Source organism: Rhodococcus sp. DK176 (genome assembly GCF_038447315.2).
Classification (GTDB): domain Bacteria; phylum Actinomycetota; class Actinomycetes; order Mycobacteriales; family Mycobacteriaceae; genus Rhodococcus_F; species Rhodococcus_F jostii_A.
In genome coordinates this window covers 1,311,720-1,368,106 of the sequence record NZ_CP118321.2, presented here as the reverse complement: position 1 = coordinate 1,368,106, position 56,387 = coordinate 1,311,720, and the positions used below count along the sequence as shown (strand labels likewise).

Annotated in this window: 57 protein-coding genes (2 of these 57 cut by a window edge); 39 read left to right on the top strand and 18 right to left on the bottom strand. The window is 68.9% G+C overall.

What is annotated here, in order from left to right; genetic code table 11:
* A protein-coding gene (locus PSR88_RS06465) for a glycoside hydrolase family 15 protein (protein ID WP_011594347.1) crosses the window boundary here: on the bottom strand, positions 1–1,505 show its 5' portion. Its footprint begins 451 nt before the window's first position; 1,505 of the gene's 1,956 nt are visible here — the first part of the coding sequence; the start codon lies at positions 1,503–1,505; its stop codon lies off the left edge, out of view.
* An 86-nt stretch (positions 1,506–1,591) separates the two neighbouring features.
* Between PSR88_RS06465 and PSR88_RS06460 the strand changes: the two genes are divergently transcribed.
* The 8 genes from PSR88_RS06460 to PSR88_RS06425 all read left to right on the top strand — a co-directional run bounded on the left by PSR88_RS06460 (position 1,592) and on the right by PSR88_RS06425 (position 8,947).
* Positions 1,592–1,774 (top strand): hypothetical protein, encoded by a 183-nt coding sequence (locus PSR88_RS06460; protein ID WP_005247996.1) that lies wholly within the window; start codon positions 1,592–1,594, stop codon positions 1,772–1,774.
* A gap of 87 nt (positions 1,775–1,861) precedes the next feature.
* A complete protein-coding gene (locus PSR88_RS06455) occupies positions 1,862–1,990 on the top strand; it encodes an Ms4533A family Cys-rich leader peptide (RefSeq protein ID WP_368681004.1) in 129 nt (42 codons plus the stop codon).
* Positions 1,991–2,171: 181 nt separating this feature from the next.
* Positions 2,172–3,203 (top strand): sulfate ABC transporter substrate-binding protein, encoded by a 1,032-nt coding sequence (locus PSR88_RS06450; RefSeq protein ID WP_009473978.1) that lies wholly within the window; start codon positions 2,172–2,174, stop codon positions 3,201–3,203.
* A 7-nt stretch (positions 3,204–3,210) separates the two neighbouring features.
* On the top strand, positions 3,211–4,092 hold the full coding sequence (gene cysT / locus PSR88_RS06445; RefSeq protein WP_009473977.1) for a sulfate ABC transporter permease subunit CysT: 882 nt from the start codon (positions 3,211–3,213) through the stop codon (positions 4,090–4,092).
* Positions 4,089–4,895, top strand: coding sequence for a sulfate ABC transporter permease subunit CysW (cysW, locus tag PSR88_RS06440; protein WP_009473976.1), 807 nt, complete (start codon positions 4,089–4,091; stop codon positions 4,893–4,895). Before cysT ends, cysW begins: the two co-directional genes overlap by 4 nt.
* Entirely contained in the window at positions 4,892–5,905 is a 1,014-nt protein-coding gene (locus tag PSR88_RS06435; RefSeq protein ID WP_009473975.1) for a sulfate/molybdate ABC transporter ATP-binding protein, read from the top strand. The genes cysW and PSR88_RS06435 overlap by 4 nt, the downstream gene beginning before the upstream one ends.
* 25 nt (positions 5,906–5,930) lie before the next feature.
* Complete coding sequence (locus PSR88_RS06430; RefSeq protein ID WP_016879966.1) at positions 5,931–7,310, top strand: sulfatase; 1,380 nt, start codon at positions 5,931–5,933, stop codon at positions 7,308–7,310.
* Positions 7,311–7,453: 143 nt separating this feature from the next.
* Positions 7,454–8,947, top strand: a complete 1,494-nt coding sequence (locus tag PSR88_RS06425; protein WP_016879967.1) for a UDP-N-acetylmuramoyl-L-alanyl-D-glutamate--2,6-diaminopimelate ligase — start codon at positions 7,454–7,456, stop codon at positions 8,945–8,947.
* Here the strand turns inward: PSR88_RS06425 and cysC are convergent.
* The 4 genes from cysC to PSR88_RS06405 all read right to left on the bottom strand — a co-directional run bounded on the left by cysC (position 8,944) and on the right by PSR88_RS06405 (position 13,667).
* Positions 8,944–10,827, bottom strand: coding sequence for an adenylyl-sulfate kinase (gene cysC, locus PSR88_RS06420; protein ID WP_016879968.1), 1,884 nt, complete (start codon positions 10,825–10,827; stop codon positions 8,944–8,946). The two genes, PSR88_RS06425 and cysC, sit on opposite strands and share 4 nt — an antisense overlap.
* Positions 10,827–11,759, bottom strand: a complete 933-nt coding sequence (gene cysD, locus PSR88_RS06415; RefSeq protein ID WP_009473971.1) for a sulfate adenylyltransferase subunit CysD — start codon at positions 11,757–11,759, stop codon at positions 10,827–10,829. The genes cysC and cysD (PSR88_RS06415) overlap by 1 nt, the downstream gene beginning before the upstream one ends.
* Positions 11,756–12,559 carry a trehalose 2-sulfotransferase gene (gene stf0 / locus PSR88_RS06410; RefSeq protein ID WP_009473970.1) on the bottom strand — a complete coding sequence of 268 codons (804 nt, stop codon included), beginning with the start codon at positions 12,557–12,559 and terminating at the stop codon, positions 11,756–11,758. Before stf0 ends, cysD (PSR88_RS06415) begins: the two co-directional genes overlap by 4 nt.
* A 247-nt stretch (positions 12,560–12,806) precedes the next feature.
* Entirely contained in the window at positions 12,807–13,667 is an 861-nt protein-coding gene (locus tag PSR88_RS06405; protein WP_016879969.1) for a universal stress protein, read from the bottom strand.
* Between the two features lie 170 nt (positions 13,668–13,837).
* On the opposite strand from PSR88_RS06405, the gene PSR88_RS06400 reads away from it, so the two are divergent.
* From PSR88_RS06400 to PSR88_RS06370, 7 genes are all read left to right on the top strand, one after another.
* On the top strand, positions 13,838–14,239 hold the full coding sequence (locus PSR88_RS06400; RefSeq protein ID WP_029537218.1) for a DUF1801 domain-containing protein: 402 nt from the start codon (positions 13,838–13,840) through the stop codon (positions 14,237–14,239).
* A gap of 121 nt (positions 14,240–14,360) precedes the next feature.
* Positions 14,361–14,867, top strand: a complete 507-nt coding sequence (locus tag PSR88_RS06395; protein WP_009473967.1) for a sigma-70 family RNA polymerase sigma factor — start codon at positions 14,361–14,363, stop codon at positions 14,865–14,867.
* Positions 14,864–15,622 (top strand): anti-sigma factor family protein, encoded by a 759-nt coding sequence (locus PSR88_RS06390; protein WP_016879971.1) that lies wholly within the window; start codon positions 14,864–14,866, stop codon positions 15,620–15,622. The genes PSR88_RS06395 and PSR88_RS06390 overlap by 4 nt, the downstream gene beginning before the upstream one ends.
* A gap of 187 nt (positions 15,623–15,809) precedes the next feature.
* On the top strand, positions 15,810–17,522 hold the full coding sequence (locus PSR88_RS06385) for a thiamine pyrophosphate-binding protein (protein WP_016879972.1): 1,713 nt from the start codon (positions 15,810–15,812) through the stop codon (positions 17,520–17,522).
* Positions 17,519–18,178, top strand: a complete 660-nt coding sequence (locus PSR88_RS06380; protein WP_009473963.1) for a hypothetical protein — start codon at positions 17,519–17,521, stop codon at positions 18,176–18,178. The genes PSR88_RS06385 and PSR88_RS06380 overlap by 4 nt, the downstream gene beginning before the upstream one ends.
* A 3-nt stretch (positions 18,179–18,181) precedes the next feature.
* Complete coding sequence (locus tag PSR88_RS06375; protein WP_009473962.1) at positions 18,182–19,204, top strand: 3-oxoacyl-ACP synthase III family protein; 1,023 nt, start codon at positions 18,182–18,184, stop codon at positions 19,202–19,204.
* 1 nt (position 19,205) lies between these two features.
* Positions 19,206–20,255, top strand: a complete 1,050-nt coding sequence (locus tag PSR88_RS06370) for an aminotransferase class I/II-fold pyridoxal phosphate-dependent enzyme (RefSeq protein WP_009473961.1) — start codon at positions 19,206–19,208, stop codon at positions 20,253–20,255.
* On the opposite strand, the gene PSR88_RS06365 is transcribed toward PSR88_RS06370, so the two are convergent.
* The 6 genes from PSR88_RS06365 to PSR88_RS06340 form a co-directional block, all read right to left on the bottom strand.
* Positions 20,191–20,946: a sirohydrochlorin chelatase gene (locus tag PSR88_RS06365; RefSeq protein ID WP_011594334.1), complete on the bottom strand. Its 756-nt coding sequence runs from the start codon at positions 20,944–20,946 to the stop codon at positions 20,191–20,193. The genes PSR88_RS06370 and PSR88_RS06365 overlap by 65 nt on opposite strands.
* A gap of 4 nt (positions 20,947–20,950) precedes the next feature.
* On the bottom strand, positions 20,951–22,267 hold the full coding sequence (locus PSR88_RS06360; protein WP_016879973.1) for a sulfate adenylyltransferase subunit 1: 1,317 nt from the start codon (positions 22,265–22,267) through the stop codon (positions 20,951–20,953).
* A gap of 2 nt (positions 22,268–22,269) precedes the next feature.
* Positions 22,270–23,223: a sulfate adenylyltransferase subunit CysD gene (gene cysD / locus PSR88_RS06355; protein ID WP_009473959.1), complete on the bottom strand. Its 954-nt coding sequence runs from the start codon at positions 23,221–23,223 to the stop codon at positions 22,270–22,272.
* Positions 23,220–23,960 carry a phosphoadenylyl-sulfate reductase gene (locus PSR88_RS06350; protein ID WP_050787250.1) on the bottom strand — a complete coding sequence of 247 codons (741 nt, stop codon included), beginning with the start codon at positions 23,958–23,960 and terminating at the stop codon, positions 23,220–23,222. The genes cysD (PSR88_RS06355) and PSR88_RS06350 overlap by 4 nt, the downstream gene beginning before the upstream one ends.
* Positions 23,924–25,645: a nitrite/sulfite reductase gene (locus tag PSR88_RS06345; protein WP_009473957.1), complete on the bottom strand. Its 1,722-nt coding sequence runs from the start codon at positions 25,643–25,645 to the stop codon at positions 23,924–23,926. The genes PSR88_RS06350 and PSR88_RS06345 overlap by 37 nt, the downstream gene beginning before the upstream one ends.
* 117 nt (positions 25,646–25,762) lie before the next feature.
* Entirely contained in the window at positions 25,763–25,855 is a 93-nt protein-coding gene (locus PSR88_RS06340) for an Ms4527A family Cys-rich leader peptide (protein WP_368681498.1), read from the bottom strand.
* Positions 25,856–26,001: 146 nt separating this feature from the next.
* Here PSR88_RS06340 and hemW point away from each other — a divergent pair, with 146 nt between their 5' ends.
* Entirely contained in the window at positions 26,002–27,264 is a 1,263-nt protein-coding gene (gene hemW, locus PSR88_RS06335; protein ID WP_016879974.1) for a radical SAM family heme chaperone HemW, read from the top strand.
* A gap of 3 nt (positions 27,265–27,267) precedes the next feature.
* On the opposite strand, the gene PSR88_RS06330 is transcribed toward hemW, so the two are convergent.
* On the bottom strand, positions 27,268–27,585 hold the full coding sequence (locus PSR88_RS06330) for a type II toxin-antitoxin system VapB family antitoxin (RefSeq protein WP_005261240.1): 318 nt from the start codon (positions 27,583–27,585) through the stop codon (positions 27,268–27,270).
* Between the two features lie 209 nt (positions 27,586–27,794).
* Between PSR88_RS06330 and hrcA the strand changes: the two genes are divergently transcribed.
* From hrcA to PSR88_RS06310, 4 genes are all read left to right on the top strand, one after another.
* Positions 27,795–28,838 (top strand): heat-inducible transcriptional repressor HrcA, encoded by a 1,044-nt coding sequence (hrcA, locus tag PSR88_RS06325; protein WP_011594328.1) that lies wholly within the window; start codon positions 27,795–27,797, stop codon positions 28,836–28,838.
* Between the two features lie 87 nt (positions 28,839–28,925).
* Complete coding sequence (gene dnaJ, locus PSR88_RS06320) at positions 28,926–30,077, top strand: molecular chaperone DnaJ (RefSeq protein ID WP_005247937.1); 1,152 nt, start codon at positions 28,926–28,928, stop codon at positions 30,075–30,077.
* A 2-nt stretch (positions 30,078–30,079) separates the two neighbouring features.
* Positions 30,080–30,841 (top strand): 16S rRNA (uracil(1498)-N(3))-methyltransferase, encoded by a 762-nt coding sequence (locus PSR88_RS06315; RefSeq protein WP_016879976.1) that lies wholly within the window; start codon positions 30,080–30,082, stop codon positions 30,839–30,841.
* 6 nt (positions 30,842–30,847) lie between these two features.
* A complete protein-coding gene (locus tag PSR88_RS06310) occupies positions 30,848–31,609 on the top strand; it encodes an alpha/beta hydrolase family protein (protein WP_016879977.1) in 762 nt (253 codons plus the stop codon).
* On the opposite strand, the gene PSR88_RS06305 is transcribed toward PSR88_RS06310, so the two are convergent.
* The gene (locus PSR88_RS06305; RefSeq protein ID WP_016879978.1) at positions 31,583–33,208 is read right to left on the bottom strand and encodes an MFS transporter; all 1,626 of its coding nucleotides are present in this window, start codon (positions 33,206–33,208) and stop codon (positions 31,583–31,585) included. The genes PSR88_RS06310 and PSR88_RS06305 overlap by 27 nt on opposite strands.
* 149 nt (positions 33,209–33,357) lie before the next feature.
* On the opposite strand from PSR88_RS06305, the gene PSR88_RS06300 reads away from it, so the two are divergent.
* From PSR88_RS06300 to era, 6 genes are all read left to right on the top strand, one after another.
* On the top strand, positions 33,358–34,023 hold the full coding sequence (locus PSR88_RS06300; protein ID WP_016879979.1) for a TetR/AcrR family transcriptional regulator: 666 nt from the start codon (positions 33,358–33,360) through the stop codon (positions 34,021–34,023).
* Between the two features lie 108 nt (positions 34,024–34,131).
* A complete protein-coding gene (locus PSR88_RS06295; protein WP_009473950.1) occupies positions 34,132–35,205 on the top strand; it encodes a PhoH family protein in 1,074 nt (357 codons plus the stop codon).
* A 36-nt stretch (positions 35,206–35,241) separates the two neighbouring features.
* Entirely contained in the window at positions 35,242–35,784 is a 543-nt protein-coding gene (gene ybeY, locus PSR88_RS06290) for an rRNA maturation RNase YbeY (protein ID WP_009473949.1), read from the top strand.
* A gap of 21 nt (positions 35,785–35,805) precedes the next feature.
* A complete protein-coding gene (locus PSR88_RS06285) occupies positions 35,806–37,125 on the top strand; it encodes a hemolysin family protein (protein WP_009473948.1) in 1,320 nt (439 codons plus the stop codon).
* Entirely contained in the window at positions 37,118–37,450 is a 333-nt protein-coding gene (locus PSR88_RS06280; protein ID WP_011594323.1) for a hypothetical protein, read from the top strand. Before PSR88_RS06285 ends, PSR88_RS06280 begins: the two co-directional genes overlap by 8 nt.
* Positions 37,443–38,360 carry a GTPase Era gene (era, locus tag PSR88_RS06275; RefSeq protein ID WP_011594322.1) on the top strand — a complete coding sequence of 306 codons (918 nt, stop codon included), beginning with the start codon at positions 37,443–37,445 and terminating at the stop codon, positions 38,358–38,360. The genes PSR88_RS06280 and era overlap by 8 nt, the downstream gene beginning before the upstream one ends.
* Positions 38,361–38,411: 51 nt before the next feature.
* Here the strand turns inward: era and PSR88_RS06270 are convergent, their stop codons facing one another.
* From PSR88_RS06270 to PSR88_RS06260, 3 genes are read right to left on the bottom strand one after another with little or no spacing between them, the layout of a single operon-like run.
* Complete coding sequence (locus PSR88_RS06270; RefSeq protein WP_016879981.1) at positions 38,412–38,975, bottom strand: TetR/AcrR family transcriptional regulator; 564 nt, start codon at positions 38,973–38,975, stop codon at positions 38,412–38,414.
* Positions 38,976–38,978: 3 nt separating this feature from the next.
* Positions 38,979–40,424, bottom strand: a complete 1,446-nt coding sequence (locus PSR88_RS06265; protein WP_011594320.1) for an amidase — start codon at positions 40,422–40,424, stop codon at positions 38,979–38,981.
* Positions 40,425–40,463: 39 nt separating this feature from the next.
* A complete protein-coding gene (locus tag PSR88_RS06260) occupies positions 40,464–41,972 on the bottom strand; it encodes a PLP-dependent aminotransferase family protein (protein ID WP_016879982.1) in 1,509 nt (502 codons plus the stop codon).
* Between the two features lie 18 nt (positions 41,973–41,990).
* On the opposite strand from PSR88_RS06260, the gene PSR88_RS06255 reads away from it, so the two are divergent.
* From PSR88_RS06255 to PSR88_RS06200, 12 genes are all read left to right on the top strand, one after another.
* Entirely contained in the window at positions 41,991–42,620 is a 630-nt protein-coding gene (locus PSR88_RS06255) for a pyridoxamine 5'-phosphate oxidase family protein (protein ID WP_016879983.1), read from the top strand.
* A gap of 241 nt (positions 42,621–42,861) precedes the next feature.
* Complete coding sequence (locus PSR88_RS06250; RefSeq protein WP_016879985.1) at positions 42,862–42,960, top strand: potassium-transporting ATPase subunit F; 99 nt, start codon at positions 42,862–42,864, stop codon at positions 42,958–42,960.
* Complete coding sequence (gene kdpA / locus PSR88_RS06245) at positions 42,960–44,675, top strand: potassium-transporting ATPase subunit KdpA (RefSeq protein ID WP_016879986.1); 1,716 nt, start codon at positions 42,960–42,962, stop codon at positions 44,673–44,675. The genes PSR88_RS06250 and kdpA overlap by 1 nt, the downstream gene beginning before the upstream one ends.
* Complete coding sequence (kdpB, locus tag PSR88_RS06240; protein WP_016879987.1) at positions 44,672–46,777, top strand: potassium-transporting ATPase subunit KdpB; 2,106 nt, start codon at positions 44,672–44,674, stop codon at positions 46,775–46,777. Before kdpA ends, kdpB begins: the two co-directional genes overlap by 4 nt.
* Before the next feature lie 6 nt (positions 46,778–46,783).
* Positions 46,784–47,434 carry a potassium-transporting ATPase subunit C gene (locus PSR88_RS06235; protein ID WP_016879988.1) on the top strand — a complete coding sequence of 217 codons (651 nt, stop codon included), beginning with the start codon at positions 46,784–46,786 and terminating at the stop codon, positions 47,432–47,434.
* 7 nt (positions 47,435–47,441) lie between these two features.
* Positions 47,442–49,979 carry a sensor histidine kinase gene (locus PSR88_RS06230; protein ID WP_011594313.1) on the top strand — a complete coding sequence of 846 codons (2,538 nt, stop codon included), beginning with the start codon at positions 47,442–47,444 and terminating at the stop codon, positions 49,977–49,979.
* Positions 49,976–50,656 carry a response regulator gene (locus PSR88_RS06225; RefSeq protein WP_005247902.1) on the top strand — a complete coding sequence of 227 codons (681 nt, stop codon included), beginning with the start codon at positions 49,976–49,978 and terminating at the stop codon, positions 50,654–50,656. The genes PSR88_RS06230 and PSR88_RS06225 overlap by 4 nt, the downstream gene beginning before the upstream one ends.
* Positions 50,657–50,746: 90 nt before the next feature.
* Positions 50,747–51,037, top strand: coding sequence for a DUF1905 domain-containing protein (locus tag PSR88_RS06220; protein WP_011594312.1), 291 nt, complete (start codon positions 50,747–50,749; stop codon positions 51,035–51,037).
* Positions 51,038–51,126: 89 nt separating this feature from the next.
* Complete coding sequence (locus PSR88_RS06215) at positions 51,127–52,089, top strand: alpha/beta fold hydrolase (RefSeq protein ID WP_016879989.1); 963 nt, start codon at positions 51,127–51,129, stop codon at positions 52,087–52,089.
* Positions 52,090–52,147: 58 nt separating this feature from the next.
* Positions 52,148–52,963: a DNA repair protein RecO gene (recO, locus tag PSR88_RS06210; protein WP_011594310.1), complete on the top strand. Its 816-nt coding sequence runs from the start codon at positions 52,148–52,150 to the stop codon at positions 52,961–52,963.
* Entirely contained in the window at positions 52,929–53,738 is an 810-nt protein-coding gene (locus tag PSR88_RS06205) for an isoprenyl transferase (RefSeq protein WP_029537243.1), read from the top strand. Before recO ends, PSR88_RS06205 begins: the two co-directional genes overlap by 35 nt.
* A complete protein-coding gene (locus PSR88_RS06200; RefSeq protein WP_011594308.1) occupies positions 53,735–54,136 on the top strand; it encodes a hypothetical protein in 402 nt (133 codons plus the stop codon). Before PSR88_RS06205 ends, PSR88_RS06200 begins: the two co-directional genes overlap by 4 nt.
* 3 nt (positions 54,137–54,139) lie before the next feature.
* Here the strand turns inward: PSR88_RS06200 and PSR88_RS06195 are convergent, their stop codons facing one another.
* Together PSR88_RS06195 and PSR88_RS06190 are read right to left on the bottom strand one after the other, a co-directional pair.
* The gene (locus PSR88_RS06195; RefSeq protein ID WP_011594307.1) at positions 54,140–54,565 is read right to left on the bottom strand and encodes a Fur family transcriptional regulator; all 426 of its coding nucleotides are present in this window, start codon (positions 54,563–54,565) and stop codon (positions 54,140–54,142) included.
* A 5-nt stretch (positions 54,566–54,570) separates the two neighbouring features.
* Positions 54,571–54,915 carry an ArsR/SmtB family transcription factor gene (locus PSR88_RS06190; protein WP_016879990.1) on the bottom strand — a complete coding sequence of 115 codons (345 nt, stop codon included), beginning with the start codon at positions 54,913–54,915 and terminating at the stop codon, positions 54,571–54,573.
* A gap of 221 nt (positions 54,916–55,136) precedes the next feature.
* Between PSR88_RS06190 and PSR88_RS06185 the strand changes: the two genes are divergently transcribed.
* Positions 55,137–56,387 carry the 5' portion of a glycine--tRNA ligase gene (locus tag PSR88_RS06185; RefSeq protein WP_005571613.1) on the top strand. Its footprint extends 141 nt past the window's final position, so the window shows 1,251 of its 1,392 coding nt (coding positions 1–1,251); it begins with the start codon at positions 55,137–55,139; its stop codon lies beyond the right edge, outside the window.

The following is a 56,387-nucleotide window of genomic DNA, read 5'->3' as shown; positions in this document are numbered from 1 at the left end:
TGGGTGAGGACTCCGCGTGCGTCGACGCCGTGCTCGAGAATGTCGGCCTTGATCTCGTCGGCGAGGTCGGCCCACCGGTCCGCGTAACTCGTCTCCCCCTGCTGCTCGGCGAGTTTCGCGCCCCGGTCGAGCGCCACCCAGCACATGATCTTCGACGACGTGAAGTGCTGCGGCTCGCCGCGCACCTCCCAGATGCCGCGGTCGGGGAGCTGCCAGTGCTCGATCGCCTCCTCGACCTGACGTTTGAGCATCGGCCACAGCGTCTCCGGCACCCGCTCGCGCGATCGCACGTGCAGGTACACGGAATCGAGGATCGTTCCCCAGATGTCGTGCTGGTCCTGGTCGTACGCACCGTTTCCGATCCGCACCGGACGCGCGCCGTCATAGCCGGACAGGTGCGGCAGCTCCTCCTCGACGAGGGTCCGCTCGCCGCCGACGCCGTACATCACCTGCAGCGGCCGGTACTTGCCGTCGTCGGCACTGGACACGTCGTAGAGGAACGCGAAGAAGTCGTCGGCCTCCCGGTCGAGTCCGAGGCTGTACAGCCCCCACAGTGCGAATGTCGAATCGCGCACCCATGCGTAGCGGTAGTCCCAATTTCGTTCACCCCCGGGGGTTTCCGGAAGCGACGTGGTCGACGCGGCGAGCAGCGCGCCGGTGGGGGCGTACGCCAACCCCTTCAGCGCCAGGGCGCTGCGCTGCAGGTAGCCACGCCACTTGTGGTCGGGGAAGCGGCCGGTCGTGATCCATTCCCGCCAGAACTTCGCCGTCTGCCACATCTTCTCGGCAGCCTCGTCATAGGTCTGCGGTGCAGGCATGTGCGACCAGGACAGTGCGACGAACACGTTGTCGTCCGCGACCATCCGGGTCCGGGCCCGGGCCTCGCGCCCTTCCAGCCCGAGCTTCATGTTGCTGGTCAGCCGGAGTGTGGGGTGGTCGCCCGCACCACTCGACTTGCAGGTGGCGGTGGCTTCCTCGTAGACCTTGCCCGTGTACTCCCACACCGCGTCGCCGCGGTGGTAGTCGAACGCGGGCTCGCAGCTCATCTCGAGATCCACGGTGCCGTTCACGCATTTGACGGTCCGCAGCAGGACGTGTTCGGCATCCCAGTCCGTGGGGGTGCGGCGATGGGAGCGGGACCGCTGCTCCACGTTGTGCCACGGGCCGAGCACGAGTGCGTCGCGGACGATGAGCCACCCCGTTTCGGTCTGCCACGTCGTTTCGACGATCAGTCCGCCCGGCAGGTAGCGGCGGGCGGCGGGCACGTTCTGCCCGTACGGTGCGATCCGGAAGTGGCCGGCGCTGCGGTCGAGGATGGCGCCGAAGACGCTGGGGGAGTCGGGCCGGGGGATGCACATCCACTCGACCGCCCCGTTCCGGGCGATCAGGCACGTGGTCTCGCAGTCCGACAGGAATGCGTAATCGTCGATCGGCGGAAACGCGCGACGGTGGCGATGCGCGGCAGAGCGAGGCTGGTCGTCCGAGTGCGCATCGAGAGACACCATCTGCTCATCATCGGCCGTCGTCGTCGCGGCGTCCACCTGTGCGCCGACCACGTGCCGGCGAACGATAGGGTGGCACGGTGGACCGGATGGCGAGTTGGTGGGACGGCTTCGAGCTGTGGATCGCCGGGCTCCCGTTCGTTCCGCAGGTCGCCCTCGTGCTGCTGGTGATGGTGCCGGTGTGCCGGGGACTGGCGTGGCTGCTCGATCGTGGCCTGGCCGCAGTCTTCGTCCTGCTCAGGCGGGATGTCTCGAAGGTGGAGGAACCCTGATGCCGCGCTCACGCGTCACACTCGCGCTGCTCGCGCTGCTCGTCCTCGTCATCGTCGCCTGGCTGCTCACCCGGTAAATCCCGTTCGATGTGGGCGGTTGGTTCAGCCTCTGCTACAGTCCACGGCGTGTCTGAAGCCGCTGTACACCAGGTCCGCCATGAATTGGCGTTGATCGCTGTCGGCATGCTCGCAGTCGCCGACATCGACTGTTGTTGATTTCTCCTCGCACACAGAAATGCGCGCGGGTGACACCGTGCACGCTCGACCGGTCTCGCGCTGCTGATTTTCGTTCGCATTCCTGATTCCGCTCGGGCGATCCCTGCGTTCTTCCTCCCGCACCACCTCCCACGTTTTTCGCACCACCCCTCTGCGACAGATCCCCAGGAAGGTTTCTCCCATGAAACGCCGTTCTCGTAGTCTTCTCACGGCCCTCGTGACGCTCGGAGCTGTGGCGCTGACCGCGTGCAGCGGAGGCGCCAGCGACACCGCCGGCGGCGACTCGGCCGGTGCCGACGGCAGCGCGGGCACCATCAACCTGTACGCGTACGCCGTGCCGAAGCCGGGATTCGACAAGCTGATCCCCGCGTTCAACGCCACCGACGAGGGCAAGGGCGTGGCCTTCCAGCCGTCCTACGGTGCCTCCGGTGACCAGTCCCGCAAGGTCAAGGACGGCGCCGAGGCCGACTTCGTCAACTTCTCGGTCGAACCCGACATCACCCGCCTCGTCGACGCCGGCCTGGTGGACAAGAGCTGGAACCAGGACGCCTACAACGGGATTCCGTTCGGTTCGGTCGTCACCATCGTCGTGCGCGAGGGCAACCCGAAGAACATCCGCGACTGGGACGACCTGTTGCGTCCCGGCGTCGAGGTCGTGACCCCCAACCCGTTCAGCTCCGGATCCGCAAAGTGGAACCTGCTCGCACCGTACGCGGCGAAGAGCAACGGCGGTCAGGACCCGGACGCCGGTCTGGCCTACATCACCTCGCTGGTGAACGACCACGTGAAGATTCAGCCGAAGTCGGGCCGCGAGGCGTCGGAGGCGTTCCTGCAGGGCACCGGTGACGTGCTGCTCAGCTACGAGAACGAGGCGCTGTTCATCGAGGGCAACGGTGACCCCGTCGAGCACGTGACCCCGCCGACCACGTTCAAGATCGAGAACCCGGTCGCGGTGCTCTCGAACAGCAAGAACCTGGAGAAGGCCAACGCGTTCAAGGACTTCCTCTACACCACCGAGGGCCAGAAGCTGTGGGGCGAGGCCGGATTCCGCCCGGTCGATCCCGCGGTGGCCACGGAGTTCGCCGACAAGTTCCCCGAACCGGCCAAGCTGTGGACGATCGCCGATCTCGGCGGCTGGTCCAAGGTCGACTCCGAGGTGTTCGCCAAGGACACCGGGTCCATCGCAGTGATCTACGACAACGCAACCAAGTAAGACCGACGTGAGCGACACGACGACGGCGACGGGCGGACGCGGCATCACGGTGCCGCCTCCGCCCGTTCCGCCTACGCGCAAGAAGGTCGCCCGGGTCACCGGTGCGGTGGGACCGCTCGGCATCGGCATCGCGACGCTCTGGCTGAGCATCATCGTGGTCCTGCCACTCGCCGCGCTCACCGTCGCCTCGTTCGGCGACGGAATCGGCGGCTTCGTGGACGCGATCACCTCACCCGTGGCGGTGGCGTCCCTGCGCGTCACCGTCGTGGTGTCGGTGGTGGTGGCCGTGATCAACGTGATCATGGGCACGCTCATCGCGTGGGTGCTGGTGCGCGACGAATTCCCCGGCAAGCGGGCCGTCAACGCACTGATCGACCTGCCGTTCGCGTTGCCGACCATCGTGGCCAGCATCGTGCTGCTGTCGCTGTACGGCCCGGAGAGCCCGATCGGGGTCCACCTCAACGCGACGCAGCCCGGTCTGATCGTTGCATTGGCATTCGTGACGCTGCCGTTCGTGGTCCGCTCGGTGCAGCCGGTGCTGATCGAGGTGGACAGGGAAGTCGAGGAGGCCGCGGCCTCGCTCGGCGCGGACAACTGGACGATCTTCCGGAGCGTCGTGCTGCCCACCCTGACCCCGGCCATCGTCAGCGGCGCGGGGCTCGCATTCGCCCGCGCGATCGGCGAGTACGGGTCGGTCGTCCTGATCGGCGGAAACATTCCCCGAGAGACCCAGGTCGCTTCCCAGTACATTCAACAGCAGATCGAAATCGATCGGCCGGCCGCCGCGGCGGCCGTGTCGGTGGCTCTCCTGGCCATCGCGTTCGTGACGTTGTTCGCCCTCCGGGTCTTCGCCAGCCGGGGGCAGCGTCGTGAGGAGCAGGCGGAATGAAGCTCTCTGGGTCCACCCGGATCACCCTGCGCGCAGTCGCGCTGCTCTATCTGTTCGGCCTGCTGGTGGTGCCTATCGTCATCATCCTGTTCCGCACGTTCGAGAACGGGATCGGCGCCTTCATCGAGTCGATCAGCACCCCCGCCGCGATCTCCGCACTCAACCTGTCCCTGCTGATCGTGGCCATCGTCGTCCCGGTCAACGTGGTGTTCGGGATCGTCACCGCCCTCGCGCTGGTCCGGGGCCGCTTCCCCGGCCGCGGCCTGGTGCAGGCGGTGGTCGACCTACCGTTCGCCGTCTCGCCCATCGTGGTCGGCGTGTCGCTGATCCTGCTGTGGGGTGCCAACGGCTGGTTCGGCGGGCTCGAATCGCTGGGGTTCAAGGTGATCTTCGGGCTTCCCGGCATGGTCATCGCCACCCTCTTCGTGACGTTGCCGTTCGTCGTGCGGGAGGTGGAGCCCGTCCTGCACGAGATCGGCGAGGAGCAGGAACAGGCCGCCGCGACGCTCGGTGCGAGCCGCTGGCAGACGTTCTGGCTGATCACACTGCCCGCCATCCGCTGGGGCCTCACCTACGGTGTGGTCCTGACCGTCGCCCGCTCGCTGGGCGAGTTCGGTGCGGTGATCATGGTGTCCTCGGGCTTCCCCGGTGTGTCGCAGACCCTGACCCTGCTCGTGCACTCGCGCTACATCGACGACCACAACACGTTCGGTGCGTACTCCGCAGCCACCCTGCTGATGGGCATTGCGCTGATCACCCTGCTTCTGATGACTCTGCTCGACCGCAAGAGGAGCACCACATGATTACCGTGACCGGCGCCCGGAAGAACTACGGGTCCTTTGCTGCTCTCGACGACGTCACGATCGACATCCCCTCGGGTTCGCTGACCGCGCTCCTCGGGCCCAGTGGTTCGGGCAAGTCGACGCTGCTCCGATCCATCGCCGGACTGGAGTCCCTCGACTCCGGCACCGTCGTGATCGGCGGGAACGACGTCACCGACATCTCCCCGCAGAAGCGGGACATCGGCTTCGTGTTCCAGCACTACGCGGCGTTCAAGCACATGACGGTGCGCGACAACGTCGCGTTCGGCCTGAAGATCCGCAAGCGGCCCAAGCCGGAGATCGACAAGAAGGTCAACGAGCTTCTCGAGATCGTCGGCCTCGACGGCTTCCAGCACCGTTATCCGGCGCAACTGTCGGGCGGTCAGCGTCAGCGGATGGCGCTCGCGCGGGCCCTGGCCGTGGACCCGAAGGTGCTTCTCCTCGACGAGCCGTTCGGCGCGCTCGACGCGAAGGTCCGCACGGACCTGCGCACCTGGCTGCGCCGGTTGCACGACGAGGTGCACGTGACCACCGTGCTGGTCACCCACGACCAGGAGGAGGCGCTCGACGTCGCCGACCGGATCGCGGTCCTCAACAAGGGCCGGATCGAGCAGATCGGTGAACCGGAGGACCTCTACGACCGCCCCCACAACGATTTCGTGATGTCGTTCCTCGGGTCGGTGGCCAAGCTCAACGGTCAGCTGGTTCGACCGCACGACATCCGCCTCGGCCGCGATCCCGACCTCGCCCTCGCGCAGGAGGCCGGCACGGCCGAATCGCTCGGCGTCACCCGGGCGACCGTCGAGCGAGTGGTGCACCTGGGGTTCGAGGTGCGGGTGGATCTGCGTAACGAGGCCACCGGTGAGCCCTTCTCCGCGCAGGTGACTCGCGGCGACAGCGCGGCGCTCGGCCTGCAGGAAGGCGAGACCGTGTACGCGCGGGCCACGCGGGCTCCCGAACTCCCGGAGGCCGAAGTTCCGGTCTCCCTGTAACTCACCGCCGATGTAGGAGGCGACTGTGGCGACCTCGGTGAATCCCGCCCGTGACAACGTTCTGATCGTGCACTGGCACGATCTGGGCCGTCACCTCGGGTGTTACGGCGCGTCCGGGGTGCGTAGTCCGAACCTCGACCGGCTCGCCGCGGAGGGTGTGCTGCTGACGGACGCGCATGCGGCGGCGCCGCTGTGCTCGCCGTCGCGTGGGGCTCTGTTCTCGGGCCGGTACCCGCACAGCAACGGGCTGATCGGCCTCGCACACCACGGCTGGCAGTACCACGACGACGTCCGCACGCTGCCGTCCCTGCTGGCGGAGGCGGGCTGGTACACGGCCTTGTTCGGGATGCAGCACGAGACCGCGTACCCCAAGCGGCTCGGCTTCCACGAGTACGACGTGACGAATTCGTACTGCGAATACGTCACCGATCGGGCGTCGCGGTGGCTGTCGCGGTTCCCTCCGCAACCGTTCCTGCTGACCGCCGGCTTCTTCGAGACGCACCGCCCGTACCCGGTCGACAGGTATGTACCCGCTGATCCCGAGGGTTTCGACGTTCCGTCGTACCTGCCCGACCGGCCGGAGGTCCGTGAGGATCTGGCCGGATTCCACGGGTCGATCGAGGTGGCCGACGCGGCCGTCGGCAGGATGCTGCAGACGCTGGACGACGAGGGGCTCGACGAGAGTACGTGGGTCGTGTTCCTCACCGACCACGGCGAGGCGTTCCCCGGTGCGAAGTCGACACTGTATGCGCCGGGCACCGGAATTGCGACGATCATCCGCCCGCCGCGGAGGCTGCGGGCGTCGCCTCGCGTCTACGACGACCTGTTCAGCGGGGTGGATCTCGTTCCCACCCTTCTCGAACTGCTCGGCGTCCCGATCCCCGCGGCCGTGGAGGGTGTCTCCCACGCCGGGCAGTTGCTGGGCCGGTCGGAGTCGACGGCACGCGACGTCCTGTTCACGGAGAAGACGTTCCACGACAGCTTCGATCCCATTCGCGCGGTGCGCACCAAGCGGTTCAGCTATATCGAGAACTACGCGCCTCGGCCCAGGCTCGATCTGCCCCTCGACATCGAGAAGAGCCTGTCCGGTGCGGCGCTGGGCACCGAGCATCTCCGGCCGCGTCCGAGCCGGGAACTCTACGACCTGGTCGCCGACCCCGGCGAGCGCGACAACCTGGCCGATACCGAGGACTTCGCCGGGACGCAGGCCGAGTTGGCGCTGGAACTCGCGACGTGGCGACGGGCGACGGGCGACTCGATCCCGAGCGAGGAAGAGGGGACGGCCTACGCCCGGAAGGCGATGGAGGAATACCTCGCCACTCTCGACCGTGTGCCGGACGTGCGTTCGGCCTACAGTTCGGATCGCGGAATTCTCGACGAGCCGCGGAGCGGCGTAGCGAGGTAGGGGTGCCGCGGAGCGGCGTAGCGAGGTAGGGGTGCCGCGGAGCGGCGTAGCGAGGTAGGGGTGCCGCGGAGCGGCGTAGCGACGTAGGGGCGGATGATGCGGTTCCGTCCTCGCGACCTGCACGGCAGTGGTGCACTGGAAGCGTGAGCGTCGACTGCCCGCGGTGCACTCCGCCGAAGCTGCTGCGCGAGATGGTGCGCCGCCTCGACTGCTCGGCGGCACTCTCCGGGTCCGGCGAGGCAGCGGTGACGGGTATCAGCCAGGACTCTCGTCTCGTCCGGGCCGGCGACGTGTACGCGGCGCTGCCGGGGCGGCACCGGCACGGGATCGAGTTCGCGGGCGAGGCCGCGGCGCGCGGTGCTGTCGCGATGCTCAGCGATCGCGGGTCGGACGTGCTGCCGACGATCGTGGTGGACGATCCGCGTCGTGCTCTCGGTCCGTTGGCAGCGTGGGTGTACGGCAATCCGTCCGAGGCACTCGACGTCTACGGTGTGACGGGGACGAACGGGAAGACCAGCACCGCGTATCTCCTGGACGCGGGATTGCGTGCGGCGGGTGTCGGCACCGGCATGATGACGGGGATCGCCGTCCGGGGACAGAACGGGTCACGCACCGCGACCCGGACAACTCCGGAGGCGTGCGAGCTCCAGCAGACCCTTGCCGCGTTCGCCGAGCATCGGATCGGCGCGGTCGCGATGGAGGTGTCGAGCCACGGTCTCGCTCTGCACCGTATCGACGGAACGTCGTTCCGGGTGGGGGTGTTCACCAACCTCGCCCGCGACCATCTGGACTTTCACCCCGACATGGACGCGTATTTCGCGGCGAAGGCCCGATTGTTCGAACCGGGGCGCTGCGCCGCGGCAGCCGTCGGCGTCGACGACGAGTTCGGGCGCCGCCTCGCCGCCACCGTCACCGTGCCCCGCGTGACGTTCTCGTCGAGGACGACGGCGGCCGACTTCCATGCGTCCGCCGTGCACGCGGACGAGGGCGGCACGTCGTTCACGCTCCACGGCGCCGGGGCGCGGAAACCGGTGCGGCTCCGGCTACTCGGAGTGCACCAGGTGGACAACGCACTCGCGGCGATCGCCGCCCTCGCGGTTCGCGGGGTGGACCTCGACTCGGCGGTCGCCGGGATCGAGAGCCTCGATACGGTGCCCGGACGCCTGGAGGCGGTGGACGCGGGCCAGCCGTTCCTCGCGTTCGTCGACTACATGCACAACCCGGCCGGTCAGCGACGTCTGTTTCCGTACCTCCGCTCGTTGACGCGAGGCCGGGTCATCGCCGTCGTCGGGGCGACCGGTGAGCGCGACCCCGGCAAGCGGGTGCCGCTCGGTGCGACCGCGGCCCGTTTCGCCGACACGGTCATCGTCACCGACGAGAGTCCGTGCTCCGACGACGCGCAGCGTCTGCGCGAGGACGTGGCGCGAGGTGCACGCAGTGGTGGCGACGCCGAAGTGCTCGTCGTGCCCGACCGCGCCGAGGCGATCGTCGCCGCTGTCACCCTCGCCGCGCCGGGCGACGTCGTGGTGGTCGCAGGCCGTGGGCACGACCGGGTTCAGGCGTACGGGCCGCACCGACGTGTGTTCGACGACCGGATCGCACTCCACGAGGCACTCCTGCGGCTCGTCGCGCGCTAGGCCGGTGGCGTCTCGTGCCGGGCGAGTTCGGCGAGAATCCGCGCGACGAGATCGTCGAGATCGGCGCCGGTGGTGTCGAACGCGAGATCCGGATTCTCGGGGGCCTCGTACGGCGCATCGATCCCGGTGAGGCCGCGGAGTTCACCTGCCCGCGCCCGGGCGTAGAGCCCCTTGGGGTCACGCCGTTCGCATTCGTCGACCGGCGTGCTCACGTGGATCTCGAGAAACGGCAGTCCCGCGGCCTCGTTGAGCGCCCGCGCGATCGCACGGTCCGAGCGCAGCGGCGACACCATCGACGCGATGGCGACCACCCCGGCGTCCGCGAACAACCGGGTGAGGTGACCGACGCGGCGGATGTTCTCGGCCCGGTCGCCGGGGGAGAACCCGAGGTCGTCCGAGATGCCGTGCCGTACGTTGTCGCCGTCCAGCAGGTACGCGGTTCGTCCGGCGTCGACGAGGGTCCGTTCGAGCGCGACTGCCACCGTCGACTTCCCGGACGCCGGCAGCCCGGTGAGCCAGATGGTGGCGCCCCGCTGCCCGGTCGCGGACCAGCGCCGATCCCGTTCCAGCGACGAGGGGTGCCACTTGATGTCGTGCCGGGTCTGCTCGCCGGGCACGACTTCCCGGGCTTCGCTGACGGTTCCGGCGCCGACGGTGTCGTTGCTCTGTTCGTCGATGAGGATGAACGCGCCGGCGTCGCGATTGGTGGCGTAGGGGTCGGGGAGCACGACCGTGCTCGTCCGGAGCGTGATCCGGCCGATGTCGTTGAGGGCGAGCTCGCTGGGGGAGTCGTGTTCTTCGAGGGTTTCCGGGTCGAGCCGGGTGTGCAATTCCTGAACCGTGGCGCGCACGGTGCGGGAGGTGTGCTTGAGTGCCACCCGGTCGCCCGCCCGCAGCGGTGTCTCGCTCAGCCAGCACACGGTCGCGTCGATCTCGCGGGCCGGGGCGGGTGCGGTCGCGTCGGCGGCGGCGCTGATGACGAGGTCGCCGCGGGCCACGTCGAGGTCGTCCGCGAGTTCGAACGACACCGACAGCGGGGCGACCGCGACGGACCGGTGGGGATCGAGAGTGTCGAGGGCGGTGACCGTGCTGCGGGAACCCGCAGGCAGGACCACCACCTCGTCGCCGACGGACAGGGTGCCTGCGGACAGCCGGCCGGTGTAGCGGCGGCGGCGGTCGTCCGTGGGCCGCGCCACCCACTGGATCGGCAGTCGCAGTTCGGACGGGACGGCGGACGGTGCGGCGAGTTCCACCTCTTCGAGATACTCGAGGATCGTGGGCCCGTCGTACCAGGGTGTCGAATCCGACCGTGTGACGACGTTGTCGCCGCGGGTGGCGGATACCGGGATCACCGTGAGGTCGCGGCCGCCGAGGCGCTGTGCGAGCAGGCCGAGTTCGGATTCGACTTCCTTGAACCGGGTCTCGTCGAAGTCGACGAGGTCGATCTTGTTGACCACTGCGACCAGGTGCGGCACGCCGAGCAGGTCGGCGATCCGGGCGTGGCGTCGGGTCTGCCGGAGCACCCCGGCGCGGGCGTCCACGAGCAGCACGGCGACGTGGGCGTTCGACGCACCGGTGAACATGTTGCGGGTGTACCGTTCGTGCCCCGGCGTGTCCGCGAGCACGAAGCTGCGGGTCGGTGTGGAGAAGAACCGGTACGCCACGTCGATGGTGATGCCCTGTTCGCGTTCGGCGCGCAGCCCATCGGACAGGGCGGCGAGGTCGGCCTCGCCGTCGGCGTTCGTCACCGCCTCGAGGTGGTCGGTGGGCAGGCTGCCGGTGTCGTGGAGGAGCCGTCCGATCAGAGTGCTCTTGCCGTCGTCGACGCTGCCCGCGGTGGCGAGCCGCAGCAACTGACGGGGCCGGCTGGTGGTGGTCATCAGAAGTACCCCTCGCGCTTGCGGTCTTCCATCGCGGCAACGGAAGTTCTGTCGTCGGCCCGGGTCTCTCCGCGTTCGGAGACCGTGGCCGCGGCGATCTCCTCGATCACGCCGGCGACGTCGCCGGCGTCGGAACGCACGGCACCGGTGATCGTCAGGTCCCCGACCGTGCGATACCGCACCCGGAGCCGTTGCACCAGTTCGTCTTCGGTGGGTAGCGTGTACTCGGACAACCCCAGCAGGATGCCGTCGCGCGCGAACACCTGCCGCTCGTGGGCGAAGTAGATCGACGGCAGCGCGAGGTTCTCCAGTTCGATGTAGCGCCAGATGTCGAGTTCGGTCCAATTGCTCAGCGGGAACACGCGGACCTGCTCACCGCGGCGGATCCGCCCGTTGTACAGCGACCACGGCTCGGGCCGCTGTGATCGCGGATCCCACTGCCCGAACTCGTCCCGGAAGCTGAGCACCCGCTCCTTCGCGCGGGCCCGTTCCTCGTCGCGGCGCGCGCCGCCGAACGCGGCGTCGAAACGGTGCGCCTCCAGTGCGTCGAGCAGGGTGCGGGTCTGCAGCCGGTTCCGGGACGTGCCCGGCCCGCCCGATTCGGTGACGCGGCCCCTGTCGATCGACTCCTGCACCGACGCGACGATCAGCCGGTGACCGTCCTCTGCGAGCCGGCGATCGCGGAACTCGATCACCTCGGGGAAGTTGTGCCCGGTGTCGACGTGCAGGACGGGAAACGGCAACGGGGACGGCCGGAACGCCTTCTCCGCCAGCCGCAGCAACACGATCGAGTCCTTGCCGGCCGAGAACAGCAGAACCGGTCGCTCGAGTTCGGCGACCACCTCGCGGATGATGTGCACGGCCTCCGCCTCCAGCGCACGGAGTTCGTCCACCCGTGCGGCGCTGTCACGCGGCGCCCCGACGGCGGTCACAGCGGAAGTCCGTTCGCGGTGGCGTCGGACCGATACCGCTCGGCCCACTCCTTGGAGCGGCCGTCGCTCTGCCGCTTCAGCGGCGGCGGGGGCGCGAGATCGGCGTCGAGGCCGAGTTCGACGAGCACCTTCGCCGCCGTCGCCTGCGGCGCCGCGACGAGATCGTCGAAACCGATGTCGATGTGGTCGAGTCCCTCGACCTCGAACCAGTTGCGCCACTGCTCATCTTGATCGCGCAGAATGCGGACGAGATGGGCGATGCCGCCCGCGTGGTACTCGGCGCCGTCGTGCGGGGCGGGTGGGGTGGCGTCGTCGCGCCACACCTGAGTCTGCACCGCCCGCCACATCGACACCGCCTGCGCGACGACGTCACGCCGGTAGACATGGATGAAGGCGAGGTCGCCGCCCAGGATGTCGTCCAGGGCGGACCGCAAATCGTCGCCGGATCGGTCCGGAAGTCCGGCGGCACGGTCGAGGACGAGCGGCACCTGGTTCCACATCAGCTTTCCGCCCCACACCCCGTTGGGGGTGCGACCGAGGCTGAGCAGTTGATCGCGCCACTGCTCCGCGGTGCGGGTGTCGGCGGTCCCCGATTCGAGCGGGGCGAGCAGCGAGAGCACCGCCTCGTCGGTGACACCCTCGAACCACTGTCGCGGCTGCGGTGATCGACTGGTGGACGGCAGGTATTGGAAGAACTCCTCGGGGTTGCCGGCCACGGTCGTGGCGCGAAGAGATTCGACGAGCAGAGTGCTGCCGCTGCGCTGTGACGCGCAGACGAGATATGAGCGTGGCTCCGACATGCCGGAAACTATAAACGCGAAATTCGGTGCCGAAATCTGGAGGAAATCGAATTAGCGTGATTGAAACACTTGGCATTTTCTGCTGTGTGTGAATCTGCGATATCAGCGCTGTGGCGCCGGGGATTGGGGCAGGTCAGAGCAGTTTTCTGACGTAGTAATTCGGTTCGCGCCGTGCCCGGGGAATGGGCCCGCGAACGGTGAATATGAATCAGGCTGATCGAAAGAGTGAAACCAACGCTGACGGTATTCAGCCTTTTCGGCAGATGAGCACCGGGCACCGGGCGTGGTGGATGAGACTCTGGCTCGTCGAGCCCACGATCGACGCGGTGAACGGATTTCGCCCGTGGCTGCCGACGGCGATCAACTGCGCACCGAACGAGTATTCGAGGAGCACCTTCATTGGCCCACCACGCTCGAGGCAGCGCGTGACCTCGACATCCGGGTACTTCTCGCGCCACCCGGCGAGGCTCTCGGCAAGCCAGGCTTCCTCGTGCTGGATTAGATCGGACCAGTCGGTGAAGCGACGTTCCTCCGAGTACCACGCACCGAGGGTGGAGTGCTCGGCCCAGGTGTGCACCGCGACGAGGGGAGCGCCGAAGAATGCCGCGAACTCGAACGCGTGGGCCACCGCCATGTCGCTCAGTTCGCTGCCGTCCACACCCACCACGACGGGGCGGGTTTCGCTGACCTCGTGGCCCTGGATGCCGCGCCAGACGACCACCGGACATTCGGCTCGGTTCGACACCCGCACGACATCGGAACCGGCGACCACCGATTTCATCTCACTCGTGGCCGCGGGTCCGAGAACCAGCATCCGGGCCGTCTTGGACAGTTCCACCAGCGCGTGGGCGGGCGGACCGGGGTGGGTACTGCGCTCGACCTCCAGGTCCTGCTGCCCGTCCAGGACGATGCGCTCGGCGGCGTCGAGGAACTCATCGCCCTCGGGGTGACCGTCCGCGGAATTCGGATGCTTGGGTAATACGTGGACGAGGCGCAGCGGCTCCTCGAAGCGCCTCGCAGCGGATGCAGCCCACGCCGCCGCCTCCAGCGCGCCGTCCGATCCGTCGATGCCTGCCACGATGCCGCGTCGAATCCGTGCTGTGCTCATGGGGGTGCTCCTCACCTCCATTCCAGTTTGGTCCAGGACGGCGACGACGCGCCAGAGGTAAATCGGTCGGCAGCCGATCCCGGCGCGATCTCGATGCGATCGGCGCGGTCCGCGAGGATACTCGAGTGACCGGCGAGCGACGACAGCCAGAAGGGGAGCGACAGTTCACCATGAAGAAGCGGACGAGCGGCTCGGAAGAGGGAGGCGGAGGTGACTCTCCCTCGCAGTTGATAGATGCGCGAATCGAGGAGCTGGGTGATTGGCGGGGCGAGACGCTCGCCCGGATCCGTGCCCTCGTCACGCAGGCCGACCCCGACGTCGTCGAGGAGTGGAAGTGGCGAGGGGTGCCGGTATGGTCGCACGCCGGAATGATCTGCACCGGTGAGACGTACAAGAATGCGGTGAAGGTGACGTTCGCCCGGGGCGCCTCGCTGAACGACCCGTCAGGCCTCTTCAACTCCAGCCTCGAAGGCAACACCCGGCGCGCCATCGATTTCCACGAGGGCGACACGCTCGACGCCGAGGCGTTCCAGGCGCTCGTCCACGCCGCCGTGGCACTGAACACCTCCTAGCGTACGGGCCAAGGGTTTTCGGCCGCTGCGACCCGTTTCACCTGGGGTTTCCCTGTGTTTCAGTGGCGCGGTGAACCGGAGGCACGGGTGAACCGTGTGTACTGCTGAGAGGTGGTGACCGATGCCGGATGCCCAGACCGAGCTGATGCACGCCCTGTACGAGGAGCATGCCCCCGCGGTGTGGCGGTATGCCCTGCGGCTGACCGGCGACCGCGCCCGCGCCGAGGACATCGTGCAGGAGGTCCTGCTGCGAGCCTGGAAGCATCCGAACGTGCTGGACCAGTCGGAGTCGTCGGCCCGGGCGTGGTTGTTCACGGTCGCCAGGAACCTCGTGTTCGACGAGCACCGCAGCGCCCGCTCCCAGCGTGAGATCGGGATGAGCTCCACGCCCGAACGCGCCGCCCCGGACAGCTCGGACGGCGCACTCGACGCCTGGATGATGGGTGATGCGCTGGCCCGGCTCAGCCCCGACCATCGTGCGGTCCTCGTGCTCGGCTACTACCGGGGAATGTCGACCCACCAGATGGCCGACGAACTCGGAATACCGGAGGGAACGGTGAAATCCCGCATGCACTACGGATTGCGGGCCCTTCGATTGGCTCTGCAGGAAATGGGGGTGACCCGATGACGTTCGACGACTTCGAGTCGCACGAGGATCCCTACGTCCGCTGGGACGCCGCATATGTACTCGGTGCGATGTCCCCGAGCGATCGGCGCGAATACGAGGCCCACCTCGCCCACTGCGCACAGTGCTCGCAGGCCGTGTCCGAATTGGCGGGCATGCCCGGGTTGCTGGCCCTGATCACACCGGAAGAGGCGTTCGGCACGCTGCCCGGGAACGCTGCGCCCGCTGATTCGGAGACCCCCGCACCACGTGTGCTGACCCACCTGGTGGGGACGGTAGAGCGGCGCCGACGGCACCGGCGAGCGGCGACGGCCCTCGCGGCGGCGGCCGCCGTGATCGCCGTCGCCGTCCCGGTGGGGGTGCTGGTGACGCAGGACCGGACCCCGCCCGCCCCGGTCACGGCCATGCCCGTCCCGGACCGCGCGAACACCACCGAGGCGGTGTTCACCCCCGTGGTTCCGACGACGATCACCGCGAGCGCATCCGTCGCGTCGGTGTCCTGGGGCACCGTCATCTTCGTCGAGTGCTCCTACGAGGACACCTGGCCCGGCGACGGTCGTTACGGCGCCGACACCGAGGGATACGCGCTGACCGTCACCGACCGCTCCGGAGTCGTCACCACGCTGGCCACCTGGACCGGTGAGGCCGGCACGACGGTGCGGCCCACGGCCACCACCAGCCTGCCCGTCGACGCGATCGTGAGCATCGACGTGCGATCCGACGACGACCACGAGGTACTGCTGACCGCGGCGTTGTGAGCGGGCCGCCAGGGAGTCGGGTCGGTTTTCATACCTCCTGCACGCTCCACCGTCGTGTCTCGTTCGTCACGAACGTTTCCGGAAAAATGTTCTGCCACCGGTGAACCCGACCGGTACGTGGTTCGTGTGTATATCCAGTGGGTGACCGCAGGTCGCCTCACCCGATCCACGACACGGGGGTCTGCCGATGAATCTCACGGATCACGAGCCACGGAAAACCGGTCGGAACATGCGCGTCGTCGACTACATCGTCGCCGCGCTGGCCGCAGAGGGGGTCGAGCACGTCTTCGGTGTGGGAGGCGCGAACATCGAGGACCTGTACGACGCGCTGCACCGCTCCCTCGACGTCGAAGGTGTCGTCGCCAAACACGAGTTCTCGGCGACGACGATGGCCGACGGGTATGCCCGCACGTCGAACCGGATCGGGGTGGTCGCGGCGACGTCGGGCGGGGGTGCGCTCAATGTGATCGCCGGTCTCGGTGAAGCATTCGCGTCGCGTGTGCCGCTTCTGGCGTTGGTCGGGCAACCGCCGACGACGCTCGAAGGGATGGGCGCATTCCAGGACACGAGTGGACTGGCGGGGTCGATCGATGCGACCCGGTTGTTCGGTGAGGTGTCCGTGTACTGCGCGCGGGTCGAGTCGCCGCTCGACCTCGAACGCCAGCTCGCCGAGGCGCTGGCCGCCGCGCGACGCGGTGGGCCCGCGGTTCTCCTGCTGCCGAAGGACATTCAGTGGTCGCGCGGTGAGTTCCCGGAACCACGTCGAGCGGTCCCGACCGCACCGCGCACCACCCCGACGGACATCACACGGCTCGCCGAGGCCCTCCGCGACGACTACGGCCGCGTCACCGTCATCGCCGGAGACGAGGTCGCGCGAGCCGGCGCGCGAGGGGAACTCGCGGAACTCGCGCACGTGCTCGGCGCCCGGGTGGCCGTCACGCCCGACGCGAGGGACGTGCTCGATCCCGCGGCGCCGGGGCGGCTCGGGGTCACCGGCGCGATGGGGAATCCGGATGTCGTCGACGCACTGCAGGATTCCGACGTCTGCCTGCTCGTCGGCACGCGACTGCCGGTGATGGCACGCGGAGGTTTGGACGGGGTGCTCGAGAAGACGCTGGTGTACAGCGTGGGCTCGGCGAAGCCGTTTCTGCAGGCCCATCACCTGCCGACGCGGGATCTGCGGGCGACGCTGCGCGGGCTCGTCACCGAGATCGGGCCTGCGGCCTCGCGGGCGGCCGTCGCGCAGAGCGAGCCGACCCCGATCGACGTGCCGTCGTCCGGCACGTCGGGCCTGCGCTACACGGACGCGGTGAAGGCGCTCGCCGCGATGATGCCCGTGGGCGCCGACGTGTTCGCCGATGCGGGAAATACGGGTGCCGCTGTGGTGCACCATCTTCCGGTTCCGACCGGAGGCCGGTTCGTGGTGGCGCTGGGAATGGGCGGGATGGGTTACACGTTCGGCGCCGCGATCGGTTCCGCCTTCTCGCGCGGCCGCCGCACGTTCGTGATCGCAGGCGACGGTGCGTTCTACGCGCACGGGCTCGAGATCCACACCGCGGTCGAGTACGACGTGCCGGTCACGTTCGTCGTGTTCAACAACAACGCCCACGCGATGTGCCTGACCCGCGAGCAGGTGTACTTCGAGGGCGCATACACCTACAGCCGTTTTCGTCCCGCACACATCGCGGCGGGAGTCGGCGCACTGTTTCCCGGCTTGCCGTCCCGCACGGTCGACACGCACGCCGGCCTGGCCGAGTCGCTCCGCGCCACGGCCGACTCGGCGGGGCCCGTTGTCATCGAAGTCGCGTGCGACGCCGACGAGTTGCCGCCGTTCCTGCCGTTCCTGCCCGTCCGACGCCCGACCGAGAGATCCGAATCCCGAGAAGGAGCACGCCGATGACCGCTCGAGAGATCGCCCCGCTGCCCGACCTTCCCGCCGACCTGCCCGGCCTCGTCCGCATCGAGACCTCCGACCGTCAGGCGACGACACCGATCATCATGGACATGCTGAGGTCGGTGTATCCGCACGACCAGGTGTTCGGAAAGTACTGCACTGTCAACGAATACATCGACTGCCCGCCGGACGAGGTGTTCCGCTACCTCTCCGACACCCGCAGCCTCGAGGAATGGACGTACAGCCTCCGCGGATTCACCCCGGCCGGAGAACCCGGGCTGTGGCTCGCGTACGACCGCCTGGGCGACACCACCGAGATCTACACGCGCACCGTGGCACACCCGGCCGCGATGACCGTCGACTATCACTGTGCCTGGGACCAGGGCACACACCTGTGGATGGTGTATCTGATGCGGGTGGTGGACGCGCGCACGGTCCTGGACGTCGACGGATCCGTCGTGCTGTGGACCAACTGCCACCATCCGTTCTACGACGACAATCCCTACCCCGAGACCGCTCCCGCGGACCGGGTTCCGTGGGTGGGCGACTTCTGGGACATGTTCGCCGCCGGACACCAACTGGAGATGAGCAATCTCAAGGCGATCTGCGAATACCGGTGGGCGAACGACCTGCCCGTGACCCCGACCTGGATGAGTGAGTGAGACATGGACACCGTCAGCCTGATCGACATTGCCGGTTACCTACCCGAGAACCGGGTGGGTGCGGACTATTTCGCCCAGTTCGCCGCCTCCGACCGGCTCGCCGAGAACATCATGTTCCGGGCGCCGAAATTCCGCCACCACATCGCGAGCGACGAGAACGCCGTCGACATGGCGGAACGTGCGATCGCCCCGCTGGTCGAACGGAACGGCTCCGAACTCGTCTCCAACGTGGACATTCTCATCACCCACACCCAGCTGCCCGACGTCCCGATCCTGGGTACCGGCGGAGAACTCGCGCGCCGGATGGGGATCACCCCGGACTGGGTGGTGGACCTGCACAACGGCGGCTGCGCGTCGTTCGTGTACATGATCAAGCTGGCACGTCAGATCATGCAGACCGGGGACGCGTCGACCGCCCTGATCGTGTCGGTGCAGAACAGCGCAGGCCAGATCTTCACGCAACCGGACGTGCGCGCGCTGGCACAGTCGGCGGTGCCGGGTGACGGCGCGGGTGCATGCCTGCTGGTGAAGTCGGAGGCCGCACCGGTGCTGGGACTGGAGTGCCGGACCTACCCCGAGTTCGCCGGAGACATGACGGCCGCCGTCGATCCGCCCCGCAAGTACTGGGAGGCGGGCACCGGCCAACTGCACATCGGGTTCACCGAATCGAGGATCGCGAAGGTCTTCGCCCGAGGGAACCGGCTCGTCCCCGAGGTTGCGCTCGCGGTGTGCAAGCAGATCGACATCACCCCGGACGAGATCGACACCCTGGTCACCAACCAGCCCAACCGGCTGTTCCTCCGCAACTGGCGGGACGCACTCGAGCTCCCGGCGGAACGGCACCCCGACACGTTCGACGAATGCGGGAACCTGTTCGGCGCCGCGATCCCCGTCACCCTCGACATCGAGAACCGGGCAGGCCGGATCCCCAACGGCTCGCTGGTGATGATGTCCGCGTTCGCGCACGCCGGCGACTTCGCCGGGGCCGGGGCCATTCGGTGGGGCGCCGCCCCGGCGGGGGTGTGAGATGACCACGCCGACCATCGCGGGACCCGGTGCGAGATTCGATCTCGCGCTGAGCGAGAACCCGTTCGCCCCACTGCCCTCCGTCCTCGCCGCGCTCGACGGTGTGATGCGCCGGGCGCATCGGTATCCGGAGTTCCTGCCGGACCGGCTGATCCAGGTCATCGCGGATCACGAAGGGCTCGACGCCGAACAGGTGGTGGTGGGCGCCGGCGCCACCGGCGTCGCCCTGCAGATCATGCGCTCCGTCGCCGGGCCGGGGGAGCGGATCGTGTTCACCGCCCCGACGTTCGACGGGTACCCGATCATGGCGCGGATCGCGGCACTCGACGCGGTGCCGGTGCCGATTCTCGCGGACGGCGGACAGGATCTGGCCGCGATGGCGGCCGCGATCGACGACCGCACCCGGCTCGTCGTCGTCTGCCGCCCGCACAACCCCACCGGGACGCTCGTCGACACCGCCGAACTGGCGGATTTCCTCCGTCATGTGCCGGACCGGGTGGTCGTCGTCCTCGACGAGGCCTATGTGGAGTTCGTCGACCGCCGACAGGTCCTGGACGTGCATCGCATCATCGCCGAACACCCGAACGTCGTGTTCCTGCGAACGTTCTCCAAGGCGTACGGACTGGCCGGGTTGCGTATCGGATTCGGCTTCGCGAACGCGGCACTGGCGCGGACGATTCGAACGCTGCAACTGCCGTTCGGGATGGGCAGCGCCGCCGTTCCCGCGGTCACGGCGTCGTACGCCGCCGAGTACGAGCTCCGTGCCCGGGTGGCTGCCATCGTCGCCGAACGCGAGGAACTGTGGCGCACGGTGAGGGCGGCGGGAATTCCGGTCCCGCGCAGTCACGCCAACTTCCTGTACCTCCCCGGAGAGGACGTCGGTGACGCACTGGCCCGCGCCGGCATCCACGCGCGCACCTACCCCAATGGTGACGCGCGGATAGCGGTCGGGAACCCGGATGCCGGGCGTGCGGTGATCGACGCGCTCAGGCCGACAGCGCCCGGTACCGCTGCAGCTCCGTGTGGGTCTGCGAGTACCGGTCGAGCATGACGTCGAGCAGCCGGGGGTGCGGTCCGATGGTGGCCGCGTAGGTGATGCCGGGTCCGCAGGATTCCGCCGCACGGCTCAACCGGTCCGTGAGCAGTCCCGGCGCCAGGAACCAGGGTGCGATCACGACGCGCTCGGCGCCGGCCTGTCGCAGCGTCGAGATCGCCTGCTGCACCGTCGGTTCCGCCGACGTCGCGAAACACGTCACCGCTCCCGACCATCGGGTGCCCGCGACGACCGATCCGGCCAGCTCGCGGGTTCGGTCGTTCGCGGCCGGGTCGGACGAACCGACCGCGGCGAGGACGATACCGAGACCGGACTCGCGGGCGGAACCGCCGGCCTCGCCGATGCGGTCACGGACGGCCTCGACCAGCCGCGCGTCGTGCCCGAGAACGTCGGCCTGCCGGACATGCAGGTGCGGGTGACGGAGGCGGGCGGCGTCCAGGAGCGCCGGAAGATCGACGCGTGCGTGGAACGCGCTGCCCAGCAGCATCGGCACGACCACGGCGGAGGAATGCCCCTCGGCGGCGACCGTGTCGATCACCTGGTCCACGGACGGTGCGTTGAGGTCGAGGAAGCACAGCCGGACGTCGAGGTCCGGTCGCTTGGCCCGGAGCGCCGACACGGCAGCCGCCACCACCCGCGCACTGCGGGGGTCGCGACTGCCGTGGGCGACAGCGATCAGCGGGGTCATCGCACTAGACGCGCTCGCCGAGCTCCACCGCTGCGATGGCGTCTCCGACGAGGCCGGCCGCCAGCGTGTTGCCGCCGGCCGGATCGATCAGCAGGAAGCTGCCGGTGTGGCGGTTCACGGTGTAGTCGTCCGCCACGATCGGCTCGGCGACACGCACCGAGATCTTGCCGATCTCGTTGAGTTCCAACGACTCCGGGCTGGGCTCCGAGGTGAGCTCCTGCTCGTTGAAACGCTCGACGAGTGCGCCGACGATGGCCTGCGTGGTGCGGGTGCCGTGCTTGAGCAGCAGGCGGGCACCGGGACGCAGTGGCTTCTCGGCCAGCCAGCAGACCGTCGCGTCGAACTCGCCGAGCGGCTCCGGGGCGTCGGCGGGGGAGGCGATGACGTCCCCGCGGGAGACGTCGACGTCGTCGGCCAGCACGAGAGTGACGCTGCGGCCGGCGTGGGCGCTGTCGAGTTCGCCGTCCGCGGTGTCGATGCGGGTGACCGTGGTGCGGACACCGGACGGCAGGATCACGACCTCGTCGCCCGGAGTCACCTCACCGGCGGCGACCTGCCCGGCGTACCCGCGGTAATCGGGGAACTCCGGCGTGCGCGGACGGATCACGTACTGGACGGGGAAACGGAGACCGACCCGGTGGGGTTCGGCGTCGACGGGCACCGACTCGAGATGCTCGATGAGCGTGGGGCCGTCGTAGTACGGGGTGTTCTCCGAACGCACCGCGACGTTGTCGCCGTGCAGGGCCGACACCGGGATCTCGACGACGTCCTCGGACGCCCAGCCGAGCGAACTGGTCAGCGAGTTGAACTCCGCCGAAATGTTCGCGAACACGGTGGCCGGATCCTCGACGAGGTCGATCTTGTTGACGGCCAGCACCAGCTTGGGGACGCCGAGCAGCGCGAGAACGGCGGCGTGCTTGCGCGTCTGGGAGATGACACCCTTGCGGGCATCGACCAGCAGAATGACCATCTGCGCGGTGGACGCACCCGACACCGTGTTCCGGGTGTACTGCACGTGCCCGGGAGTGTCGGCGAGGACGAACGAGCGGCGGGGGGTCGCGAAGTACCGGTACGCCACGTCGATCGTGATGCCCTGTTCACGCTCCGCGCGCAGGCCGTCGACCAGCAGGGACAGGTCGGGGGTGGACAGCCCCTTGTCGACCGACGCCCGGGTGACGGCGTCGATCTGGTCGGCGAGAACCGATTTCGTGTCGTACAGCAGACGGCCGACGAGGGTCGACTTGCCGTCGTCCACACTTCCGGCGGTGGCAAGCCGAAGCAACTGCGTGCTTCGCGGGCTACGCACGTGGAGGTCGCTCATGATCAGAAATAGCCCTCTCGCTTGCGGTCTTCCATAGCCGCTTCGGAAACTCGGTCGTCGCCACGGGTTGCGCCGCGCTCGGTCAGTCGGGACGCTGCGACCTCGGCGAGGATCGCCTCGTTGTCGCCGGCCTCGGAAAGAACTGCGCCCGTGGTGGATCCGTCGCCGACGGTGCGGTACCGCACCGACAGCGTCTGCAGGTCCTCACCCTCGGACGGTCCGCCCCATACACCGGGCGTCATCCACATGCCGTCGCGCTGGTACACCTCGCGCTGGTGCGCGTAGTAGATGCTGGCCAGTTCGACGTCGTCACGGGCGATGTACCGCCAGATGTCGAGTTCGGTGAAGTTGCTGAGGGGGAAGACGCGGACCTGCTCACCGGGGGAGTGCTTGCCGTTGTACAGGTTCCACAGTTCGGGGCGCTGCTTCTTCGGGTCCCACTGGCCGAAACTGTTGCGCAGCGAGAAGATGCGCTCCTTGGCCCGGGCGCGCTCCTCGTCGCGTCGAGCGCCACCGAAGACCGCGTCGAAACGGTTCTCGGCGATGGCGTCGAGCAGAGGAACGGTCTGGAGGGGGTTGCGGATCCCGTCGGGGCGTTCGGTGAGCCGGCCGTCGGCCAGGTAGTCCTCGACCTTCGCCACGTGCAGACGCAGGTTGTACTTGGACACGACGTGATCGCGGAAGTCGAGGACCTCCTGCAGGTTGTGTCCGGTGTCGACGTGCAGCAGCGCGAACGGCAGCGGCGCAGGCCAGAACGCCTTGATCGCCAGGTGCAGCAGCACCGTCGAGTCCTTGCCGCCGGAGAACAGGATCACCGGGCGTTCGAACTCGCCCGCGACCTCACGGAAGATGTGGATGGCTTCCGACTCGAGGGCGTCGAGCGTGTCGAACTGCGACCCGTCCAACTGCGGCCGGACGGCGGATTCGGCGAGGGAATGGGAGATGTCGATGGTCATGAGGCGTGCAACCCGCATTCTGTCTTGGCCTGACCGGCCCAGCGGCCGCTGCGCGGATCGCTGCCGGGGGCTGGCTTGCTGGTGCACGGAGCGCACCCGATGGACGGATATCCCTCGTCGACGAGCGGATTCACCAGAATCGAGTGCTCGTCGATGTAGGACTGCATGTCTTCGTCGGACCACGCGGCGATCGGATTGATCTTCACCAGACCGAACGCGTCGTCGAACGAGATCAGGGGGGCGTTGGCGCGGGTGGGCGCCTCGACACGCCGGATGCCGGTGACCCACGCCTTGTATCCGGAGAGGGTGTTCTTCAGCGGGGCGACCTTCCGCAGTGCGCAGCACCGGTTGGGTTCGCGGGCGAACAGATCCTTGCCCTCCGCCGCATCCTGCTCGGCGACACTCGCCTCGGCCCGCGCGTTGATCACGTTGACGCCGTACACCTGCTCGACGGCGTCACGGGTGCCGATGGTCTCCGCGAAGTGGTAACCGGTGTCGAGGAACAGCACGTCCACACCGGGATGGACCTGGGCGGCGAGGTGGACCAGAACGCCGTCCTGCATGTTGGAGGCGACGATGTAGTCGCTTCCGAACGTGTCCTCGGTCCACTGCAGCAGTTCCTGCGCGGAGGCACCCTCGAGACTTGCCGCCCCCTGCACGGCAAGGAGCCGAAGGTCGTCCTGGGTGGCTGTGGCGAGATTCAACGCAAGTCTCCTTCGTCTGCGCGCACGACCCATTCCGCGAAGCGTTCACCCTCGTTGCGGTGCTTCACGAAGTGGCGGACGACGCGATCGATGTAGTCACCGAGTTCGGTGCTGGTGACCTTGTGCTGGCGAAGCTTCCGGCCGAAGGCCGAATCGAATCCGAGGCTGCCGCCGAGGTGAACCTGGAAGCCCTCCACCTGGTTGCCCTCGCCGTCGTCGACGAGCATCCCCTTGAATCCGATGTCGGCGACCTGCGAGCGGGCGCAGGAGTTCGGGCAGCCGTTGATGTTGATCGTGATCGGCACGTCGAGCTGCGCGTTGATGTCGGCGAGCCGCTGCTCGAGTTCGGGGACGAGCACCTGCGAGCGCTTCCGCGTCTCCGCGAACGACAGCTTGCAGAACTCGATGCCCGAGCACGCCATCAGGTTCTTGCGCCAGTGCGACGGACGCGCGGGCAGGCCCACCTCGTCCAGGTCGGCGATCAACTGCTCGAGCTTGTCGTCGGCGACGTCGAGAATGATCAGCTTCTGGTAGGGCGTGAAGCGGATCTTGTCGCTGCCTGCCCGCTCCGCGGCGTCCGCGACCTTGGCCAGGATCGTGCCCGACACGCGACCCGCGATGGGGGCGACGCCGACGGCATTGAGACCGTTGCGGGTCTTCTGCACCCCGACGTGGTCGATCGGCCGGGTGGGCTTCTCCGGCGCGGGGCCGTCGATGAGCTTGCGCTTCAGGTACTCGGTTTCGAGGACCTCGCGGAACCTCTCGATGCCCCAGTCCTTGACCAGGAACTTCAGGCGGGCCTTGTTCCGCAGCCGGCGGTAGCCGTAGTCGCGGAAGATCGACACGACGGCCTCCCACACGTCGGGAACCTCGTCGAGCGGCACCCAGACGCCGACCCGCTGCGCCAGCATCGGGTTGGTGGACAGCCCGCCGCCGACCCACAGGTCGAGACCGGGACCGTGCTCGGGGTGGTTGACCCCGACGAACGCGACGTCGTTGATCTCGTGCACCACGTCCTGCTGACCGGAGATCGCGGTCTTGAACTTGCGCGGCAGGTTGGAGTACTCGGGCTTGCCGATGTAGCGGCGGACGATCTCGTCGATCGCGGGAGTGGGGTCGAGGACCTCGGTCAGCGACTCACCGGCCAGGGGAGAACCCAGGACGACGCGGGGGCAGTCACCGCACGCCTCGGTGGTCTTGAGGCCGACGCCTTCGAGGCGCTTCCAGATCTCCGGGACGTTCTCGACCTCGATCCAGTGGTACTGGACGTTCTCGCGGTCCGAAAGGTCGGCGGTGTCGCGCGCGAACTCGGTGGAGATACCGGCGATGGTGCGCAGCTGCTCGACGTTCAGGGCGCCGGCGTCGCAGCGGACCCGCATCATGAAGTACTTGGCCTCGAGCAGGTCGATGTTCTCGTCACCGGTGAAGGTGCCGTCGTACCCCTGCTCGCGCTGGGTGTAGAGACCCCACCAGCGCATACGGCCACGCAGGTCACCCTTGTCGATGCTGTCGAAGCCCTGCTTCGAGTAGATGTTCTCGATGCGGGCCCGGACGTTGAGCGGGTTGTCGTCCTTCTTGGCCTGCTCGTTGGCATTGAGGGGCTCGCGGTAGCCGAGGGCCCACTGGCCTTCGGCGCGGCGCCGAGCCGGCTTCGCCGTGCGCGTACGCGCGGGTGCTGCGTCGACGGCAGCGGGGGAGGCGTCGGTGGTCGACGTCATGGAGCACTCCTGAATCTCAAGATGCACCGGCTGAGGCCGAGGAGGGCTGATCCTCGCTCGGGGCATTCGAATCCGGCCGGAAGTCGAGAAGAATGATGAACGGGCTGACAGGCTGAATTACTGCGCGATACAGGGCAGACAACAACAGCTGCAGACACGCTTGAGATCGACGTGACGACGCGCCACGAGTCGCACTCCGGGTCCGGTCATGCCGACCATTGTGCCACGTCAGATCGCCCACGCAGAGCCGGGCACCGATTTCCACCATTTTTGCGGGAAATATCACGGGGAGGGCCCGCGGACAGTCGGGTGGGGACCGCGGGTCGAGAAGCCCGGGAGACGTCGGCGAGCCGACCATGGACGACGTCGGCGAGCCGACCATGGACACTGGAACCGTGAACGGAACGAGCACTACCACGGTCGGTCGCGACGAGGCGGCGGCGTTCGCGCTGCCCGGGAGTGCGCTGAAGGGTGTGGGGAGCCGCCCGTTCGGGATCTATGTGCACGTGCCTTTCTGTGCCACACGCTGCGGATACTGCGATTTCAACACGTACACGGCAGGCGAGCTGGGGACGTCGGCGTCGCCGCAGTCGTGGATGGAAGGGCTGCGCCGCGAACTCGACCTCGCCGCGGAGATGACGGGCGCCCCGGCCGTCGACACGGTGTTCGTCGGCGGCGGCACGCCGTCACTCCTCGGCGGTGACGGACTGTCGGACGTCCTCGGTGCGGTCCGCTCGAGTTTCGGGATTGCGAAGGGCGCCGAAGTGACCACCGAGTCGAACCCGGAGTCCACGTCGCCGGAATTCTTCGAGCGGTTGCGGGCCGGCGGATTCACGCGGATCTCGCTGGGCATGCAGTCGGCAGCGCAGCACGTCCTGAAGGTGCTCGACCGCACCCACACACCGGGACGTGCCGTGGCGGCGGCGCAGGAGGCGCGGGCCGCCGGATTCGAGCACGTCAATCTCGACCTCATCTACGGAACCCCGGGAGAGCGCGACGAGGACCTCGACCTCTCGCTGGACGCGGTGCTCTCCGCCGGGGTGGACCACGTGTCCGCCTACGCGCTGATCGTCGAGGACGGGACCGCGCTGGCGAGGAAGGTGCGCCGCGGGGAACTGCCCGCGCCCGACGACGACGTCCTGGCGTCGCGGTACGAGAGGATCGACGCGCGGCTCGCCGACGCGGGCCTGACCTGGTACGAGGTGTCGAACTGGGCATCGGCTGACGCCGCGACGGGCGAATCACGCTGCCGGCACAACCTGGGGTACTGGGACGACGGGGACTGGTGGGGCGCCGGGCCGGGCGCGCACAGCCACGTCGGCGGAGTGCGCTGGTGGAACGTCAAGCACCCGGCGCGCTACGCGGACCAGCTGGCGGCGGGAAGTCTGCCCGTCGGCGGGAGCGAACAGCTGACCGCGGAGGACGTCCACGTCGAGCGGGTGATGCTGACGGCGCGGCTGCGGACCGGACTACCGGTGGCGGAGCTGGATGCCGCGGAGCAGCGCGCGGCCGAGGCGGTGGTGGCCGACGGACTGCTCGTGCGCCAGGGCGAGCACCTGGTGCTGACCGACCGTGGGCGGCTCCTCGCCGACGCCGTGGTCCGCACCGTGCTGCGCTAGAGCTCAGGCAGTGACGATGCCGGGCATCTCGTCGTAGTCGAAGACGCGGGCATGCAGCACCACGCGGTTCCGCAGTGCCGAACGCACGGCCCGGTGCAGCCCGTCCTCCAGGTAGAGCACCCCGTGCCACTGGACCGCGTGCGGGAACAGGTCGCCGTAGAACGTCGAGTCCTCCGACAGCAACCGGTCGAGCTCGAGAACCTTGGTCGTGGTGACGATCTCGTCGAGCCGCACCTGCCGGGGTGGGATCTTGGACCAGTCGCGCAGCGACAACCCGTGGTCCGGGTACGGCTTGCCGTCCATGACACCTTTGAAAATCATCGCCTCGTCATCCGCCCGTGGTCGTTGCCTTTGCTCGTCTCCGGTCACCACAGTAAGGCCTGAACCGGTGTCGGCGGAGCGGCGATTAGACTGGACCGAGCCGAGATGCACGTGCATCTGCACGTAGCTCAGGGGATGTGGCGGCCGATCCGAACGAAGGTTCGGTGACGCCGCTGCTCGTGATGATCGAGAACTGGAGGTGGACGGCGATGTCGAGTACGGACGACAGACGGTTCGAGGTACTCCGCGCCATCGTCGCCGACTACGTCTCGACCCAGGAGCCGGTGGGATCGAAGGCGCTGGTCGAGCGGCACAACCTGGGTGTTTCCAGTGCGACGGTCCGCAACGACATGGCGTTTCTCGAGAGCGAGGGCTACATCGCCCAGCCGCACACGAGTTCCGGCCGTGTTCCCACGGACAAGGGCTACCGGCAGTTCGTCGACCGCATCGCCGACGTGAAGCCGCTGTCGACGGCGGAGCGGCGCGCGATTCTCGAATTCCTCGAGTCCGGGGTCGACCTGGACGACGTTCTCCGGCGGGGTGTGCGCCTGCTCGCGCAACTCACACGCCAGGTCGCGGTTGTGCAATATCCCACACTCTCGGCGTCATCGGTCCGGCACCTCGAGGTGGTCGCGCTGACGCCTGCCCGCCTGCTGCTCGTGCTCATCACCGATTCGGGCCGAGTGGATCAGCGCATCGTCGAACTCGGCGACGTGCTCGACGACGAGGATCTGGCGCGGCTGCGCGGGTTGCTCGGCGGCGCCCTCGACGGCAAGCGGCTGGCGGCGGCGTCCATCGCAGTCTCGGAGCTGGCCGACGAGGCCCCGGAGGATCTGCGCGATGCCGTGGTCCGTTCGGCGACCGTGCTGGTGGAGACGCTCGTCGAGCATCCCGAGGAGCGGCTGGTCCTCGGCGGCACCGCGAATCTGACCCGCAACGCCGCCGACTTCTCGGGAATCAGCGGATTCCCCGGTTCGCTGCGGGCGGTCCTCGAGGCGCTGGAGGAGCAGGTGGTGGTGCTCAAGCTGCTGGCCGCCACGCAGGATGCGGGCACCGTGACGGTGCGGATCGGTGAGGAAACCCAGGTGGAGCAGATGCGTGGCACCTCCGTCATCTCGACCGGTTACGGTGCGGCAGGCACCGTGCTCGGAGGAATGGGCGTGCTCGGACCCACCCGAATGGACTATCCGGGAACAATCGCGTCGGTGGCAGCCGTTGCGAGATATATCGGCCAGGTGCTCGCCGAGCGGTGACGGCCGGCCCTCGGCGACAGCGCCGCCGTGGGGGAGCACACGTACCGGTAGCGAGATAACGAAGTAGAGAAGGACGAGAGACTCAACGTGGCACGGGATTACTACGCAACGCTCGGCGTCGATCAGAAGGCGACCGATCAGGAGCTCAAGCGCGCGTACCGCAAGCTTGCGAGGGAACTGCATCCCGACGTGAACCCCGACGAGGCGGCGCAGGCCCGGTTCCGGGACATCTCGACGGCCTACGAGGTGCTGTCCGATCCGGAGAAGCGTCGCATCGTCGACCTCGGCGGCGACCCTCTCTCCTCGGGTGGTGGCGGCGGCGGTGCCGGCTTCGGCGGCGGTTTCGGTGGCGGCCTCGGCGACGTGTTCGAAGCGTTCTTCGGCGGCGGAGGCGGCGCGGGTCGCGGGCCACGCGGCCGCGTCCAGCCGGGCGCCGATTCACTCCTGCGCACCAGGCTGACGCTGGCGGAGTGCGCGACCGGCGTGAGCAAGCAGGTCACCGTCGAGACGGCGATCCTGTGCGACAGCTGCACCGGTGCGGGCACCAACGGCGATTCCAAGCCGGTGCGCTGTGAGACCTGTGGCGGCGCCGGCGAGGTCCAGTCGGTGCAGCGTTCGTTCCTCGGCCAGGTCATGACGTCGCGGCCGTGCCCCACCTGCCGCGGCGCCGGCGAGACGATCCCCGACCCCTGCCACAAGTGTGGCGGCGACGGCCGGGTGCGCGCCCGCCGCGACATCACGGTGAAGGTGCCCGCAGGCGTCGCGGGCGGAATGCGGATCCGGCTCGCCGCGCAGGGTGAGGTCGGCCCCGGTGGCGGACCCGCAGGCGACCTGTACGTCGAGGTGGTCGAGCAGGCGCACGAGGTGTTCGTGCGCGACGGCGAAGACCTGCACTGCACGATCCGGGTTCCGATGATCGACGCCGCCCTCGGCACGACCGTGACGATCGACACGATCATCGACGGGCCCAAGGAGATCACCATCGAACCGGGGACCCAGCCGGGATCGGTGACGGTCCTGCGCGGGCACGGCATGCCGAAGCTGCGTTCCGGTATCCGCGGCGACGTGCACGCCCACCTCGAGGTCGTGGTTCCGTCGCGCCTGGACCACAAGGAGACGAAGCTTCTCCGCGAACTCAAGGATCTGCGCGACCGCGACGTCGCCGAGGTCGTCTCCACCCAGTCGCAGCACAGCGGCGGATTGTTCTCACGCCTGCGTGAAGCGTTCAGCGGTCGCTGACCGTGGCGGCGACGGTCTTCTTCCTCGACCCGCTGCCCGAGGTGGGGAGCACCGCGGTCCTGGACGGCCCGGAGGGCAGGCATGCCGCGACGGTGCGCCGGATCGGTGTCGGGGAGCGGATCGTGCTGGCCGACGGCCGGGGTGGTCTCGCCGACACCGAGGTGACGGCGGCCGCCAAGGACCGGCTCGAACTCACCGTTCACAAGCGTCGTCAGGTGCCGGCACCGTCGCCGAGTGTGACTGTGGTGCAAGCGCTTCCGAAGGCGGAGCGATCCGAGTTGGCGGTCGAGCTGGCCACCGAGGCCGGCGTCGACGCGATCGTGCCGTGGCAGTCCTCACGGTGTGTGGCGCGGTGGGAGGGCCCCAAGGTCGAAAAGGGTGTCGCTCGCTGGCGCAGCGCGGCTCTCGCCGCCGCCAAGCAGTCCCGGCGGGCGATCGTCCCCGAGGTGTCGGAACTGCACCGCACCGCAGAAATGCTCGCCGTCGTCCGTGAGGTGGTCGGCCGGGGCGGTGTCGTCGCCGTGCTGCACGAGGCGGCCACCCAGGGCCTCGCCGAGCTTCCGCTGCGCTCGGCGGGCGAGATCGTGCTCGTCGTCGGCCCCGAGGGCGGTATCTCCGAGGAGGAGATCACTGCGCTGACGGACGCCGGCGCCGTCCCGGTGCTGCTCGGCCCGCACGTTCTGCGGACCTCGACCGCCGCGGCCGTCGCGCTGGGCGCCATCGGAGTCCTCACGGACCGCTGGGGCGCGGCCCCGCTAGCCTGACTGTCCGTGGACCGCATTCGCATCGCGTACGGAACCGAACCGCAGCAGTTCGGGCACTTCTACCCGCCCGAGGTGCCCGTGGCCACCGCGGTCCCGGTGGTGATGGTCGTCCACGGCGGCTTCTGGAGCGGGAAGTACCACCTGAACCTGGGCACGAGCTTCGCGGTCGACCTCGCCCGCCACGGCGTCGCCGTCTGGAACATCGAATACCGCAGGCTCGGTGCGGGCGGCGGGTGGGACGAGATGTCCGCCGACGTCGTCGCCGCGCTCGACGCGATCGCCGGTCCGGTTGCCGAGCAGTCGCCCGTCCCGTTCGACCTGTCGAAGGTCCGGGTCGTCGGCCACTCGGCCGGCGGACAGCTCGCGGTGTGGCTCGCCGGGGAGAAGCGGACGGCGGTCCGGCCGGAGCGGGTCGTCTCCCAGGCAGGCGCCCTCGACCTCGCATCCGCGGGCGAGCGTGGCAGGCGGATCGGCTACATCGAGGATCTGCTCGGCGTCCCCTTCGACGAAGATCCCGACCGGTACCGCGCCGCGTCCCCACTGCACCGCATCCCGGCCGCGGTGCCGGTGGTGTGCGTCCACGGCACGGAGGACGCGCAGGTTCCGGCGAAGGTCAGTGTGCGGTACAGCGAGGCCGCGCGGGCCGCCGGGGACCCGGTCGCGCTGCACGTCGTCGAGGGCGAAGACCACTACGCTTTCCTGAACCCCGAGACCGACTGCTGGAAGATCTCACGGGACGCCCTACTGTCCGACACCGGCGAGTTCTGAACTGCGGTCGCCCGATTCCGGCGTCACCGGGCGTCCGGGCAGGACCAGGGCCACGATCACGGCCCCGATGCCCAGTGCGAGTCCGCCGGCCACGCTGGCCTGGGAGATGGCGTTCCCGAACGCCGTACCCGCGGCGTCCAGGAGTGCCTGGGACTGTGACGCGAGCAGCGGGTCGGCGCTCAGTTCCCCGGCCACGACCGACGCCCCGCCGACCGAGTCTCCCGCGACGGCCACGGCCTGAGCGGCCTGCGCGGCCTGCTCGCCGGACAGCTGACCGGCGGGCAGCGTGCCGAGGAAGCCGGCGATGTCGTCCTTGTACGCCGACGCGAGGACCGAGCCGAGAATCGCGATTCCGAGCGATCCGCCCAGTTCGATCGCGGTGTCGTTGAGACCGCCCGCGGCGCCGAGGTCGCTCTCGGGGAAGTTGCCCATGACGGCGTCCGTGGCGGGGGAGACGCTCAGGCCGATTCCGATACCGAGCAGGACCAGCGGGGCGAGGAAGTCGAGGTACTCCGAACCGCCGTCGACGGTCGTCATCAGCAGCACACCCGCGGCCGCGATCACCATGCCGGCGACGACGGTGACCCGGGTGCCGAGCCTCGGGTGGACGCGCCCGCTGAGCACCGAGCCGACCGACACCGCCGCGGCGAGCGGCAGCAGGTGGACGCCGGTGGAGAGGGGGCTCAGCCCCAGGACGAACTGGAATTCCTGCGACACGTAGTAGATCGACCCGAACGCGGCGAGGAACAGCAGCAGCACGGCCAGGGCGGAGCCACCCACCTCGCGCCTGCCCAGCCTGCGGACGTCGAGCAACGGCTGCGGATGCCGGAGTTCCCATGCGACGAACAGTCCGAGACCCACGGCCGCGGTGACGGCGGCACCGACAGCGCCTGCGCCCCAGCCGAAGTGGAATCCGTCGATGATCGCGTACACGAGCGATCCGGTGGTCACCACCGACAGCAGCCCGCCCAGCCAGTCGATCGGACCGCCGGCGTCGGCCTTCGACGGCGGGACGAGCACCAGCGCCGCGACCGACGCGACGGCGGCGATCGGCACGTTGATCAGGAAGGTGGCACTCCACGAGTGGCTCTCCAGCAGCCATCCGGCGAGCAGCGGGCCGAGGGCGATGGCGAGGCCGGACGTCGCGGCCCAGGCGGCGATGGCCCGTGCCCGTTCCGCACGCGGGAACGTCGCCACGAGGAGGGAGAGCGTGGCGGGCATGATGATCGCCGCTCCGGCGCCCATGATCATGCGCGCGACGACGACGGCCGTGGTGGTGTCGGCGAGGCTGCCGACGACGGCTCCGGCGCCGAACACGAGCAGTCCGGTGAGCAACGCGCCGCGCCGGCTGTACTTGTCGCCGATCACGCCGAACAGCAGCATCAGCGCGGCGTAGGGGACGGTGTAACCGTCGATCACCCACTGCAGGTCGGAGCTGCTCAGGGCGAGGTCGCGGGTCAGGTCGGGGGCCGCGACGATCAGGGCGGTGTTCGCCATCACGACGATCAGCAGGCTCAGGCACAGCACGCCGAGCGCGGCCCAGCGCCGGGGGTACGGTCCGTCCATCCGGGAGACCGGTGTGTTCATCACGGTGGTCATGTCGATGCTCCTCGGGTAGTGCTCGATCGAACCTGAACGGCTATTTGCACAGCGATGTGTAATTTATCTACTTGCACACCAGTGTGCAAGTACGATCGGCGTAGATCACACCAATCAGCGATCACATCAACCAGCGAGGGAGTTCCGTCGTGTCGATCCCGACGAAGTCGCCCGGTGACCCCGGGAAGACCCGCCGCAGTCACGCGCGCGCCAATCGTGCGCGGATCCTCGGCGCCGCAGTCACCGCCTTCGTCGCGGACCCGGACGCGAGCATGGACGACGTCGCCCGCACCGCCGGGGTCGTGCGCCGCACCGTGTACGCGCATTTCCCCAGCCGGGAGGCGCTCGTCGAGGGCATCGCGGACGAGGCCTCCGCCGCCCTGGTGGCCGCGATGGGAGACGAGGCGCGGCAACCGGAGCGCCCCGACCTCGCGGTCGCGGTGATGGCGCTGCGGACGTGGCCGATCGGTGACCGGTTCCGCATGCTGTTGTCGTTCGCCCGCCGCGAACTCGGCGAGCAGCGCATCCACGATCTCCTCGGGGTGGTGCGCGACCGGGACGTACGGGTCGTCGAGCACGGGCAGCGGTCCGGGGTGTTCTCGTCGTACCTGTCGCCGTCGGTGCTCGTGGCGCTCGCGGAATCGATGACGATGACCCTGCTGGACCAGGCGAATTCCGGCGAAGTACAGGATTCGGGGGAGTCGTTCGCGGTCGCGTATCTCGCGGTGCTCGGGCTGACGCCGGCCGACGGTGCCCGCGTCGTGGACGAGGCGCGGCACTGGTTGCGCGAGCATCCGGACGTCCCGAAGTCGTGACGGCGTCCCGTAATCGGGTGGGCGCTGTGACCTGCGAGCGATAGACTTCCCTCATCGCGACGACCGTCGTGACCGACCAGGAACCGGGAAGAAGGCCATATTCCTCACGTGAGCGAACAAGACCAGAACGGCGAGACGTTCGGCGCCACGCGTCCGGCGGAACGCACCGTGCGTTCGAGTATCGATCTCCCACCCGAAACGGTCCCGCCTCTCCTCGGTTCTTCCGACGAGAATCTGCGCGCTCTCGAACGGGTCCTGGACGCAGACATCCATGTACGCGGCAACGCCGTCACACTGACGGGACGGCCCGGCGACGTCGCGCTCGCCGAACGCGTCATCGCGGAACTGGGCTCCATCGTCGGTCGCGGGCAGCCGCTGACCCCCGACGCGGTGCGTCGCACGGTCGGCATGCTCACCCAGGGGGTGAGCGAATCGCCCGCCGAGGTCCTGACCCTCGACATCCTGTCGCGGCGCGGCAAGACGATCCGGCCGAAGACGCTGAACCAGAAGCGTTACGTCGACGCGATCGACGCGAACACCATCGTGTTCGGCATCGGGCCCGCCGGCACCGGCAAGACCTACCTCGCCATGGCGAAGGCGGTGCAGGCCCTGCAGACCAAGCAGGTGTCGCGGATCATTCTCACCCGCCCCGCGGTCGAGGCGGGGGAGCGGCTCGGGTTCCTGCCCGGCACGCTGCACGAGAAGATCGATCCGTACCTGCGCCCGCTGCACGACGCACTCCACGACATGATGGACCCCGAGGCCATCCCGAAGCTGATGCAGTCGGGTGTCATCGAGGTGGCGCCGCTGGCATACATGCGTGGTCGCACACTCAACGACGCGTTCATCATCCTCGACGAGGCGCAGAACACCACCGCCGAGCAGATGAAGATGTTCCTCACCCGACTGGGCTTCGGCTCCAAGGTCGTCGTCACCGGCGACGTCACGCAGGTGGACCTGCCGGGCGGTGCCCGGTCCGGGCTCCGCGCGGCCACCGAGATCCTCGGTGACATCGACGACATCTACTTCGCAGAACTCAACAGCAGCGACGTGGTCCGGCACCGGCTGGTGTCCGACATCGTCGACGCGTACGAGCGTTTCGAAGCGGACCGGGACGGCAAGGTCGAGCTCGGGAACCGCGCACAGCGTAGAGCGGCGCACTCGCGTTCTCCACGACGGTAGGGTGAGTGTCGCCGGAACCAGGAGGAAGCGACACACATGAGCATCGAAGTCTCGAACGAATCGGGCATGGACGTCTCCGAAGAGGAGCTGATCAGCGTTGCCCGCTTCGTGATCGCGAGGATGGACGTGCACCCCGCGGCCGAGTTGTCGATGGTCCTCGTGGACTCCGCCACCATGGCCGACCTCCACATGCGGTGGATGGACCTGCCCGGTCCCACCGACGTGATGTCGTTCCCCATGGACGAGCTCGAGCCCGGCGGTCGCCCGGACTCGCCCGAGCCCGGACCGTCGATGCTCGGTGACATCGTGCTGTGCCCGTCCTTCGCCTCGGACCAGGCCGACAAGGCCGGTCACCCGCTCGCTCACGAACTCGCTCTGCTCACCGTGCACGGTGTGCTCCACCTCCTCGGCTACGACCACGCCGAACCGGAGGAGGAGAAGGAGATGTTCGGCCTGCAGAACCAGTTGCTCGAAGACTGGTACGAGGATCTGCGCAGGGCCGAACGCGACGCCGCACTCGCTGCCCGGGATCAGAAGCTGCTCGGCAAGGCCGGCTTCTTCGACTCACCGGACCAGTAACCGCCACGTGAAGGGTCTTCTGTGAGTAGCGCCATCGCGCTGATCGTCCTCGCGATCGTCCTCGTCCCGCTCGGTGGTGTCTTCGCCGCCGTCGATTCCGCACTCAACACGATCTCGTCCGCGCGCGTCGAGGAGATGGCGAAGGAGGATCGCCCCGGAGCCACCCGCGTGCTCCGCATCCTGTCGGATCGCCCGCGTTACGTGAATCTCATGGTGCTGCTGCGCATCCTGTGCGAGATCACGGCCACGGTGGTGCTCGTCGGTGGCCTGTCCGATCTCCTCGAGCCCGTGTGGGCGCTCACGTTCACCGCGATCATCATGGTGCTCGTCGACTACGTGGTGATCGGGGTCGGCCCCCGGACGCTCGGTCGCCAGCACGCCTACTCGATCGCGTTGATCACGTCGTTTCCGCTGCAGGTCATCGGAACTCTGCTCGGCCCGATCAGCCGCCTCCTGATCCTGATCGGTAACGCGATCACCCCCGGTAAGGGATTTCGCAACGGCCCCTTCGCCTCCGAGATCGAACTGCGCGAACTCGTCGACATGGCGCAGGAACGCGGCGTGGTGGCCGACGAGGAACGCCGAATGATCCAGTCGGTGTTCGAACTCGGCGACACGTCCGCCCGCGAGGTGATGGTGCCGCGCACCGAGATGGTGTGGATCGAGAGCGACAAGAGCGCCGGACAGGCGACGTCGCTGGCTGTCCGCAGCGGACATTCGCGGATCCCCGTGATCGGGGAGAACGTCGACGACGTGCTCGGGGTGGTGTACCTCAAGGATCTCGTGCAGGAGACGTACCACTCGCGCGACGGCGGACGCAGTGTCCGCGTCGGCGACGTGATGCGGCCCGCCGTGTTCGTGCCCGACTCCAAGCCCCTCGACAGCCTGCTCGCCGAGATGCAGCGCGACCGCAACCACATGGCCTTGCTGGTGGACGAATACGGCGGAATCGCCGGGCTCGTCACCATCGAGGACGTCATCGAGGAGATCGTCGGTGAGATCGCCGACGAGTACGACCAGGACGAGACACCGCCCGTCGAGGATCTCGGCGACGGCATGTACCGGGTCTCCGCGCGACTGCCGATCGAGGATCTCGGCGAACTGTTCGGCATCGAGGTGGAGAACGACGAGGTCGAAACGGTCGGCGGGCTCATCGGTTACGAACTCGGCAGGGTGCCGCTACCGGGGTCGGAGGTCGTCTCGCACGGTCTCGTCCTGCGCGGCGAGGGCTCACCCGACGTGCGCGGGCGGGTGCGCATCAGCACGGTCTTCGTGCAACGCGCGCCGATCGACGAGGACGACGACAGTGGCGACGGCGACCGGGAGGACGGCGATGACTGAACTGGGCGACGAAGACACCAAATTGGTCGTGCTGGCGCGAGGAGCGTTCGGCCGCACCGGAAGTGGTCAGGGCGCCGCTGTCCGCGATCTCGACGGCCGCACCTACTCGGCGGGCGCGGTCGCGCTGGCGGCGCTGTCGCTGACCGCGCTGCAGGCGGCCGTCGCGGCGGCGGTGTCGAGTGGCGCCGAAGGTTTCGAGGCCGCAGTCGTGATCGGCGGCGCCCCGGAAGACCCGGGCATCGCCGCACTGCACGAAGTCAGTGCGCAGGCGGCCGTCGTCTTCGCGCGAACCGATGGATCCGTGATCGAGGAGGAACATGAGTAAAACCGAATTCCGTTCCGGATTCGTCTGTTTCGTCGGACGGCCCAACACGGGCAAATCCACGCTGACCAACGCGCTGGTGGGCAGCAAGATCGCGATCACGTCCTCGCGTCCGCAGACCACCCGCCACACCATCCGCGGCATCGTGCACCGCGACCACGCGCAGCTGATCCTCGTCGACACCCCGGGTCTGCACCGCCCCCGGACGCTCCTCGGCCAGCGCCTCAACGACCTCGTGCGCGACACCTACTCCGAGGTCGACGTGATCTGCCTGTGCATCCCGGCGGACGAGAAGATCGGCCCCGGCGACCGGTGGATCGTGCAGCAGGTCCGTCAGATCGCGCCGAAGACCACGCTCATCGGCATCGTCACGAAGATCGACAAGGTCAGCAAGGACATGGTCGGGCAGCAGTTGCTGGCCGTGTCCAAGCTCCTCGGTCCCGAGGCGGATGTCGTGCCCGTCTCCGCCGCCTCCGGTGAGCAGGTGGAGGTGCTCGTCGACGTCCTCGCGTCGAAGATGGAGGAGGGCCCGGCGTTCTACCCGGACGGCGAGCTCACCGACGAACCCGAAGAGACGCTGATGGCCGAACTCATTCGCGAGGCCGCACTCGAGGGGCTCGGCGACGAACTGCCGCACTCCCTGGCCGTGGTCATCGAGGAGATCATCCCCCGCGAGGGACGCACCGAGAAGCAGGGCGAACTGCTCGACGTCCACGCCCTGCTCTACGTCGAACGCCCGTCCCAGAAGGGCATCGTGATCGGCAAGGGCGGCGCGCGCCTCCGTGAGGTGGGGACCAAGGCCCGGCTGCAGATCGAGAAGCTGCTCGGCACCAAGATCTTCCTCGAACTGCACGTCAAGGTGGCCAAGGACTGGCAGCGCGACCCGAAACAGCTGGGCCGCCTCGGATTCTAGGCGGCTGCGCCACCCGTGCGTGGTGAACGAGTCCTGAGGCTCGTCAACCACTCACGGGGCGGCGGCCCTGAGCAGAAGGAGCACCGACGTCGCGAAGTCGTGATCGCCGTCGCTTCCGGTCGCGAGTCTCCTGAGCTGCAGGCCGGCGATGGTCGCGACGATGGTCGGGGCCACGGACGCCGCGTCCGGGACGCCGAGGGCGGTGAGGATCGTCGCCGTCAAATCGTCGTATGCGGCGAAGCATTCGGCGGCGGCCTTACGCAGCTCGTGGTCGCGTCCCGCCTGGATGTACAGCTCGAACGGGGCGATCCGCTCGGCGGAGAACGCCAGGTCCTTCGCGACCTTCCCGGTGAGCGCGGCGGCATCCTCGAGGCTCAGCCCTTTGTCCCGGTACCCCTCCGCCAGCTCCGACAGCCGCTGCGTCTCCTCCGTCACGAACCCGGACAGCGCGGCGCGCAACAGGTCCGTCTGCGTGGGGAAGTGGTACGTGATGGAGCCGAGCGACACGCCGGCCTGCGCGGCGATCCGCCGATTGGTCACGCCGGGAATGCCTTCCGTGCCGACGATGTGCAGTGCCGCCGCGAGGATGCGGTCACGAACGTCCGTCGAAGCCACCGGTCACCACCACTTCTCGGGGCGTTCGAGGTCCCACCGCAGCACCGACTCCAGCTGGGCCGCAACCGACACCAGCAGCGGCTCGGCACCGTCGTGACCCATCAGCTGGGCTCCGGTCGGCAGGTTGCCGGACGTGAACCCGGCCGGCACGTTCACGCTGGGCCAGCCCAGTACGTTCCACGGCCACGCGTACGGGCAGACCGCGGTGATCACCTTGTCCGTGGCCCACGAGCTGATGCCGTCGATCCCCTCGACCCTCGGTGGGGGAGTCGCGGTGGTCGGGGCGAGGACGAGGTCGTACTTGTCGAAGATCGCGCCGACCCGTCGCTGCATCCTCGGCTCGGCGGCGCGCGCGGCGCGTAGCGGTGCCCCACGCAACAGTCGCCCGGTCCGGGCGTTGCCCTTCGTGCGGGGATCGACGAGTGACGGGTCCGGGACCTTCCGCACCCAGTCGTCGATGCCGACCATCGACCGCGGGAGGAAGCCGAGCCCGAACATGATCCCGTAGTCGGGGTCGTCCACCACGACGCGATGCCCGAGCTTGCGCAGCGCCTCGGCGATCCGTGCGACGCCCTGGCGGACCTCGGGATGCAGCGTGGTGGGGGTCGCGGTGAACGGGATCCGCAGCGACAGCGCGATCCGCAGCGGTCCGGGGTCGCGGCCGACGGCGTCGCTGACGGTGACCGGCGCGGGCGTGTGCAGGTCGCCCTCGTGCGGTCCGGATGCGACGTCGAGGAGCAGCGCCGCATCGGCGACCGTCCGGGCCAGCGGGCCGTTGACGGTGAGGCCGTAGAACGCCTCGGCTGCAGGCCAGGTGGAGATTCGGCCGCGCTGAGGCTTGATCCCGACGAGGTTGGTCCATGCGGCCGGGATGCGGATGGACCCGGCGCCGTCCGAGCCGATCGCCGCGGCCACCACACCGGCGGACACGGCCGCCGCGGCGCCGCCGGACGACCCTCCGGGGGTGTGGTCACCGTTCCAGGGGTTGCGGGTGTACCCGAAGGCGGGACCGCCGGTGAGCGGCCACTGTCCGAGCTCCGGACTGTTGGTCTTGCCGACGACGACGGCGCCGGCGGCGCGCAGCCGTCGCACCAGCTCGGAGTCGCGCGCCGCGGGCGGGAAGTCGCCCGGGCACCCGAACGCGGTCGGCTCGCCGGCCACGTCGACGTCGTCTTTCACGGCGATCGGGACCCCGAGGAGCGGCAGGCGCTCACCGGCGGCGATCCGGCGGTCGGCCTCGGCGGCTTCGGCCAGTGCCTTGGTCCGGCGGATCACCTTGAACGCGTTGAGCGTCGGCTGGCTCGCGTCGATGCGGTCGAGGGCGGTGCGGGTGGCCGCCACCGACGTGGCGGCGCCGGAGGCCAGCGCCTGCGCCTGCTCGACGAGTCCCGGGGGCCGATCCCCGTCGTTGTCGCGTTGCCGTCGATCGTCCAGTTGTCCCGCGCTCATGTCGCCCCTCCCCGTGACTGTTCGTTCGAACGAACAGTATCAGCCGAGGTGTCGCCGGACCACCCTCCCGATCGCCTCGGCCGCCCCGCGAGCCTGCGATTCGGGGAGCCGGGCGTACCCGCAGACCAGCCCCCGCGGTCCGCCCGGTGTGGTGCGGTAATCGGCGAGGCTCGGGACCGTCACACCGTGGTCCTGCAGCTCAGCCGACACGGCGACGTCGTCGACGGAACCGGGCAGCGTGAGGACGACGTGGAGACCGGCCTCGATGCCGGCCAGCCCGACACCGTCCGTGTCGACCGCGGACAATTGCTGCTGCAGTGCGGCGACGAAGGCCGCCCGGCGGGCCGAGTAGGTGCGGGAGGCGCGGGCGAGGTGCCGCGACAGCGCGCCCGAGTCGATGAAATGCGCCAGCGCGAGGGCCGTGGTCGCGCAGCATGCCTCACCGCTCGCGTCGAGGGCCCGGACGAGTCCCGGCCGGAGCGCCGGAGGCGCGATCACCCACGCCACGCGGATCGAGGGAGTGAGGATCTTCGACGCTGTGCCCACGTACGCCACGCATTCCGACCCGCGGTCGATGCTGCGCAGGGCTGGCAGTGCCGACACGTCGTAGCGGAACTCGCCGTCGTAGTCGTCCTCGATGATCACCGTTCCGGAGGCCGCGGCGTCGGCCACGAGCCGGGCCCTGCGGCTCACCGGCATCCGGGCTCCCATCGGATACTGATGGGCAGGCGTGCAGTAGGCCGCGGCGTCGGTGGCGCGCAGCAGGGCGGGGTCGAGGCCGTCGCCGTCCACGGACACGCTGCGCGTCCGAACCCCCGAACCGTCGAGGACGGTGCGGGCCCGGCTGTAGCCGGGCTCCTCGAACACCACGTCCCGGCCGCGGAGTCCTGCTGCGGTCACGAGGGTGCGGAGCGCAGCGGCGACTCCGGGAACGATCACCAGTTCGTCGGGGCCCGCCGCGATCCCGCGGGTGCGGCGTAGATGTTCCACGAGGGACCGTCGCAACTCCGGGTGTGCGTCCGGGCCCGGGACGTCCGAGGTCACGGCCGCGGCGGCGGCCGACCGCCACGCCCGGCGCCAGTCGACGGTGGAGATCAGGGCGGGATCGGGGTGGCCCGGAGTGAGATCCCACAGCGCCGCCGGTGTTCCCGGGGCGGCGGAGGAGGCCTGATCCGACGTTCGGGTGATCGTGTGCGAGGCGACGTGTGCGCGGGCCGCGACGTCGGCGCCGGGTGCGATCCGGGTGCCGGACCCGGCGCGGGCGTTCGCGTATCCGGACGAGCAGAGTTCGTCGTAGGCGTCGACCACCGACGCCCGCGCGACTGTCAGGTGTTCGGCCAGCGCCCGCGAGGAGGGCAGTGGGTCGCCGGGTCGCAGGCGACCCACGCGGATCTCGTCGAGGATCGACTCCGCGATGCGATGCCGCAGCGGCGCGTCGGTGTCGGGGAGCCGCAACGTCAGGTGCAGTTCGGGGCTGATCCGGGGCATGGTCCCGACAATACTGGTCTGTCGATAATGATGATTGTGGATCTGGATGATGATCCACATTAGGGTGATGATGGTCTCGTGGACAAGATCATGAGATACCCCGACCGTGCCCGCACCGAACGCGCGCAACTCGACGCCGTCCTCGACGCCGCGCCGATGGGCACCCTCGCCACCGTCGTCGACGGGCTGCCATGGGCCGTGCCGATGCTGTACGCCCGCGACGGCGACAGGATCCTGCTGCACGGCTCCACCGGGGCCGGTGCGCTGCGGCAGGTGGCGGCGGGCGCGCCTGCGGTGCTGTGCGTCGCGATGCTCGACGGAATCGTCGTCGCGGACACCCTGTTCGACTCGTCCGCCAACTACCGTTCGGCGGTGGTGCGGGGCAACCTCGTCACCCTCGACGAAGACGAATCCACCGACGCACTGAACGCGCTGTCGGACGTGCTGATCCCCGGCCGCAGCACGGAGGTCCGGGGGCACCGGCGCAAGGAACTCGCCGCGACACTGGCCCTCGCCCTCCCGATCACGCCGGGCCAGTGGACCGTCAAGGTGCGGGACGCACCGCCGGGCGAACCCACGGAAACCAGCAGCGCGTGGGCCGGCGTGGTCCCGGTTCGGTCGGTCGCCGGTGCGCCCGTCCCGGCACCGTGGGTGGCGAGCGGCACACCCGTGCCCGCGTCCGTGTCGCGGCTGACCCGGACCGCGTAAGGAAAGCGTCAAGAGCCGGAGGAGTCCCGTAAGCGCTTCGTCAGCGCCGCCTCTTTCGCCGAGATCCGGCGTGATGCTGGCATGACACCCCACAACCGTGGGGTGTCATGCCTGCGCTGAACCGCAGGATCAGTACAAAGAGGGATCCTCACATGGCCGATGTGGCCTACGTCGCGCTCGTCGTCGGCGGATTCGCCTGTTGCGCGCTCGTTCTCCGTGCCCTGCAGACCGGACGCGTGAAATGACGGGCGCCGGAATACTCGCGGTCGCGCTCGTCACGATCGCCGCAGCGCTCGTCGTGTACCTCCTGATCGCGCTCGTCGACCCGGAGCGGTTCTGATGACGCCTGCCCTGGCGGCCGGACTGCAGGTCGCCTTCGTCCTCGCGGTACTCGCGGTCGCCTACGTGCCGGTGGGCGACTACATGGCGCGCGTGTACGAATCACGCCGTCACCTGCGGGTCGAATCCGTCCTGTACCGCCTGTGCAGCATCAACCCCCACACCGAGCAGACCTGGTACGGCTACGCGGGCAGCGTGCTGGGATTCTCTACGGCGAGTGTGCTGTTCCTCTACGCGCTGCAGCGCATCCAGGGCGTGCTGCCGCTGTCCGGGGACCTCTCCGGGGTCAGTCCCGCGGTGGCGTTCAACACGGCCGTGTCGTTCGTGACGAACACCAACTGGCAGTCGTATGCGCCCGAGACGACGATGAGCAACCTGACCCAGCCGGTCGGGCTCGCCGTGCAGAACTTCGTGTCCGCAGCGGTGGGCATGGCCGTCGCGGTGGCGCTGATCCGCGGATTCGTCCGGGTGTCGCGCGGCGGTGAGATCGGCAACTTCTGGGTGGACCTCACCCGGGGCAGCCTGCGTATTCTGCTGCCGTTCTCCTTCGTGATCGCGCTGATCCTGCTGAGCCAGGGCGTGATCCAGTCCTTCCACCCGGGCTTCGCGTCCACCGGTCTGGACGGCAACTCCGTCACCAACGCACTCGCGCCCGTCGCCTCGCAGGAAGCGATCAAGGAACTCGGCACCAACGGCGGCGGGATTCTCGCCGCCAATTCAGCGCACCCGTTCGAGAACCCGACGCCGGTCAGCAACATCGTCGAGATCCTCGCGATCCTGCTGATCCCGGTCTCCCTCACCCGCACGTTCGGCACCATGGTCGGCGATCCTCACGACCGAGCGAGCGAGGTGTCCGGGCACCGCCAGGGGCTGACCCTGCTCGCCGTGATGGGCATCCTGTGGGGATCGCTCCTCGCGGTCACGCTGGCCGCGGAGTCGGGTCGGCGCGGCGTCGCCGCCACCGCCGCGGGCGCGATGATGGAGGGCAAGGAGGTGCGTTTCGGAATCCCGGGAACGGCACTGTTCGCCGTGAGCACCACCGGAACATCCACGGGCGCAGTGAATTCGGCGCACGACAGCCTGTCGCCGCTCGGCGGCGGAGCCGTTCTGCTCAACATGCTGCTCGGCGAGATCGCGCCGGGCGGTGTCGGCACGGGGCTCTACGGAATTCTCGTCCTCGCCCTGATCGCCGTCTTCGTCGGCGGACTCCTCGTCGGCCGCACACCCGAATACCTCGGCAAGAAGCTGCGGCAGCGGGAGATCACCCTCGCCGCCCTGTCCGTGCTGGTGATGCCGGCGCTCGTCCTGATCGGGACCGGGATCACCGTGATCCTGTCCTCGACCACCGGTTACCAGGGCAACAGCGGCGACCCCGGAAGTCCCGGATCCATCCACGGGTTCTCGGAAGTGCTGTACGCGTTCGCGTCGGCCTCGAACAACAACGGCAGTGCGTTCGGCGGGCTGACGGTGACGAGCGACTGGTTCCAGACCGCTCTCGGCCTGTGCATGCTGTTCGGCCGGTTCCTGCCGATCATCTTCGTCCTCGCGCTCGCCGGATCCCTGGCGTCGCAGAAGAAGACGGCCGCAGGCGCCGGAACCCTGCCGACGGCGGGCCCGATGTTCACCGGGCTCCTCACCGGCACCGTCGTGCTCGTCGCGGCGTTGACATTCTTCCCGGCCCTCGCGCTGGGACCGATCGCGGAGGCTCTGCAGTGAGTGTGAACGTGACCAGTCGTCTGGAGAACGAGGCGGCGACCACGACGACCGATGCCGGCCACGACCCGGCGCCCGTGAAGGCGGGAATCTTCAGCCCCGCCCAGCTGGTGACGGCGCTACCGGGCGCCCTGCGCAAACTCGACCCCCGGCACCTCGCCCGCAACCCGGTGATGTTCGTGGTGTTCGTCGGCTCCGTCGTCACCACCGTTATGGCCGTCGCCGACCCGTCCGTGTTCTCCTGGGCCGTCGCCGCCTGGCTGTGGTTCACGGTGCTGTTCGCGAATCTGGCCGAGTCGGTCGCGGAAGGCCGGGGCAAGGCGCAGGCGGCGAGCCTGCGGAAGGTGAAGCAGGACACGGTCGCCCACCGGATCGCGGCGAGCGGCCGGGTGGAGTCGGTGGCGGGTACCGAACTCACCGTCGGCGACCGGGTGGTCGTCGAGGCGGGAGAGGTGATACCCGGCGACGGTGACGTCGTCGACGGCATTGCGACCGTGGACGAGTCGGCCATCACCGGCGAATCGGCGCCCGTCGTCCGCGAATCCGGTGGCGACCGGTGTGCCGTCACCGGTGGCACGACCGTGCTGTCCGACCGGCTCGTCGTGCGCATCACCGCGGCCCCCGGACAGTCGTTCGTGGACCGGATGATCGCCCTAGTGGAGGGGGCGGCGCGGCAGAAGACGCCGAACGAGATCGCGCTGAACATCCTGCTGGCGTCGCTGACGATCATCTTCCTGCTGGCCGTCGTCGCGATCGGCCCGATGGGCCTGTACGCGGGCCAGGAGCAGGATCCGATCAAGCTGATCGCGTTGCTGGTCTGCCTGATCCCCACCACGATCGGGGCCCTGCTGTCGGCCATCGGCATCGCCGGGATGGACCGACTGGTGCAGCGGAACGTCCTGGCGATGTCGGGGCGGGCGGTGGAGGCTGCCGGCGACATCGACACCCTGCTGATGGACAAGACCGGCACCATCACGTTCGGCAACCGGCAGGCCACGGCCCTGCATCCCGCACCGGGGGTTTCCGCGATCGAGTTGGCCACGGCCGCACGGTTGTCCAGTCTCGCGGACGGCACGCCCGAGGGTCGCAGCATCGTGGACCTGTGCGCCCGCGACTTCGGGTTGGACCCCGCACCGTCCGAGGCGGAGAGAGCGGCGGAGTTCGTGCCGTTCACGGCGCAGACCCGGATGAGCGGACTCGACATCGACGGCGCCCGGATCCGCAAGGGCGCGAGCGACGCGGTGCTGACCTGGGTGCGGGCGCTCGGCGGACGCGCGGCGTCCGCGGTCACCGACAGCGTGAACCGGATCGCGCAGGCCGGGGGAACCCCGTTGGTGGTCGCCACCGTCCGCGGAGACGCAGCGACCGTCCTCGGCGTGATCGCGCTGTCGGACGTGGTGAAACCGGGTATCGCCGAGCGGTTCGCGGAACTGCGGGCCATGGGGATTCGCACGGTGATGATCACCGGCGACAACCCGTTGACGGCGAAGGCCATCGCGGCCGAGGCCGGAGTCGACGACTTCATGGCCGAGGCGACACCCGAGGACAAGCTCGCGCTGATCCGCAGAGAACAGGAGGGCGGCCGGCTCGTCGCGATGACCGGGGACGGCACCAACGACGCCCCGGCGCTGGCCCAGGCGGATGTCGGGGTGGCGATGAACACCGGCACGTCCGCGGCGAAGGAAGCCGGGAACATGGTGGATCTCGATTCGGATCCCACCAAGCTCATCGAGGTGGTGGAGATCGGCAAGCAGCTTCTCATCACCCGCGGTGCGCTCACCACGTTCTCGCTCGCCAACGACCTGGCCAAGTACTTCGCGATTCTTCCCGCCCTGTTCAGCGGCATCTATCCGCAGCTGAACACGCTGAACATCATGCGGCTGGCCACCCCGGAATCGGCCATCCTGTCGGCGGTGATCTTCAACGCCGTGGTGATCGTCGCGCTGATCCCGTTGTCGCTGAAAGGCGTTCGCTACCGTCCGTCGTCGGCGTCGACGCTGCTGGGCCGCAACCTGCTGATCTACGGCCTCGGCGGTGTGATCACACCGTTCGCCGGTATCTGGCTCATCGACCTCGTCGTCCGTCTCGTTCCCGGAATTGGGTGATCCCGCATGCGATTTCTCATCGGCCTGCTCCGGCAGACCTGGGCCGGACTACTCGTCCTGCTCGCACTCACGGCAGTCCTCGGTGTGCTTTATCCCGCCGCAGTGTGGGGGGTGAGCAGGATCGGCGCCGGAGCGGCCGAGGGGTCTCCGGTGCGCGACAGCACCGGGTGCGTCGTCGGGAGCCGGTGGGTCGGTGTCGACCCGCAGGTGCCTGCGGGGGAGCCGGATCCGTTCTTCCACAACCGGGTCACCGGGTCGGTGGCCGAACAGGATCCGTTCGCGACGGGCGACCCCGCCTCCGCCCTGCCCACCAACCAGGGGCCGAGCAGTGAAATCCTGGCGACGTTCATCGCCGACCGGCGGGCGGCGATCGCCACCCGGGAAGGGGTGGACCCCGCCGTGGTACCGCCCGACGCGGTCACCGGATCCGGCTCGGGCATCGACCCGCACATCAGCCCCGCGTACGCGGCGTTGCAGGTGCCGAGGGTGGCCGCGGAGAACGGTCTCAGCGAGACCCGGGTCCGGCAACTCGTCGACGAGAACACCGAGGGAAGGCAACTCGGCTTCCTCGGTGAGGAACGGGTGAACGTCCTCGAACTGAACCTGGCCCTCGGCCTGACCGCTCCTGAGTGCACGGCCCCGACCGCTGGTGGATGATGGCGAGGTGAGTGGTACCGGAACCGACGGCGAGCGCCGGGACGCCGAACACCGACGCGGCGAACTGCGCATCTATCTCGGAGCCGCACCGGGCGTCGGCAAGACGTTCGCGATGCTCGGTGAGGCGCACCGCCGCCGGGAACGGGGGTGCGACGTGGTCGCGGCCGTGGTGGAGACCCACGGCCGCGACCGCACGGCGGCGCAGCTCGGCGACCTCGAACTGGTTCCGCCCAAGCTGATCGCCTACCGGGGCACGCTCGGCCGGGAACTCGACGTCGAGGCGGTGCTGGCCCGCAGGCCGGCGCTGGTCCTCGTCGACGAGCTCGCGCACACGAACACACCGGGCAGCGTCCACGAGAAACGCTGGCAGGACGTGGAGATACTCCTCGCCGCGGGGATCGACGTCCTCTCGACGCTCAACGTCCAGCACCTCGAAAGCCTCAACGACGTGGTCCAGCGGATCACCGGAGTGGTGCAGCAGGAAACGGTTCCCGACGAGGTGGTGCGCGCCGCCACCCAGGTCGAATTGGTCGACATCACTCCGGAGGCTCTGCGCCGCAGGCTGTCCCACGGCAACATCTATGCCGCGGACAAGGTCGACGCGGCACTGAGCAACTACTTCCGGAAAGGGAACCTCACCGCACTCCGCGAACTGGCCCTGCTGTGGGTGGCCGACCAGGTGGATGCCGCACTCGCGAAATACCGTGCGGAGAACAAGATCACCGACACGTGGGAGGCCCGGGAACGGGTGGTGGTCGCGGTGACGGGCGGGCTGGAATCGGAGACGCTGGTTCGGCGCGCCGGCCGGATCGCGTCGAGATCCAGCGCCGAACTGATCGTCGTGCACGTGGTGCGCGGCGACGGCCTCGCGGGTGTCTCGGCTCCGGAGATGGGCAAGGTGCGCACGCTCGCCGCGAGCATCGGGGCGAGCCTGCACAGCGTCGTCGGCGACGACGTTCCCACCACGCTGCTCGACTTCGCCCGGACCGCGAACGCCACGCAGCTGGTGCTGGGCACGTCGAGACGCTCACGGTGGGCACGGATCTTCGACGAGGGCATCGGCGCGAGCGTGCTGCACCAGTCCGGGTCGATCGACGTGCACATGGTGACGCACGGCGAATCCCACCGCCCGCGGCGGTTGTCGCCGGTGGGCTCCCGTTCGCGCACGGCGATCGCCTGGATCGCCGCCGTCCTCGTACCGTCGGTGGCCACGCTCGTGATGAGTGCCGTCGACCGGTGGCTCGGATTGGTCGGCGAGGGGGCCCTGTTCTTCATCGTGGTGCTGCTCGTCTCGCTGCTCGGGGGTGTCGCCCCCGCCGCGTTCTCCGCGCTGATCTCGGGTCTGTTCCTCAACTACTTCTTCACGCCGCCGGTGCGGAGCTTCACCATCGCCGAGCCGGACAACTTCATCACCACGGTCGTGCTGCTCGTGGTGGCCGTCGCCGTCGCGGTCCTGGTCGACGCGGCCGCCAAGCGGTCGCGGGAAGCCCGCCGGGCGTCGCAGGAAGCCGAGCTGCTGGCACTGTTCGCCGGATCGGTGCTGCGCGGCGCCGACCTCGGCACCCTGCTCGAGAAGGTGCGCGAGACCTACGGCCAGGATTCGGTCAGCGTGCTGCACCGCGACCGCGGTCCGGTGGGGTCCGTCGGGCCGCACCCACCGGTGAGCGTCGACGACGCCGACACCGTCTGCGAGGTGGGGGAAGGGGAGTACGCGCTCGCCCTGCGCGGAAGTGAACTGCACGCCCGGGACCGTCGCGTGCTGCTCGCCGTCGCCAACCAGGCGGTGGGCATGATCCGTCAGACCGAGCTCGCGCAGGAGGCGGGGCAGGCGCAGGCGCTGGCCGAGGCCGACCGGTTGCGGCGATCGCTGCTGTCCGCCGTCAGCCACGACCTCCGGACCCCACTGGCCGCGGTCAAGGCCGCCGCGTCCAGCCTGCGCAGCGACGACGTCGACTTCTCACCCGAGGACACCGCCGAACTGCTCGCGACCATCGAGGAATCGGCCGACGTCCTGACCTCCCTCGTCGGCAACCTGCTCGACTCGTCCCGTCTCGCGGCGGGAGTGGTGACCCCGACGCTGCGGCCGGTGTACCTCGACGAGGTGGTGCACCGGGCGCTGGTGGGTCTGGGAATCGGCGGCCGGACCGGGACCAGGGCCCGGGAAAGGGTGGAGGTCGACGTCGGAACGGTCGCGGCGATGGCGGATTCGGGCCTGCTCGAGCGGGTGCTCGCGAATCTGATCGACAACGCACTCCGCTACGGTGAGGACTCCGTGATCCGCGTCGGTGCCGCGGCGGTCGGCGACCGCGCCGTCGTCACCGTCGCCGACACGGGGCCGGGAATTCCGCGTGGGCGGGCAGACGAGATGTTCGCCCCGTTCCAGCGGCTGGGGGACCGCGACACCACCACGGGAGTCGGGCTCGGGCTCTCCGTCGTCCGCGGATTCGTGGACGCGATGGGCGGGACCATCAGCGCCACCGACACCCCCGGCGGTGGTCTGACGATGGTGGTGGAACTGGCCGGGGCGGGAGGGGCGCATCCATGACGAGAGTTCTCGTCGTCGACGACGAACCTCAGATTCTCCGCGCGCTGCGGATCAATCTGAGCGTGCGCGGATACGACGTGGTGACGGCCGCGTCCGGGGCCGCCGCCCTGCGCGCCGCGGCCGAGCGACCACCGGACGTGATCGTGCTCGACCTCGGGCTACCCGACATGGACGGCACCGAGGTGCTCGCCGGCCTCCGCGGGTGGTGCCCCGCACCGGTGATCGTGTTGTCGGCGCGGACCGACTCCGCGGACAAGGTGGAGGCCCTCGACGCCGGCGCCGACGACTACGTCACCAAGCCGTTCGGGATGGACGAGTTCCTGGCGCGGGTGCGTGCGGCCGCCCGCCGGGCGACGACGGCCGTCGACACGAGTGAACCTGTGGTGGAAACGGATTCGTTCACGGTCGATCTGGCGGCGAAGACGGTGCGCCGGGCGGGGGCCGAGGTGCACCTGACGCCGACCGAGTGGGGGATGCTCGAGATGCTCGTGCGCAACAAGGGCAAGCTGGTGGGGCAGAAGGAACTGCTGCGGGAGGTGTGGGGTCCGGCGTACGCCACCGAGACCCACTACCTGCGGGTGTATCTGGCGCAGCTGAGGCGCAAACTCGAGGACGACCCGTCCCACCCGCGTCACCTCATCACCGAGGCCGGGATGGGCTACCGGTTCCAGGTGTGACGGTAATCCCGCTCACGACCGATGATTCCGGCCGGCTCCGGGAGTCCTACCTTTCGACCGCAGCATCACACTCGACCGGAGGATCCACGAATGCCCGCACCGGAGACCCCGCAATCGCTCGCGCACACCTTTACGGCGCCGATCCAGAAGGACGGGGCGTTCGCGACGTACGTGACCGTGCCGGACTCCGCCGAACTCCTCGGAACGAGGCGGCCGGTGAAGGTCGGCGGGACCATCGACGGCCACCCGTTCAATGCCACCCTGATGCCCTCGGGCGAGGGTCCGCACTGGCTTCCCCTGAAGATCGCACTGTGCAGGCTGATCGGCAAGGACGCGGCCGGCGTCGAGGTGTCGGTGCATCTCGACCAGCGGCTGAGCTGATCGGGGGGCGCCGCCGTTTGAACGCAGCTGACCGGGGTATGGAACCACCGGGAGCGCGGTGCGTTTCCGGACCGGTTCCGAGGTGTGTCGTGCCGAACAGGCAACGGTTGTCGAGGTGGCTCCCGGCAGTGGGCGTCGTGTTGCTCGTCGCCGCGTGTGGAGCCGATGACGGCGACGGCGCGAGCAAGGATTTCGCGGGCACCGTCGACATCGGCGGGGGCCGCCACATCTATCTGGAGTGCGCGGGCACAGGCGCACCGACCGTCGTGTTTGCGTCCGGTCTCCGGTTCGGCGCCGATCAGTGGACGACGACGGCCGATCCGGCCGCCACCTCGGCCTTCGACGGTGTCGCCGAGTTCACCCGAGTCTGCTCGTACGACCGGCCGGGAGTCGTGCTGGGCGACGACGCATTGAGCCGCAGCGACCCGGTTCCGCAGCCGATCACCACCACGGACGCGGTCGCCGACCTCCAGTCGCTGCTGGGCGCCACCGGCGAGGCCGGCCCCGGCCCCTACGTGCTGGCCGCCCACTCCTACGGCGGTCAGATCGCGAGACTCTTCGCCGGCACCCATCCCGACGAGGTGGCGGGCATGGTGCTGATCGACGCGCAGTCGGAGGAGTTGCAGACACTCCTGCCCCCGGAGCAGTTCCAGGAGTTCCTGCGGCTCAACACCCCGCAGCAGGACAGTCTCGACGAATACCCGGACCTCGAGCGCGTCGACTTCGTCCGCAGCTTCGACGAGATCCGCGCCGCCGAACCGATCCGGCCCCAGCCGCTCGTCGTTCTCTCCGCCGACCGCTCGGTGGCGCCGCAGATCGCGGAGGGCGTCGCGAACGGAAGCCTCCCCGCCGACATCGATCCCGGCTACGGCCCGGCCCTCGACGCCGTGCAGCCGAAGGCGCAGGCGGATCTGGCACAACTCGTCCCGGGTGCCAAACATGTCACGAACACGAACAGCGGCCACAACATCAACATCGAGCAGCCGCAACTCGTCATCGACGGAGTCCGCGACGTCGTCGACGCCGTGCGCGACGGGCGCACCGAGCCCTGACCGTCGCACGCGGCTCGGCCTGCGGAATGTGGTCGCCTCGACGTGGGAGACTGGACCGGTGAGGTTGTATCGAGACAATGCGGTGGTCCTGCGCCAGCACAAGCTGGGCGAGGCCGACCGTATCGTCACACTCCTCACCCGGCAGCACGGTCTGGTGCGCGCGGTCGCCAAGGGGGTGCGCCGCACGAAGTCCAAGTTCGGCGCCCGGCTCGAGCCGTTCGCGCACATCGACGTGCAGCTCTACCCCGGCCGCAACCTCGACATCGTCACCCAGGTCCAGACGGTCGACGCATTCGCGACCGACATCGTCGACGACTACTCCCGGTACACCACGGCGTGCGCGATCCTCGAGACCGCCGAGCGGCTCGCCGGTGAGGAACGGGCCCCGGCGCCGCAACTGCATCGCCTGACGGTAGGTGCGCTGCGGGCCGTCGCCGAGCACAACCGCCCGTGCGAGCTGATCCTCGACGCCTTCCTGTTGCGGGCCATGGGTTTTGCGGGATGGGCTCCCGCCCTCGACGACTGCGCGCGGTGCAGCGCCCCCGGACCGCACCGGGCATTCCACGTGGCCGCCGGGGGAGCGGTGTGCGTCCATTGCCGGCCGCCGGGCGCCGCCACGCCGTCACCGGGTGTCCTCGACCTGATGGATGCGCTGATCCGCGGCGACTGGGCGAGCACGGAGGACGTGCCCGAGTCGTTGCGGGGGCAGGCCAGCGGTCTCGTCGCGGCGCACCTGCAATGGCACCTCGAACGGCAACTCCGCACCCTCCCGCTGATCGAACGCGCACGACCGCATGCGGCGGTAAGGGTGGAGGATTCGGTCAGGCAGGATGGGGACCGTGATTCGACGACGCGAACCTCGAGCCCCGCATAATTCCGGGGCCGAGCGCCAGATCCGGCCGCCGGACCAGCACCCCTCGGGCGCCCGCCCGCCGGGCCTGCAACCCGAACTCGTGCCCCGGCACATCGCGCTGGTGATGGACGGCAACGGCCGCTGGGCGCAGGAGCGGGGACTGCCCCGGACCGCGGGCCACGAACGCGGCGAGGCCGTGTTGATGGACGCCGTCTGCGGGTGCATCGAGATGGGCGTCGAATGGTTGTCGGCCTACGCGTTCTCCACCGAGAACTGGAAACGCAGCCCCGAGGAAGTCCGCTTCCTGATGGGCTTCAACCGCGACGTGATCCGGCGTCGCCGCGACGAGATGCACGAGATGGGGGTGCGCGTGCGGTGGGCGGGTCGCCGGCCCAAGCTGTGGCGCAGCGTCATCAAGGAACTCGAGATCGCCGAGGAGCTGACGAAGCACAACACGGTCATGAACCTGACCATGTGCGTCAACTACGGCGGGCGCGCGGAGATCGCCGACGCGGCGAAGGAGATCGGCAGGCGGGTCGCGGCGGGGCAACTCGACCCGGAGAAGATCACCGAGGCGACCGTGGCCCGGTATCTCGACGAGCCGGACATGCCGGACGTCGACCTGTTCCTCCGGCCGTCCGGCGAGCAGCGCACGTCCAACTTCCTGATCTGGCAGTCGGCCTACGCCGAGATGGTGTATCAGGAGAAGTTGTTTCCCGATTTCGACCGCCGGGACCTGTGGGCGGCATGCGTGGAGTACGCATCGCGTGACCGTCGGTTCGGTGGGGTGAAATGACCGTCGACGGGGCGCCCGCACTGCTCGAGCGGGCGGCGGACGCGCTCGAACACTTCGCCACCGTCACCCGGGCGGAGGACGGCTCGCTGAGTTTCGAGTACGCCGGGGCGCTGTGCTCGATCAGTGCGATGACCCTCACCGAGGGCCTCGATGTGCTATCGATGACGTGCGTGCTGGCCTGGGATCGTCCGGTCAGCGCGTCGCTGCACAAGAGGGTCGCGGAGCGGAACGGCGCACTGCAGTTCGGTTCGATCGCGGTGTTCGGCCACGGCCGGCTCGCGGACGTCATCCTGCGCTACACGTTCCCGGCCGCCGGGCTCGAAGACGAGGCGCTGACCACCATGCTGCTTCTCGTGTTGAGCGGGGCCGATACCGCCCGTCAGGGGCTGATCCCCTGACGCTCACTGCGTCGCGCTGCAGTCCTTGCAGAGGCCGAAGATCTCGATGGTGTGGCTGACGTCGGAGAAGCCGTGGGCGTCGGCGATCGACTGCGACCACTGCTCGACGGTGGGCCCCTCGACCTCGACGGTGTAGCCGCAGGTGCGGCAGACGAGGTGATGGTGATGTCCGGACGAGCAGCGCCGGTACACGGATTCACCGGTGTCGGTACGCAGGACGTCGACCGTTCCGGCGTCGGCGAGCGTCTGCAGGGTGCGGTAGACGGTGGTCAACCCGATGCCCTCGCCGCGCTTGCGGAGTTCGTCGTGCAGTTCCTGCGCCGACCGGAACTCCTCGATGTCGTCGAGGAGCGCGGAGATGGCGCTGCGCTGCTTGGTGGCGCGTACTCCCACGACGACGGGCTTGCGCTGGCCGGTGTTCTGGGTCAAGGCTTCTATCCTTCCTCGGCGTGCGCGACGGCGTCCACGACGATGTGGGCGAGGTGGTCGTCCACCAGGCGGTAGAGGACCTCACGTCCCGTGCGTTCGCCGCGGACGACGCCCGCGGCCTTGAGCACGCGAAGATGCTGGCTGATCAGTGGCTGGGTGACTCCGAGTGCCCCGACGAGTTCGTGCACGCACCGTTCCGATTCGCGGAGCTGGAGGACGATCGCGATCCGGACGGGGGCGGCGAGGGCGCGCAGGATGTCGCCGGCCGCCGCAAGGGTCTCCTTCGACGGCACGGGAGCGGGCGCCGCCGCCTCGAACGGATGCAGATCCCCGGGATCGATGACGCTCACCAGTGATCTCCTTCGGTGTGCCGGACAATGGACGGGACCGTGGCCGCGAGGCCGTCGGCCCGGGAGGATCACCCTCACCTTATTGCAAATCGATTCCATTTTGATATGCACGAATACGCATGTCAACCGGGTGGGTGAACCGACCGCGGTCGGGCAGATAGGCTGGGCTCCGAAAAGCGCACGTGAACCATGCATCTATTACCCAGATGGAGAGCACCCGAGTGGCACCGAAGTCCAAAGTCGAAACCGTCGTCAATCTCGCCAAGCGTCGTGGCCTGGTCTACCCGTGCGGTGAGATCTACGGAGGCACGAAGTCGGCCTGGGACTACGGCCCCTTGGGCGTCGAGCTCAAGGAGAACATCAAGAAGCAGTGGTGGCGCAACATGGTCACCAGCCGTGAGGACGTCGTCGGCCTCGACTCCTCGGTCATCCTGCCCCGCGAGGTGTGGGTGGCGTCCGGTCACGTCGGCGTGTTCAACGACCCGCTGGTCGAGTGCCTCAACTGTCACAAGCGCCACCGTCAGGACCACCTGCAGGAGGCGTACGCGGAGAAGAAGGGCCTCGACAACCCGGACGACGTCCCGATGGACGTCGTGGCCTGCCCCGACTGCGGCACGGTCGGTCAGTGGACCGAGCCCCGCGACTTCAACATGATGCTGAAGACGTACCTCGGCCCGGTCGAGAGCGAAGAGGGCATGCACTACCTCCGCCCGGAGACCGCGCAGGGCATCTTCGTGAACTTCGCGAACGTGCTCACCACGTCGCGCAAGAAGCCCCCGTTCGGCATCGGCCAGATCGGCAAGAGCTTCCGCAACGAGATCACGCCCGGAAACTTCATCTTCCGCACCCGCGAGTTCGAGCAGATGGAGATGGAGTTCTTCGTCAAGCCCGGCGAGGACGAAGAGTGGCACCAGTACTGGATCGACTACCGCATGGACTGGTACACCGGGCTCGGCATCAACAAGGACAACCTGCGCCTGTACGAGCACGCACAGGACAAGCTGTCGCACTACTCCAAGCGCACCGTCGACATCGAGTACCGCTTCCACTTCCAGGGCAGTGAGTGGGGCGAGCTCGAGGGTGTGGCCAACCGCACCGACTTCGACCTGTCGACCCACTCGAAGCATTCGGGCACCGACCTCAACTATTACGACCAGGCCACAGGTGAGCGCTACACGCCGTACGTCATCGAGCCGGCAGCCGGTCTCACGCGTTCGCTGATGGCGTTCCTCGTCGACGCGTACACCGAGGACGAGGCGCCGAACGCGAAGGGCGGCGTCGACAAGCGCACCGTGCTGCGTCTGGACCGTCGTCTCGCCCCGGTGAAGGCCGCGGTGCTGCCGCTGTCGCGCAACGCGGACCTGACGCCGAAGGCCAAGGATCTCGCCGCGACGCTCCGCCAGCACTGGAACGTCGAGTTCGACGACGCCGGCGCGATCGGCCGCCGCTACCGCCGTCAGGACGAGATCGGC

What these genes read in the sequence shown, in the direction of transcription:
- cysC (WP_016879968.1), bottom strand. Translation starts at nt 10,827, where the DNA reads ATGACCACCACCAGCCGGCCCCGTCAGTTGCTGCGGCTCGCCACCGCG.
- PSR88_RS06395 (WP_009473967.1), top strand. Translation starts at nt 14,361, where the DNA reads ATGCCGGATGCCCAGACCGAGCTGATGCACGCCCTGTACGAGGAGCAT.
- PSR88_RS06280 (WP_011594323.1), top strand. Translation starts at nt 37,118, where the DNA reads ATGACTGAACTGGGCGACGAAGACACCAAATTGGTCGTGCTGGCGCGA.
- PSR88_RS06385 (WP_016879972.1), top strand. Translation starts at nt 15,810, where the DNA reads ATGAATCTCACGGATCACGAGCCACGGAAAACCGGTCGGAACATGCGC.
- PSR88_RS06200 (WP_011594308.1), top strand. Translation starts at nt 53,735, where the DNA reads ATGACCGTCGACGGGGCGCCCGCACTGCTCGAGCGGGCGGCGGACGCG.
- PSR88_RS06260 (WP_016879982.1), bottom strand. Translation starts at nt 41,972, where the DNA reads ATGTGGATCATCATCCAGATCCACAATCATCATTATCGACAGACCAGT.
- cysD (WP_009473959.1), bottom strand. Translation starts at nt 23,223, where the DNA reads ATGACCATCGACATCTCCCATTCCCTCGCCGAATCCGCCGTCCGGCCG.
- PSR88_RS06370 (WP_009473961.1), top strand. Translation starts at nt 19,206, where the DNA reads ATGACCACGCCGACCATCGCGGGACCCGGTGCGAGATTCGATCTCGCG.
- PSR88_RS06450 (WP_009473978.1), top strand. Translation starts at nt 2,172, where the DNA reads ATGAAACGCCGTTCTCGTAGTCTTCTCACGGCCCTCGTGACGCTCGGA.
- PSR88_RS06350 (WP_050787250.1), bottom strand. Translation starts at nt 23,960, where the DNA reads ATGGGTCGTGCGCGCAGACGAAGGAGACTTGCGTTGAATCTCGCCACA.
- PSR88_RS06340 (WP_368681498.1), bottom strand. Translation starts at nt 25,855, where the DNA reads ATGACCGGACCCGGAGTGCGACTCGTGGCGCGTCGTCACGTCGATCTC.
- hemW (WP_016879974.1), top strand. Translation starts at nt 26,002, where the DNA reads ATGGACGACGTCGGCGAGCCGACCATGGACACTGGAACCGTGAACGGA.
- PSR88_RS06265 (WP_011594320.1), bottom strand. Translation starts at nt 40,424, where the DNA reads ATGAGCGCGGGACAACTGGACGATCGACGGCAACGCGACAACGACGGG.
- stf0 (WP_009473970.1), bottom strand. Translation starts at nt 12,559, where the DNA reads ATGTCGGAGCCACGCTCATATCTCGTCTGCGCGTCACAGCGCAGCGGC.
- cysW (WP_009473976.1), top strand. Translation starts at nt 4,089, where the DNA reads ATGAAGCTCTCTGGGTCCACCCGGATCACCCTGCGCGCAGTCGCGCTG.
- PSR88_RS06405 (WP_016879969.1), bottom strand. Translation starts at nt 13,667, where the DNA reads ATGAGCACAGCACGGATTCGACGCGGCATCGTGGCAGGCATCGACGGA.
- PSR88_RS06435 (WP_009473975.1), top strand. Translation starts at nt 4,892, where the DNA reads ATGATTACCGTGACCGGCGCCCGGAAGAACTACGGGTCCTTTGCTGCT.
- PSR88_RS06380 (WP_009473963.1), top strand. Translation starts at nt 17,519, where the DNA reads ATGACCGCTCGAGAGATCGCCCCGCTGCCCGACCTTCCCGCCGACCTG.
- PSR88_RS06225 (WP_005247902.1), top strand. Translation starts at nt 49,976, where the DNA reads ATGACGAGAGTTCTCGTCGTCGACGACGAACCTCAGATTCTCCGCGCG.
- PSR88_RS06460 (WP_005247996.1), top strand. Translation starts at nt 1,592, where the DNA reads ATGGCGAGTTGGTGGGACGGCTTCGAGCTGTGGATCGCCGGGCTCCCG.
- PSR88_RS06375 (WP_009473962.1), top strand. Translation starts at nt 18,182, where the DNA reads ATGGACACCGTCAGCCTGATCGACATTGCCGGTTACCTACCCGAGAAC.
- PSR88_RS06345 (WP_009473957.1), bottom strand. Translation starts at nt 25,645, where the DNA reads ATGACGTCGACCACCGACGCCTCCCCCGCTGCCGTCGACGCAGCACCC.
- PSR88_RS06235 (WP_016879988.1), top strand. Translation starts at nt 46,784, where the DNA reads ATGCGATTTCTCATCGGCCTGCTCCGGCAGACCTGGGCCGGACTACTC.
- kdpA (WP_016879986.1), top strand. Translation starts at nt 42,960, where the DNA reads ATGACGCCTGCCCTGGCGGCCGGACTGCAGGTCGCCTTCGTCCTCGCG.
- PSR88_RS06390 (WP_016879971.1), top strand. Translation starts at nt 14,864, where the DNA reads ATGACGTTCGACGACTTCGAGTCGCACGAGGATCCCTACGTCCGCTGG.
- PSR88_RS06455 (WP_368681004.1), top strand. Translation starts at nt 1,862, where the DNA reads ATGTGGGCGGTTGGTTCAGCCTCTGCTACAGTCCACGGCGTGTCTGAA.
- ybeY (WP_009473949.1), top strand. Translation starts at nt 35,242, where the DNA reads ATGAGCATCGAAGTCTCGAACGAATCGGGCATGGACGTCTCCGAAGAG.
- PSR88_RS06400 (WP_029537218.1), top strand. Translation starts at nt 13,838, where the DNA reads ATGAAGAAGCGGACGAGCGGCTCGGAAGAGGGAGGCGGAGGTGACTCT.
- PSR88_RS06220 (WP_011594312.1), top strand. Translation starts at nt 50,747, where the DNA reads ATGCCCGCACCGGAGACCCCGCAATCGCTCGCGCACACCTTTACGGCG.
- PSR88_RS06330 (WP_005261240.1), bottom strand. Translation starts at nt 27,585, where the DNA reads ATGATTTTCAAAGGTGTCATGGACGGCAAGCCGTACCCGGACCACGGG.
- PSR88_RS06250 (WP_016879985.1), top strand. Translation starts at nt 42,862, where the DNA reads ATGACGGGCGCCGGAATACTCGCGGTCGCGCTCGTCACGATCGCCGCA.
- PSR88_RS06360 (WP_016879973.1), bottom strand. Translation starts at nt 22,267, where the DNA reads ATGAGCGACCTCCACGTGCGTAGCCCGCGAAGCACGCAGTTGCTTCGG.
- PSR88_RS06305 (WP_016879978.1), bottom strand. Translation starts at nt 33,208, where the DNA reads ATGACCACCGTGATGAACACACCGGTCTCCCGGATGGACGGACCGTAC.
- hrcA (WP_011594328.1), top strand. Translation starts at nt 27,795, where the DNA reads ATGTCGAGTACGGACGACAGACGGTTCGAGGTACTCCGCGCCATCGTC.
- PSR88_RS06365 (WP_011594334.1), bottom strand. Translation starts at nt 20,946, where the DNA reads ATGACCCCGCTGATCGCTGTCGCCCACGGCAGTCGCGACCCCCGCAGT.
- era (WP_011594322.1), top strand. Translation starts at nt 37,443, where the DNA reads ATGAGTAAAACCGAATTCCGTTCCGGATTCGTCTGTTTCGTCGGACGG.